This window comes from Pseudomonas citronellolis, assembly GCF_029335315.1.
Lineage (GTDB): Bacteria > Pseudomonadota > Gammaproteobacteria > Pseudomonadales > Pseudomonadaceae > Pseudomonas > Pseudomonas citronellolis_A.
On sequence record NZ_JARJLT010000069.1, the window covers coordinates 1 to 41,909 of the forward strand.

Here is a 41,909-nt window from a genome sequence, read left to right on the forward strand (position 1 = left end):
ATGTGCTGGTAGGGAGTGCGGCCGGCACGCTGGATAATCCAGCCGGCGACCAGGGGGAGTGCCAGCAGCTTGGCCAGCAGGTTCCAGATGATCTGCTTCATTCGTCGTCACCCTCGCTGCTGCCCGCCTGGATGGTGACCTTCAGCGGGAACTGCTCGAACCAGGACTGCGCCAGAGCCAGGCCGATGCGGAACCCCTTGAGCTTGTCGCCGGTAAGCACAATCGGATCGTCTTCGCCGAGTCGAATCTCGGTGTCAGACGTCGTGGACAGAACCTTCTCGATGTTTCCCATCTTCCGCTGGTGCCATCCGACCAGCAGTTCGGCAACGCGCTTCAGCTCGGTGTTCGAGAAGAAATCCTCGAGCATCTCGCGGAGCTCGTCCTTGGCGTCCTGGGCGCTCTCCATCGCCCCGCCATCGCCGTCGAATGGGCCGCCGACCACCGACCAGGCGCTGGCGAAGACCTGGGCTTGTTGCATGATGGAGTCGATGGAGATGGTGTTTTCTTCGGGCATGACTTGTCCTCGACGCCTGCTGGCGCGGAAAAGGATGTGGTTGTGTCGCGCCCTGAGGGCGCTACTGCGGAGGCGGAGGTAGCCGGCAGTGCCAGCTCTGCGAATAGGAGGTGTCGCCGTGGAACTCGAATCCGGTGATCACCAGCGCATTCGTTCCCATGCCGTGGATCTGGATGTCGTACAGCTTCGGCAGGGCCTGGTCAGAAGGTCCGAGCTTGAGCGTTTCGGCGATAAGCGATGTTCTGCCGAGCGGCGTGTGGTGGTCGTAGCGTATCTGCACGTCACCACGGAAGGGCTTGGCGGAGTCGAACAGCCGGCGCGGGATCGGCTTGCCGTTGCGGCGCATCAGGCGAATATCGAAGAACATGGCTAATACTGTATAAATAAACAGTATTCTGCCGCTGCTTCTCGATGGCCGTCGAGTGCATCCCGTCAGGCCGTCGCCTCCATGTACGCCGCTACGAACTGCGTCGCCGCTTCAGCATTGATGGCGTTTCCGTAGGCGCGCAGGCGTCCCACTCGGGAGGAAGCCCCATCAGCCAGCGGGAATGTTCCGGGCTCAACTGGCCTCCACTTTTCGTCTCGGCAGCTGAGCCAGTCCGCATCTCGCCAGAAGCCGTTAACCGGGCCGCGCCCGAGGTGAGGCAGCTCACTGCTGCGAGATCCGGCCCATGGCTGCGCATTGCCTCCCTGATTCCGCCCTCCGTGCTGCGCACCCCCTTGTCCGCCAGTGATGCCGTGGGTGTTGGCCATCCCGTCAGGACTGCGGCGTGATTCAGGGTGATGTTCGACGTGGTGAAGTCCTGGGCGGGGTGGCGAATCGAGTCGCTCGCCGTCGGAGTTGGCCACGCTGCCAGCCAGGCAACCCGCCCCAGCAGGCCGTTGGCTTCGACGTTGCAATGGATTGACCCCCCATCCCGCCAATCCCGGGCTGTGGGCGTTGGCCACGAGCCACAAGCGTTGGCGGATATGCGGAGCACCGAAGCCCGCAGAGCACAAATCGAAAGCCCCGAAGGCGTAGCCCTCCGCTTCCAGGTCAGCCTGTACAAGGTCGAGCCACGCGAGTCCGCCGCCATCCGCAACCTGTTCTCCAAGGATTTCGCCAGGGCGGCGCTCTCGGATGAGGTGGTGCCAGGCCGGCCAAAGGTGCCGCTCGTCAGCAAATTCAAGTCTTTTGCCTGTCTTGCTGAAAGGTTGGCAAGGACAGGAACCCGTCCAAACAGGTCGGTCATCTGGCCAGCCTGCTCGGCGAAGGGCGAGAGACCAGACGCCGATGCCGGCGAAGAAGTGGCACTGGGTGTAAGGGCGGAGGTCATCGGGGTGCACGTCCTCTATGGATCGTTCGTCGACGTCGCCTGGCGCGATGTGGCCGGCGGCAATCAGGTTGCGGAGCCACTGCGCCGCGTAGGCGTCATGCTCGTTGTAGTAGGCCGCCATGGTCACGCCGCACTGCGGTTCGGATGGGCGCCATAGGGCTGCCAACCGATCTTCGGCGCCTTGGTCTTCTTGTCGATCAGGGGGTACCCTTTCTCGTCGGTGAGCGTGACGCGCGCTTTGATGTGCATATCGCGGCACTTCAGGGTGCGCCTGGCCAGGGCGATGAAGTCGTCGGCGTAGCTGGGAGCGTCGAACAAGACGCTGAGCTGCTTGGTCTTGGTGCCTGCCATGATCTCGTCGGCGCGCTTCTCGACGGCGGCCTGCCACTCGGTCGGGGTCAGGATGACGGGGCGCTGGTCGCCGCGGTCGTCCTTCATCATCCGCACGGTCTTGGTCGTCTTCTTCGCCTCGGCCATGGCGACATCGCGGGTCATCCCGAATACGGCGAAGGTGCTCATATCCGATCCTCCAGGTGCTTCGCCCACGAACTGATGGCAGTCCGCAGCTCGTCGGTCATGTCGTGCTCGCCGAGGAGCGTGCGCAGCTTTTTCAGGTCCATCTTCACGTAGCGCCTGAGGGCGCGGCGTTCGTCTTGCGAGCCTTCCAGCTCGGACTCCGCCTGGCGGAGCTGGCTTTCCAAGTCCTCCAGCTCGGCTTCGTGATCGGTCTCGCCGGCGGCGATGCGTCGGGCAAGCTCTACGGCGGCTTCCGGACACACGCCGGCGTAGCCTTCCAGCTCCTGGTCGGAGCAGGCTTGAACGGGGAGGGTCATGGTCTTCTCCGGTGGAGTAACCCGGCCCCGTTTACGGCGGCGCCGGGTATCTAGTTGGCTATCGAGGTAGGCAAGGGGCTTTCAGTCCGCCGATTTCTACCTGGCGGATGCGTTGCCGCAGCCAGTCATGGTTCACGCCCAGGCCGCTCGCGATGTGCTGCCAGGTGCAGCCGGAGGCGCGGAGCTCGTAGGCGAGGGCAAGCTCGGCGTTGCCGAGTCGCCCGTAGGGTGTGGTGCTCATTGCTCGCCCCGGTCGAGGGCGGCGGCTTCGCGGCGACCCTCTTCGTGAAGTCTCCGCGCCACGTTTTCGTTAACCGCTATTTCGTGGCGTGGGATGGCCAGGCACGGTGCCGATCCTTGTGGGCCAAGCGCATGGGCGTTGAGGATCAGCAGTTGCACCGCCTCGGCGGTCTCCTCGACGCCATGCCAGCGCATGAGCTCATCCAGCTTGGCGCGAACCCCGGGCCGAAGCCGGTGCCGCAGCTCCTCCTCGCCGAGCCGCTTGCGCTTCTCGGCTGCTGCCGCGTCGCGCTCTGCTTGGGTCTTGGCCATCAGCCTTCCGCCCCCATGTCATCGCGCTTGCGGATGGTGAGCACCTCGGCGCGGTCGAGAGCCTGCTGGTGGCCGCGCCGGAAGCCGGCGACCAGGCCGGTGGCGGTGTCGATGATGTGGAAGAAGCCCTTGCCGGCGGGCTTCACCTGGTAGGCCGGCAGTTGCACGGCGATGGTGCGGCGCTCGGCGAAGGCCTGGCGGGCGGCGGCGGACTGGGTCAGCAGCTTGGCCAGGTTCGGGCGGATGTTCAGCTGTTGCATGGCGATCACCTCGTCTGGTGGTGGCTTCCTTTCGGCAGCACTCGGTCGCGCGGCTGTGCGCCGGTGGGCGCCGCGGGGAGTGCTCTCGGAAAGAAACTGGGGGAGGGGAAAGGCCCGTCCGACGGGGCCTTTCCGTATCTCACAAACGCCGCCGTATGTGAGCGTTTCGGCGCGCCCGGCTTGTTGCCGAACTGCCTGGGCTGAAGGTCTACATGGCTGCCACTCCTCCTGCTGGGTTACTGGTAGGTCTTGGTCAGCGAGCCGCTGACCGACTTGCCTCGGCCCAAGATCACCTTCGCCAGCGCGGCGCGATCCTGGTGTGAATGGCTGGCCTGGCGCAGCAGGCCGAAGTAGCTGTTGGCGACAGTCCGAAGCTCCTCCGACGGCGCGGCGGCTACTCGCCTAAGCGCCTCCTTCGCGGTCCGCTTCCTGGTAGTTCGCCGCCAGGGTTTGATGACGTGTCCGACGAAGTCGATGCCGCGATCAACCGGCTGCAGGATGGTCTTCGTTGGGTTGAGGCGTGCGCCCAGGCTGGGCAGGAAGGCCTCTATCGCGCTGCGCCACTCGTTGAGCTGCTGCGGCGACTCGTGCAGCAGCAGGAAGTCATCGACGTAGCGGATGTAGTGCCGCGCGCGCAACTGGTGCTTCGCGAACTGGTCCAGCGCGTCGAGGTAGATGTTGGCGAAGAACTGGCTGCTCAGATTGCCGATCGGCAGCCCCAGATGCGCAGGTTGTGCGGTCAGGCGCTTGTGCTGCGGCACCCGATTGAACAGATGCCGAGGGCTGCGCACCTCGTAGTCGGTGCGCGGGTCGTGCCAGAGCACCTGCACCGCCAAGCGCCGCCACCAGGTGCCATCGATCAGGCGCACCAACTGGTTGCTGAGCACGCGCTTGTCGATCGTGACGAAGAAGTTGGCCAGGTCCATCTTCAGATAGTGGGCCGGCCGGCTCCAGTTCTGCGTCACGCTCCTGACCTTGCTTTCGAGCCGCTCGGCGGCGTACAGGGTGCCGCGGCCTGGGATGCATGCACAGCTGTCGGCGATGAACTTCGCCTCGATGCTGGCGCCTACGCGGTTGTAGAGGAGATGATGCACGACGCGATCTCGAAACGTCGCAGCCCATACCTCTCGATGCTTCGGCCGGGTGACGACAAAGCAGATGGAGCGGCCTGGCTGGTAGGTGCCGGCCAGCAACTCGTCGTGCAGGTCCAGCAGATTTTCCTCTAGGTTCAGCTCGAAGCGACGCGCGCTGTTGGTGTTGCGCTTGTGGCGCCGACAGTCGAAATAGGCCTGGGCCAGGTCCTCGAAGGTGAAAGGGGCAACCGTCAAATCTGCGGACGGGGCGGACGAGACGCTCGTTGTTCTTGTCGTTGTTGTTCTGCCAGCCATCCTCGAAGTCCATGTTGTAGGCGTTGTTGGCGGAGCGCTGCGACCTATCGTGCTATCCACGTCGCCTCGCCGATTGCTCGACGGGGAAACTGCGCCAGGCCTCGCCGGTAGCCGGTGGTTCCTGTGGGTGCGCATGGCGGTGCCCAGCCGGGCAGCGGCACGACCAGATTTGGCGCGCAGGCAGGAGGGCCTTAACCCTCAAGCAACGGGCGCGGTTGCGGTGGCTTTCTTCCAGGCATTGGCCTGGCGGCCGATGGAAGCGGTCAGCTTCATGGCCTTGGCTTGCTGCGGGATGCTGATGAATCGCTCGTTCACCATCGCGCGCAGCAGCTGGTTGATCATCCAGATGCTTTCGAGGAGGTCATCCAGGTGCTGGCGCTTGTTCCGGGACATGTTCGCCCGACCAATCAGCACCAGGACCTGCAGGCTCTCGTCGCGGAGCTTCCCGCCGATGAGCTGCTTCATGTCCCGCGGGATGTGCCGCACCATGGCAAGGACCACGCCGAGGAGTTCCTCGGCACTGCGGTGGATTTCGAGCTCAGTGTGCAGCGCCATCCTGGCTACCTCGAAAAGCGAGGGCGCTGTCGCGCCCATGAATGAAGGATTGAAGGACTAGATGTATTTTCTGCGGACGGGGCGGACGAGACGCTCGTAGTCCTTGCCGTGGTAGTGCTGCCAGCCATCCTCGAAGTCCATGTAGTAGGCGCCGTAGGCGGAGCGCTGCGTGCTCGACCAGTGGTAGCCCTTGCTAAAGAGCTCGGGAGCGATCGCCTCGGCGATCTGGTTCTCGCGGCGCGCCCCCAGGTAGAAGTCGTTGTGGCCGTCTGCGGTGTACTCCGAGGCCCACTTCGCCGCCGGGTGCTCCTCGCTGTCGGCCAGCAGAGCCCGGGTGTTTGCCAGGCCGTCGCTGGCGCTGTCGGCCCCTTCGGTCTCGTGGCCGTGCCCGCCATAGGCTGCGCAAACCTCAGCGGCCGGGCCGCCGGCGACGATCAGGTAGTAGTCCCGGCCGCCATTCTCTCCGCGCATCAGGCCGAGGTTATGGCCGCCCTCGCCGGGCCAGTATTTGCCGAGCGGCGGAGCGCTACTGGCCGGCTCGAAGGCGCTGAGCAGGGCGCCATGAATGGGTTCGGCCTGAATGTCCGGGCCGAAGAAGTTGATGGTCAGGTTGTCCAGGCGCCGGATATTCAGCGCGGGCAGTTGCTTCGCTTGCATGGGAGGTCCTCAACGGAATGGGGCGCAGGCGGCCGGCGCTTACCCGGCGAGCTTCTGGTCTGACCGCGGTGGGCGCGGCCCCGCGAATCGCCTGCTGGCGAAAGGATTGAAGGAGCGAATCAGTGGAGGATGAGCACGCTTCGGAAGGGGCGGACGAGACGCTCGTTGCCCTTGCCGTCGTAGTTCTGCCAGCCATCCTCGAAGGCCATGCTGTAGGCGAGGTTGGCGGAGCGCTGCGCACTCAGCCAATAGAAGCGATCCTCTCGCAGGTCGGTTATCAGGCCGGCGTGCTTGGCCGCCATCAGCAGTTGGCCCTCCAGAGGCGCAGCGATGTGCGCGCCCAGCTCCAGAACCGTCTTGGCGAGCTCGCTGCCGGCCTCAGCCATGGCGCGAGTGTTGGCCTCGCCATCGACGTAGTGCGCGAGCACGTCCTGGCCGTATTCGCCCCAGGCGCCCTCGCGCTCGAATTCGGGGCCGAGAAGGACAAGGGCGCGCTCCTGGTTGTTCAGCCAGTAGCGCTCGATGAAGGTTCCGCCGGCCAGGGGCTGGCCGCGCTCGGGCAGTTCTGCTGCGGAAATGCTGGTGATGATCTCGGTCATGGTGCTGTCCTTGTGCTCGACTGGGCGTAAAAAGGCCCAGCCGGAGCTGGGCAATACCAAGGGGGTGTTGATGCTCGTCGCATCCCGCTGCCGCCTCGGTGAAGCGGCAGAAGTGATTTTCAGCGAGTGAATTCCCGGCCAGCATCGGTCAGGGTCCAGAGCTCCTTACGCAGCCCTGGGAGTCCGCTGGGATGCTCGACCCAGTTCAGGACGACGAGACCGCGGCGCTTGAGCGCATTCATCGTTGCGTTGGTGCAGGAGCCGCAGTAGGTGTCAGGGTTCTTCGCCAGGCGATTAAGTTCGCGCGTCTGGCTGTAGGTCAGCTGCTCTCGTTTCGTCATGGCGTTGCCCTCAATGGCATTGCTGTCATCCCAAAGCGCCCTCTGGTGAAGGCGCTTCAGTGATGCATTGGCGCCGCGCGCACCTGCTGGGCTCTAGCGCGGCTGCATGCTCAACGATGTACGTATGGCCCGCCGCCGATGCGTGCAGCTCAGGCCTTCAGGTCAGTTGGCTTGGGGCTTCCCTGGTCATGGCGCCGTGCGCGTCGTTCTCGTTTCGCCATGGTCATCGGGCCTTTACAACTCGCCGCGTGCAGCCCCGGTGCCCAGTTGGTGTCGGGCACACGGCGAGAGGTCCAGCGCGCCTTCAGCCGAGGCTTGGCGCGCTAATTCGTCCAGGCCACTACTGGCGGCTCTGGTCCTTGCATCTGCATCCCGGGTCATTCACACGGTTCGGCTTTCGCCTCGCCCCACTGCTGCCCCTCACTGGCTTGGGTGGGTGCGCCGGTCGCCGGAAGCGGCAGGTGCTGTATTCGTCATTGGTTGCGTTGTTAAAGAGCGTTCGGCTCGGTGGCCTGGCGCCGCGGTGTTCCGCTGCGTTGGATGTAACATTATCTGCGGTAATAAACATAATCAAGACCTGCGGTAATAAAAAATCCGAGACAGAAAAAAGCCCGCACTCGGCGGGCTTGTCCTGGATGGGGGTTACCGGGTCTGGGATTTACGCTTTCGCACTGTCGACCACCAGAACACCCAGCCAATGATGCTGATCTCGCTGGCCTGGATGGTTTCCGCGTCGTACTCCTCGTCGCCGTACTCGTCGCGGTTGAAGCTGCGTAGGCGGATGCCGCCGCCGGGCAGGCGGTAGAGGAACTTCACCCGCAGCATGCCCTCGTGCTCCAGGGCGTAGATCTCGCCATCAATGATGTAGGTGGTGGCGGTGTCGATTCCGATAGTGGCTCCATCCAATATCAAAGGCTCCATGCTATTTCCTTTGATCTGTGCGCATACGGCTGCGGATGGGTCTACGCCGGACGCCCGGAGGGTGGCATAGGAAAAGCGCAGCTTGCGGCCCGCGACCTCGCGCACAGCGGTACGGCCGGCGCCCGCTGCAAGCTCAACCTCCTTATAGAGCGGCAGTTCCACCTCGTCATTGTCCAGTGGGGTTTCGTCATCCCAGGGTGATAAATCGCCGACAAAGACGGCCTCCGCCCCGGGCGAATTACGCGCACCGGGCTCCATGAACGACCCGGCCAAGGCGCTTTCAGCCATGCCCTCGATTTCAGCCGCCAGACGCTCGCTGAAAGCAGCCACCGGAACCTGCAGATACCTGGCGAACACCGCAGCCGCCTCCACGTTCAGGGCGTTCTTCCCCGTCAAGTAGTGGTTCGCCGCGCTTTGCGTCTTGGCGCCAAGACCTTCGATCGCTATCTGCTCCTGAGTAATCCCCAGGTCTTTTTTCTTGGCCTTGTAAATGGCGTTCAAAGCATCGCATTCGCGCTGCTCCTCTGCCGTCAATTTGCGTTTTTTGGTGGGCTTTTCCATGGGGCGAGCTTATTACCTACGGTAATCACCGTCTAAGACCGCAGGTCTTGCTTAAAACAAGACCGCAAGTAATACTCTGAGCAATAGTCGGCTTGGAGTGAGCGATGAAGCGCATCCCAATAAAGGATTTTGTGGCTCAGAAGGGCCAAACAGAAGCGGCCGCCTCTCTGGGGGTAACTCAGGGGGCTATCAGCAAGGCGCTACGCGTCGGCCGCGACATCTACGTCACCGAGTGTGACGACGGAACATTCAGCGCGGAGGAGCTTCGCCCGTTTCCGGCTCCCGCCAAGACGCGCGCAGCATAGGAGTAGAGAGCATGGTTGCTAGTCACCCGAATCATCCCTGTCCACCTCAGCCCATTCGGGCGCGAGCATTCAGTCTTGCCGATAGTGATCGGCGTATAGCGGCAGTTGAGGAAGTGCTCCGCGCTGTGCGCGGCGGAGTGGAGCTTTCCGCGAAAGCCCTCGACATCGTAGAGGCTGTCCATGGCTCGAGCCTCATTGATCCGCCAGCTTCCGCCCACAGGCTCGTGGTTGCTCTCCACTGGTGCATAGCAACTCTCAACGGGGAGACGGAAGTGCCGCCCCCCGCCGATTTCTGCAGCAGCTCCTACAGCGCTTCCAGCGTAGCGGCGTCGTAAAGGAGAGGCCCGTGCTGATCTCGCGCAGTGTCGTTCAGGAATACGCCCTTGATGAGCCCTCGATCCCGAAGAGATCGGATAGCTAGCAGGTTGGCATCCGGATTTCCCTTTAGGGATGAAGCATTTCGCTTCGGCTGCTCTTTGATTTGCGCGAGTACGGAGCTCAGCAGCTCCTCCGTGATTTCGATCTTCATCGGAACCTCCTGGTTCACTGGGTTGGGTCAGAGCTTCCCAGCCTACCAGTGAGGTTCCGACCTTAACAAACAGCTGGCGCATGGGCGATTCCCTCCGCCGGCCCCAACAAGAGGCCTCATTCGATGGGGCCAGAGTAGGACCAGGAGCGCAACGTGAACACGTCCAATCACCGACACGAAATGACTCGCGACCAGGTTCTGGTGGCCTATGCCGCCGACCAGATCGCTCGCACCAGCCTCAGCCAGGATGACTTCGCCCAGGCGCTGAACCGTGCGCTGTTCCAGAAGTGCCCGCGAAAGGCCGCGGTGGAGAGGGTGCCCGACTTCGAGTCGGACGAGCTGAAGAGCGATGGCGGCGAGTACCTGAAGGCCGCTGGGCGCTGGCTGAAGCGCGTACAGCGCCTGCTCGGCGGTGAGCAGGAGTTGCCGGCCTGGATGGAAGAGGCCTGGGTGGCGGCGCTGGAGCCGGAATGGCGGGAGCGCTGCATCAACGAGCTCGCCGACCGCTACGGGCTGATCGGGGCTCGTTCTGCTGGGGTGGTGGGTTGCCCGGTTAGCGCCTTCGGCCAGTTGGTCGCCGGCATCGGCGAGGCGGTGGAGCGCTGCAGCGTGGTGCTGGCTGACGGGAAGATCGACGAGAACGACCTGCCGGACCTTCCTGCCGCGATTGACCGGCTGCTGCTGGTGGAGTCGAAGAGCTTCGAGATGCGCCGGCGCATGGAGAACGAACTAGCGATCCACGTAGGCGGCTCGCCGCTGGCTCTGGTGCGCTGAAAAAAACAAACCCCGGCTGAGTGTGGGGACACGGCGCCGGGGTTCAGATCAACGGGAGTCAGTATGCATATCCAGAACGAAGCAAGCAATCGCGCGCCACGTTTTCCAGTATCGCAAAACGTGGCGCGGACAATGTCGTCCCGCGAGATCGCCGAGCTGGTCGAGTCGCGGCACGACAACGTGAAACGCACCATCGAGCGCCTGAGCGAGAAGGGCGTCATCAGGTTTACTCCGTCGGAGGAAACCTCCCATGACGGCGCCGGCGCGCGCCCTGTCGAGGTGTACCTGGTCAACAAGCGCGACAGCTTCATCGTCGTCGCCCAGCTGTGCCCGGAGTTCACTGCGCGCCTGGTTGACCGCTGGCAGGAGCTCGAGGCTCGGCAGGCGATGACACCGTCGCTCCCCAACTTCGCGAGCCCGGCAGATGCGGCCCGGGCCTGGGCCGAGCAGTTCGAGCAGCGCCAGGCGGCGGAGCAGGCTCTGCTGATCGCTGCGCCGAAGGTGGACTTCGTCGACCGCTACGTCGACACCCAGGGCTCCATGGGCTTCCGCCAGGTGGCGAAGCTGCTGAACGCCAACGAGCACCAGCTGCGCGAGATGCTGATCAAGCGGAAGGTGATGTACTACCTGAACGGCACTCTCACCGCGCACAGCAACCACATCGCCGCCGGCAGGTTCGAGACCCGGACGGGCACCAGCGAGCGCAACAGCCACGCCTACACGCAAGCGCGCTTCACCACGAAGGGCGTGCAGTGGGTGGCAGGCCTGTGGGCTGAGCACAAGATGGAGGCCGGCGAGTGAGTGTCCAAACCATGACCTGGGCGCTCGAGCAGCGCTTCGTTACCGATTCCACCGCACGCCACGTCCTGCTGTGCCTGGCCAACTACGCCGACAAGCACGGTCGGGGCGCCTTCCCTTCGGTTGCCAGCCTGGCGGATGACACCGGCCTGTCCGAGCGCACCGTGCAGACCAAGCTCCGCCTTCTGGAAGAACTTGGCGTGATTGTCGAGGGCAACCGGGCGATTGCCGCGGCGTACATCACCCGTCGCGACCGCGTTCCGACCTGCTACGACATCGTCATGGAACGGGGTGAATCTCATGCACCCCGTCCGATCGAGCGGGGTGAACCTGCTGCACCCCGTGAAAACTCCACGGGGTGCAGCTCGCAGCAGAACGGGGTGCAACTGACGACCGAACGGGGTGCAGGAGCTGCACCCAATCCGTCATTGAACCATCAGGGAACCGAAGAGCAGCAGCAACACGCGGGCGGTTCGATCGATGATCGTCAGCGGTTCGCCATGACCGAGGACTGGCAGCCGGACCCTGATGACCTGGCTGCGCAGACTCGCTTGATGGGCATCCCGGTGTCGGCGATCACGCTGGCCGTCGTGAACAAGTTCAAGGCCCACTGGCTGGCCCTGCCGGATGCCGTATTCACCCAGGCCAAGTGGGCGAACGAGCTGGCGAAGTGGATCAAGCGGGAGCGCGTCGAGGGTACGGCGGGCGAGGCCGATGGCGGCGCCTGGGGCGCGAACGGTGTGCGCGTATGAGCCAGGCCAAGCGCGCTGACCTGATCGCAGCGAACCTCCGCGCTGTCCCGGAACCGGCTCATGCCGCCCCGAACGTGGTTCCCGTCGACGACTTCGCCCGCCAGGTGATGGATGACCTGTTCGACCGCATCCGCGGCATCTGCTCCGGCTGGCGCTCTGCCTGGGCCACGCCTGGCGTGATGGGCAAGGCCAAGGAGGAATGGCTGGCTGAGTTTGCCCGTGCCGGCGTGAACAGCCAGGAGCTGGTCGACAACGGCGTGCGCGCGCTGCGCCAGAGCAAGCGCGAGTTCGTGCCGGCGCCGGCGGTGTTCGTGGACTGGTGCTTCAGCGCCGATCAGCTGGGCCTGCCGAGCCTGGAGGAGGCCTACCGCGAAGCCCTGGCCAAGACGCACCCGGCTGCCGCCGCGACCGCCACCTGGAGCCACGCCGCGGTGTACCACGCCGCCGCCCGCGCCGGCTTCAGCAACCTGCAGCAGCTCAGTCGCGACGACGGCATGAAGCTGCTGGAGAGCAAGTACTCCCAGATCCGCCGCGAGATCGCGAAGGGCAACAGCCTGCCGCCGGTTCCCGTGGCGGCCCTCCCGCAACCGGCGAAGGCGGCCGATCCTGCCCTTGGCAACAAAGCCCTGCAGGCCATCCGAGCTCGCCTGAAAGGAGCCCGCAATGTCTGACCTGAACCCGCTGAAGTGGCGCGCCAAGCGCAACCGTGACGGCCAGCAGATCCCGAACTGCTGGATCACCGATAGCGGCTACACCGTCGCCGAGTGCCGGCTGCCGGAGAGGCGCCTCACCGTCACCCGCCCCGGCGATGCCGCGCCGTCCTTCTACGTTGGCACCCGCGAGGAGGTGGTGGCGATCATCCAGGCCGACATGGCGGCAAGCGGGGTGCCCGCATGACCCCAGCCAAGCACGTCTCTCTCATGCACGGTCAGACCGGTATCGCCAAGAAGGTGTACGAGTGCGTGCCGATCACTGAGGGATGGAGTTCGTTTCAGGTGATGGCAGCCATGCGCAATCTCACTGGCAGCACCCCGGACCCCCGGATTGTGTCGGGCTGCCTCACCTCGCTGGCCGACGCAGGCCTGATCAAGAAGACCGGCCGCGATACCTACCAGCGCCTCCCGGTCGAGCAGAAGCAGAAAACCCAGGAGAAGCTGATGGCCGCGCCCGCGAAGAAGACCGAGCAGCATGTGGAAACCAAGGCGGGCGCCACTCCGCTGGAAATGCTGGGCGAGCTGGCCTCCGAGATAGTCGGCATGGCAGATCACCTGAAGCGTCTGGCTGCTCGCGTCGAGGACGCTGCTCTGGCGGTTGAGCAGCAGCGCGAGGCCACTGCGAAGTCGATGGAGGGCTATCGCCAGCTCAAGGCGCTGCTCAAGAGCCTGCAGGGGGATGCGGAGTGATGAAGGGGCGCAACGTCACCGCCGAGCAGAAGCGCTGGCACGACCTGCTCGTCAGCGTGGTGGGCTGCATCGCCTGCCGCGTCGATCATGGCGAGCTGAACGACTTCTGCAGCATCCACCACGTCGACGGTCGCACCAAGCAGCACGCGCACTGGTACGTGCTGCCGCTGTGCGCGGGGCATCATCAGTACGGCACCGGCCCGGAGAGCTTCCCGGGCGTGGCCGTGCACCCGTACAAGGCGCAGTTCGAGGCGCGCTACGGGCGCCAGGCTGATCTTGTCGGCACCTGCGCGCGGCTGGTCGCCGAGGCCGGCCACGACATTCCCGCCGGCTTCCTGGCCTGGCTCGATGGCGACGAGGTGATGGCATGAAGTCGCCCCGTCCTGTCGCGCGTACCCCGCGCCCCTTGCGCCGGCCGAAGATCGACTGGGAGGGCCGGGAGCAGGCCGTCCTGTTCTCCATCCTCTCCCTGAAGCACCCAGAGGCTGCCCGCCTGGCATTCCACGTTCCCAACGGCGGCCACCGGCACATCAAGGTCGCCGCGGAGATGAAGCGCCAGGGCGTGAAGGCCGGCGTCAGCGACATCGTGCTGCCCATGGCTCGCGGCGGCTGGTTCGGGCTGTACATCGAGTTCAAGGCCGCGCCGCCGAACGACGCCCGGGTTTCGCCCGAGCAGAGTGCGTTCCTGTTGCGCGTCGAGCAACAGGGGTACTACGCCACGGTGTGCCGCGGCGTCGACGACGCGCTGCGCGTGATCGATGACTACCTGGCGCAGCCCAGGACGGAGGTGGTTCGGTGATCGATATCTGGGAAGACGTCTGCCGGATCGTTGGTGAGTCGTGGTCGGTTACTCCGGCGCAGCGGCAGGAGGCGCTCCAGTGCTGCGCCGGCCTTGGCGTGCCAGGCATCACGGTAATCGGCGCCCTGTGGCGCCGCGCCGACGAGGTGCTGGCTGCTGCGCCTGCCGCCGAGATCGAGCGCCGGGTGCATGAGCTGAACGAGCAGGCCCGCCTCGGCGGCCAGCGCGAGCGCATCGCCCTGGGCTACAGCGAAGGCCGGCGGTTGGGTAATCGCTTCCTCGGGCCGCGCAAGGTGGCACGCACCAGAAGGGCGCTCGCCGACCGCATCCGCCGCGAGATCGACGCGCTCAGGAATGAAGAGCGGCGCCTGGAGGCAGAGCTGAAGAGGAGGGCGCATGCGGAAGCACGGGCCTGATCTGTTGAAGGATGTGCCGGCTATTCAGCGCTGCCGGCAGTGTCGTGGGAAGGGCTTCACCAAGGGCGTGTTCTTCGAGCTCGACTGCGCCGGCTGCGATGGCACGGGCTGGGTAGCTCTGGACGGCCAGCCAGTGGGCGATGCCGTCAAGCTGATCCGAGCGCTGGGGCGTCGCCTGGATAAGGTCGAGCAGCAGGCGGTGGATCGCGCGAAGGCATCCACATGGGATGCGCAGGACAACAACCGCCGCGGGGCCGGCGGATCGCACTGGACGGGGGATTGAGGCGTGAAGATCAAAGCGACCGAGTTTCTGATGGAGCAATACGGACTCTGGGTGTGGCGAGATAACGGTGTGCCGCGCTGTGCGTCGCCCTTGCTGGCGATCATGCTGCGCAACCCTGCGAACGAAAAACGGTTCAAGGCGCCGGCGCTGCTGATCAGCGATGACAGGGCCTTGCAGGTCGACACGTTCCTGGCGCACCTGGTGAAGGATGACCCGGAGGCCGTGGAGAGCATGACCTACTACTTCGTCCACGGCCTGACGTACCGGGAGGTCGGCGACCGAATGGGGCGTAGCTACGCGGACGCTCGAATGCTCGTCCGCGCCGGGCTGTCGGCTATTACCGCGTGCTTTCTGATGCACGAACGGCTCGCCGCCTGAATGAATATCCAGTCTGTATGCATTGACAGTGATAATCGCAGGACGTAGAGTTTCCGGCAGATTGCGGTTTTGCCGCTTCGGCGAACCTTCGCAACACATCAAGCCCGACCTCTGAGTCGGGCTTTTTGTTGCTCGCGATTTCATGGTGCGCGCTCCCGCGCCTTGCCCGATCACGCTCGGGCCTTTCTATTCATGCCCCGCAGAGGGGATATCGAGATGATGAAGATGTCCGACAAACCCGAGCTCCTTGCAATTGCGCTCGCGTGGTTGAGCCAGCACGCACCCGTGCTGTACGCAGGCGGACTGTCCTTCCTGGTAGCGGTGACCCGAGTCATCTACGGCGGTGGTACTCGGCGTCAGGCGCTGCTCGAGGCGACGCTGTGCACGCTGATCACCCTGGGCCTGATCCCGGTCCTGGAGTGGCTCGGCCTGCCGCAGAACATGGCCACCGCCGCCGGCGTGTTCACCGGCTTCCTCGGCGTGAAGAAGATCGCCGAACTGGCTGATCGCGTTGCCGACTGGAAGCTTCCGCGCGCCGGTGGGCAGTGATCGTCGTTGGCGCTGACGGGCTGCAAGCTCAGCTCGATGCGCTTGCCGACCTTGAGCAGAACCTGATCCCCTATGCCGTATCGACCGCGCTGACAAAGACTGCCCAGGGCCTGGTCGGTCGGCTGCAGGATGAGATGCGCGTGGTGTTTGACAAGCCGACGCCCTACACCATGAGCGCACTGCGGATGTTCCCGGCGACCAAGGATCGCTTGAGCGCACGAGTTTGGTTCAGGGAGGGCGCTGACAAGGCCATGCCTGCGTCTATCTGGCTGGCCCCCGAGGTCTATGGTGGCGGGCGTCGGCACAAGCCGCTCGAGCTTCAGCTGCGCGAGCGGAACATCCTGCCCTATGGGATGTACGTCGTACCCGGTGAGGGTGCCGAGTTGGATGCCTACGGCAACATCAAACGGGGCCAACTGATCAAGGCCATAAGTGGCGTGAAGGGCTTTACCCAGAAGGGCTATGACGCCAACGCCACGGACAGCATGCGCAGCCTGAAGAAGGCCAACGCCAAGAGCTACTTCGTCATGAAGCGTGGGGGGCGAGCCATCGGCATAGCCCAGCGCACGGGGTGGGGCAAGGGCAACAGGGCCTCTATCAAGATGGTCCTGGCCTTCGTGGCTAAGCCCAAGTACAGCGAGCGGCTGAGCTTCTTCCAGATCGCCGAGCAGTACACGCGCGAGCACTTGCCTACTGAGTTCGACAGGGCTCTGGCCACGGTGCGCCAGCGGTTCGCAGCTCGATCGCAGCGGCGCTGAAACAACGGCCGCAGCTACGTGCCGCCGCCCACCCCCTCTCTGGGTCCTCCCGGGGTAGGGGTGGGTAGAGGGTAATTCGAGCCCCGCGCGCCAACTATGTATGACCGAATTTCGGAGGTTGGTTGTTGTTTAGTCATGAGCAAAAACGAAACAACCAAGCAGCGCGGATGGTTGAACAAATCCGAGATGGCCGCGAGCCTCGGGATTTCTCCGCAAGCCTTTGACAAATGGGGCGTTCAGCCAATCGAGCGGATAGGTCGAGAGGCCTTCTACACGGTGTCGGATGTGGTCGAAAACCGCATCCAGCACGCCGCTCGGAAACAACAACCTGAGGGGGAGCTACCGGAAGGTCTCGATCCCTACGTAGAGGCAAAACTGCTACAGGCAAAGCTGGAGTTGACCTTGGAGCAGGCATACGCCCAGAAGCTGAAAAACCAGGTACAGGACAAGCTCCTCGTCCCTGTCCCCTTTGCCACCTTCGCGCTGGCCAAGATCGCCGCCAAGATAGGCTCGAAGCTGGAGACAGTCGGGAAGACTGTGAGCCAGCGCCACCCAGAGATGGACCCCTTAATCCTGGAAGCCTTCGAGCGGGAGATCGCCCTGGCGCGAAACCTCTCGGCCGACTTCGGCGACGACCTTCCGGGATATCTCGATGAGTACCTTGCAACCCTGGATGAATGACCTGCGCAATGCGGTCAAGCTGGGCTTGCAGGCCATGTTCAAAGAACTGCCGATGACGGCGGTTCAATGGGCCGACGAGCACTTCTACATGTCGGCCGAGTCCTCGTACAACGAGGGCGAATGGAAGACAGCCCCCTTCCAGGTCGCGATCCTGAACGCGATGGGCAACGACCTCATCAAGGTGGTCAATTTCGTCAAGTCGGCGCGGATCGGTTACACCAAGCTGCTGATGGCCAACATCGGCTACAAGATCCAGCACAAGCGCCGCAACATCATGATGTGGAGCCCGACGGACCCGGATGCCGAGTCCATCAGCAAGAAGCACGTGATGGGGATGGTGCGCGACGTAGAGGTCATGCTGGAGCTCGCGCCCTGGTACGGCAAGAAGCACAGCGACAACACCCTGGACAACAAGGTGTTCTCGAACCGCCGAAACCTCTGGATTCTCGGCGGCAAGGCCGCCAGGAACTACCGCGAGAAGTCGCCCGACGAGGTGATCTACGACGAGCTGTCGAAGTTCGACGCCGACGTCGAGGGCGAGGGCTCGCCGACATTCCTCGGCGACAAGCGCCTGGATGGCGCGATCTACCCGAAGTCCATTCGTGGCTCGACGCCCAAGACCGCCGGCAGCTGCCAGATCACCAAGGCGGCCGAGGAGTCGCCCCATCGGCTGCACTTCCACGTCGCCTGTCCGCACTGCCATCAAGAGCAGTCCCTGAAGTGGGGCGGCAAGGATTGCGCATTCGGCCTGAAGTGGCGGAAGAACGCGCTGGGCGAGGCGGAGGAGGCTTGGTACTCCTGCGAGCACTGCAACGCCTGCTTTATCCATCGCGACATGGTGGCGGCTCAGGAGCATGGTCGCTGGATCTGCTTGGAGACCGGCATCTGGACGCGCGACAGCATGGACTGGTTTGGCCCGGACAACGAGCCGATCCGCACGCCGCGCTCGGTCAGCTTCTACTGCTGGGCCATCTACAGCACCTGGAAAGACTGGGTATCGCTGGCTGATGAGTGGCTCAAGGTCAAGGGCGACCGCGAAAAGCTGATCGCCTTCATCAACACCACGCGCGGCGAGGTGTGGGAGGAGGACCAGGGCGAGCGCGTGGAGTGGCAGGCGCTCTATGCCCGCCGCGAGAACTACCCGAAGGTGCCGCCGCAGGCGCTGGTTCTGATGGGCGGCATCGACACCCAGGACGACCGCTACGAGGGCCGCGTCTGGGCCTTCGGCCTGGGCGAGGAAGCCTGGCTGGTGCATCGCTTCGTGCTCTACGGCGATCCCGGCAGCGAGGAGCTGCGGCGCAAGGTCGGGCTGGAGATTCACCGGCAGTTCACCCGCGCCGACGGCGTACCGATGGGCGTCATGCGCTGGTGCTGGGACGCCGGCGGCCACTATGCCGACGAGGTGGAGGCCGAGAGCGCCAAGCATGGCGTGCACTGGGTGATCCCGACCTTCGGGGCCAGCACCTACGGCAAGCCCATCGCCAACTTCCCGAAGCGCCGCAAGCGCAAGGTCTACAAGACCGAACTTGGCACCGACAACGCGAAGGAGCTGATCTACAGCCGCCTGCGCATCGACGTGCCGATCCCGTGGCAGCCGACGCCTGGCTGTGTGCACTTCCCGATCGACAGCGACATCTGCGACGAGGACGAGCTGAAGCAGATCACCGCCGAGAAGAAGAAGCCGGTGATGGCGAAGGGCGTCCGCGTCCTGCGCTGGGACTCCGGTGGGCGCCGAAACGAGGCTCTGGACTGCTTCGTGTACGCCCTTGCCGCGCTGCGCATCAGCCAGCAGCGCTTCGGCCTCGACCTCGACCAGCTGGAGCGCGTGCGCGTTGAGCCCGTGCCGGAGCCGGTCGCCCAGCAGCAACCCTCGAACGATAACCACGCCAGCACCTCAGGGGGCTGGCTCAACACTGGAAGCGGACCATGGCTCTGACAGCGCAGCAGATGCTCGACAAGTACCTGGAGGCCGAGGCCGCGGTGCTGGAAGGGCGGACGGTGATCTTCAACGGACGCACCCACACGATGGAGGACATCGAGAAGATCCGCGCCGGCCGCCGGGAATGGGAGCGCCGTGCAGCGGCAGAACAGGACCGCGCCGCCGGCCGCCGCTCCGGCCCGGCCCTGGCGGAGTTCAGCTGATGAATCTGATCGATCGACTGCTGAAACCCTGGGCCCCCGGCCTGGTGGCTCGGCGCCTGGCAGCCCGCGAGGCGATCCTGGCCTACGAGGCTGCGAGGCCTGGGCGCACCCACAAGGCCAAGCGGCAACCGCTGGGCGCCGACACCTCGCTGCAGAAGTCTGCGGTCTCCATGCGGGAGCAGTGCCGGAAGCTGGACGAAGACCACGACCTGGTCACCGGCCTGCTCGACCGCCTCGAGGAGAGAGTGGTGGGCGGCAGTGGCATCGGCGTGGAGCCGCTGCCGCTGCGCCTGGATGGCTCGGTGCACGCCGAGTTGGCCATGGAGATCCGCAGCGCCTGGGCCGAGTGGTCGCTGTCGCCGGAGACCTCCGGCGAACTGACGCGGCCCCAGGTGGAACGCCTGATGTGCCGCACCTGGCTGCGCGATGGCGAGGGCCTGGCGCAGAAGCTGATGGGCCGGGTTCCGAACTACACGTTCGCCACCTCGGTGCCCTTCGCCCTGGAGCTGCTGGAGCCAGACTACCTGCCCTTCACCTACAACGACCTGTCGAAGGGCATTGTCCAGGGCATCGAGCGCGACACCTGGCGCCGGAAGCGGGCCTATCACCTGCTGAAGGATCACCCCGGCAACCTGCAGACGCTGGGCGGCAGCCTGGCGGTGAAGCGCGTCGAGGCGGAACGGATCATCCACATCGCCTACCGCAAGCGGATCGGCCAGAACCGCGGCGTGCCGATGTTGCACGCGGTGCTGATCCGCCTTGCCGACCTGAAGGACTACGAGGAGAGCGAGCGGGTGGCGGCGCGCATCAGCGCAGCCCTGGCGATGTACATCAAGAAGGGCAGCCCCGATATCTACGCGCTGGAGCCCGGCAAGGACCGGAAGAACCGAACGATCCCCATCGCCCCCGGCATGGTCTTCGACGACCTGGAGCCCGGCGAAGACGTCGGGATGATCGAAAGCAACCGGCCGAACCCCTTCCTGGAGGGCTTCCGCAACGGCCAGCTGCGGATGATCGGCGCCGGCACTCGCAGCACCTACTCCTCGGTGGCCAGGGCCTACGACGGCACCTACTCGGCGCAGCGCCAGGAGCTGGTCGAGGGTTGGTTGGGCTACGACCTGCTGCAGCACGAGTTCATCGACTACTGGTGCCGGCCGGTCTATCGGGCCTGGCTGCAGATGTACCTGTTGGCTCGGAAGGAGCGCCTGCCCGCCGACGTTGATCCCCGCACCCTCTACGCGGCGGTCTATCAGGGCCCGGTCATGCCGTGGATCGATCCGATGAAGGAGGCCAACGCCTGGGAGCTGCTGGTCAAGGCCGGATTCGCCGACGAGGCGGAAGTGGCCCGCGCCCGCGGTCGAGATCCGCGCGAGCTGAAGAAGTCGCGCGAGGCGGAGATCAAGGCGAACCGGGCCGCCGGCCTGGTCTTCAGTTCGGACGCCTACCACCAACTGGTCAAGTCCGGGATGGACCCGGTGGAGGCGGTGCAGAAGGTGTACCTGGGCGTCGGGACGATGCTCACCGCCGACGAGGCTCGCGAGCTCGTCAACAAATACGGCGCCGGCCTACCCGTGCCTGGGCCGGACTTCCCCAACGAGAGCAACAACGGAGGCGCCGATGGGCAGCCATCAAACCCTGATCCATAAAAGCCTGATGTTGCCGATGGCGATGGCGGCGGCGCTGACCGAGGCCAGCGCCCCGCATGAGTCCTGGTACAGCATCAAGGCCGCCGGCCGCGGCGTCGCCGAAGTGCTGCTGTACGACGAGATCGGCGCCTGGGGCATCACCGCGCAGCAGTTCGCCCGAGACCTCAAGGCCATGGGCGATCTGGCCAAGATCAACCTGCACATCCATTCCCCGGGCGGCGACGTCTTCGAGGGGACGGCGATCTACAACCTGCTGCGCAACCACCCGGCCAGCGTCGACGTGTACATCGACGGCCTGGCGGCCTCGATGGCCTCGGTAATCGCCATGGCCGGCGACACCATCTACATGCCCGAGAACGCCATGATGATGGTGCACAAGCCCTGGGGCATCCAGGGCGGCGATGCGGACGACATGCGCCGCTACGCCGAACTGCTCGACAAGGTCGAGGACACCCTGGTCATGGCCTACGCCAACAAGACCGGGAAGTCCCCCGACGACATCAAGGCGCTCCTCAAGGAGGAGACCTGGATGAATGGCCGAGAGGCCGTCGCTGCCGGCTTCGCCGACCAGCTCACCGAGCCGCTGCAGGCGGCCGCTCACCTTTCCTCCAAACGCATGCAGGAGTTTGCCCACATGCCCGAAGCTCTGAAAACTCTGCTGGCCCCGCGCGCCTCTGGTGCCGCGACTGCCGCCGCCGCACCGGCTGTGGCGGCCGTCCAGGCTGATCCCGTTGTCGCGGCGGCCACCTCCCCTACTGCGACTGAAATTCGTGCCCAGGTCCTGGCTGAGGAAGCCGGCCGCCGTACCGCGATCACCTCGGCCTTCGGCGGTTTCGCCGCCGGCCATGCCGAGCTGCTCGCCACCTGCCTGGGCGACATGAACGTTACCGTCGACCAGGCCCGCGAGAAGCTGCTGGCCGCCATCGGCGCTGGCACCAAGCCGACCAATGCCCAGGGCGCAGGAGCCCACATCCATGCCGGCAACGGCAACCTGGTGGGCGACTCGGTGCGTGCGAGCGTGCTGGCCCGCATCGGCCGCGGCGAGCGCCAGGCCGACAACGCCTACAACGGCATGACGCTCCGCGAGCTGGCCCGCGCCTCGCTGGTCGATCGCGGGATCGGTGTGGCCTCGCTCAACGCGCCGCAGATGGTCGGCCTGGCCTTCACCCACAGCTCCAGCGACTTCGGCCTGATCCTCCTGGACGTCGCCAACAAGTCGGTGCTGGCGGGCTGGGAAGAGGCTGAAGAGACCTTCCCGCTGTGGACCAAGCCCGGCATCCTCACCGACTTCAAGCCGGCGCGCCGTGTCGGCCTGGGCGAGTTCTCCTCGCTGCGCCAGGTGCGCGAGGGCGCCGAGTACAAGTACGTCACCCTCGGCGAGCGCGGCGAGCAGATCATCCTGGCCACCTACGGCGAGCTGTTCAGCATCACCCGGCAGGCGATCATCAACGACGACCTGCAGATGCTCTCGGACATTCCGTTCAAGCTGGGCCAGGCGGCCAAGGCCACCATCGGCGACCTGGTCTACGCGGTGCTGACCGGTAACCCGGCGATGAGCGACGGCAAGGCCCTGTTCCACGCCGACCACAGCAACCTGCTCACCGGCGCGACCTCGGCGATGTCCATCGACAGCCTGAGCAAGGCCAAGACCCAGATGGCCACCCAGAAAGCCCAGGTTGAGAAGGGCAAGGGCCGCACCCTCAACATCCGCCCTGCCTTCGTGCTGACTCCGGTGGCGCTGGAGGACAAGGCCAACCAGATCATCAACTCCGAGTCCGTGCCGGGCGCCGACGTCAATAGCGGCATCGTCAACCCGATCCGCGGCTTCGCGCAGGTGATCGGTGAGCCGCGCCTGGACGATGCCTCGGCGACCGCCTGGTACATGGCCGCCAAGAAGGGTTCCGACACCATCGAGGTGGCCTACCTGGACGGCGTCGATACCCCGTACCTGGAGCAGCAGGAAGGCTTCACCGTCGACGGCGTGGCCAGCAAGGTGCGCATCGACGCCGGTGTGGCGCCGCTGGACTTCCGCGGCCTGCAGAAAGCCAACGGCGCCGCCTAACCCGCAGCACCTCCCCAAGCCCCGCACCTGCGGGGCTTTTTCATTTCAGCCATCTGGAGAACCAATATGGCCAAGAACTATGTCGAGGACGGCGACGTCCTGACCCTCATCGCCCCGGCGGGCGGCGTTCAGTCCGGCGTTCCGGCGGTGATCGGCGACCTGGTGGTGATGCCACTGGTGGATGCCGCTGTGGGCGAGCCGTTCGCCGGCAAGCCTGGCGGCGTCTGGAGCCTGCCGGCTGCTGCCGGCCTGGCCCTGGGCGCGAAGTGCAGCGTCCTCGATGGCGGTCTGGTGGCCGCCGCCACCGATGACTCGGTGCCGTTCGGCTACATCACCGAGCCCACTGCGTCCGGCTACGCCTCGGCGCTGCTGGTTCAGCAATGAGTGCTGCCCCGTTCGCTTCGGCGATCGGGCGCCTTCACCGGGTAGCCCATCGTCGTCTCGCCGACTCGATGGGCGACTTCCACCCGCAGTCCGGAGTGCCAGTTGAGGGACTCAAGCTGCAGGTTGACCGCAACCTGGCATACGAAGGCGCCGATGGCCGAATCATCAGCGGGCAGGTTGGAATCACCTGGCTTGCGGAGGATCTGGCCACAGCCGAGCGCGGCGATGTCTTCGTTATTGGTTGCGAGCGGCTTCTGGTGGAAAGCCTCCTCGCCGACGACGGCCATGCCATCACTGCAGCGACAACCAAACTATGAGCCCGAACCTCCTCACTGAGGGTCGCAAGGCCCTGATTCGGCAGCTGGGCAAGATCGCTCCGTCTGCCGGCTACCGCACGGACGCCGGAACCCGGGTGCTGTCTGGCTGGTTCAACGACCTGATCAGGCCGGAGACCAAGGGTTTTCCGCTGATTGTCGTGCAGAAGAACCGCGACTTGGAGCCGAAGCCTGGCCCTGGAGCCATGGTCGTTCACCCAGGCTTCCACGTGATCGGCGCCGTCGACGTTGGCTTCGACAGCTACGAGGACGCGCTGGAGGATCTGCAGGAGGACCTGCTGCGCTGCTTGATGCCTGAGCTGAACCAGTTGCCGGCCTGGCTGCCGCGTGGTGTCACCGCAGCCACATACGGCGCAGCCCAGTGCTTCCCGCCGGGCGAGGGGATGCGCTGCGCCACCGTGGTCATCCCCATCTACCTGAAAACCGTCATCCAGAAGGGCTAGACGCCCGCCAGCGGCCTGCGCGGCCGGAGGAACCCCCCATGCAAGAGAAAGAGACGTTCATCATCGGCGGCTGGCTGAAGGCTCGCCTGGCTGGCTCCAGCGCCCCCTTCTTGAAGGTCGGACTGGTCTCCACCATCCAGCAGACCATCGAGACCAACGACATCACCCTGAACGACACCACTACCCCTCAGGGTGGCGAGTACGACGCGGTGGCGCGCATCACCGGCATGAGCCTGTCGATCAACTTCCGCGAGCTCTACACCTGGGTGCTGGCCGCCCTGGTTTGGGGTGAGTCCAGCAGCGCGCCGTCGGACTCCATCGTAGATGAGGCTGTCACGGCTGTTCCCGGTGGCACCGTGCCGCTGGCCCAGATGCCGCTGGAGATCACCGAGGTAACCAACGACGCGGGCACCACCACCTACGAGGAGGGCACCGACTACCAGATGACCGGCTCCGGCATTGAGTTCCTGGAAGGCGGCGCCATCAGCGCGAGCACCCCGGTCAAGGTGACCTACGAGAGCGCCGCGGTGGACGTGATCGAGGCCCTGACCAACAGCGGCAAGGTGTTCGAGTTCCTCTTCGAGGGCGAGAACGCCGCCGGCACCCAGAAGCGCATCGAGTGCCGCTACTGGCGCGCCCGCCTGAACCCTGCGAACCAGCAGGACTGGATCAACACCGACGACTTCCTGCAGTCGCAGGCGACCGCCAAGGTGCTGATGGACCCGACCAAGGTCGGCGCCGGCAAGTCGAAGTACTGCCGCATCAAGAAGGAGAAGGCTGCCGCGTGACGGCCTGGCGGCTACCGTGCGTAGCCGCCATCCACCCGCCAGACGCAGCCGTCGACGATGTAGATGTAGGAAGTCGAGCTCGCCCAGCGATACACGAGCTGTTCAGGCCTCCCGCCATTGATCGCGGTTGGTGCCCCCCATGCAGAGATTGCAGCGTCGCGCGGCATGCCCGGCTGAACTGTGTTCGAGACCACCAGGGTGCGAAGGGAGGTGCTGCTGTAGCTGCGGCAGTACTGGACGCCTGTTGGTGCTGACATGGCCGAGGAGGCCCGCAGTTGCTTGGCGCGCTTTTCCTGCTCGGCAATCTGCTTCTTCGACGCCAGCGGGTCGGTGATGTTCTGCGGCGTGACCTCGATCTTCTGCTCTGCCGACTCCATCGCTCCAGCGCAGGGCCGGTCGGAGTACGAGAGCTTTCCGTTCGCGCCGGGGCATCGGTAGATATCGGCGAAGGCCAGGCACGGCAGGAGCAGCAGTAGGGCGGAAAGCTGTCGCATGGAGATTCCCTTCTTCGTTGCACATGATTGGCGCGATACGTCCCGGGCTTCGCGTCGAAGAGCCCGAATAACCTTTACCCGTTCCGCTTCGGCGGCGATCCGTGCTTGGAGGAAACATGTCCGAAGTAGCTGGGCGAAAGCTAATCAAAGTCGGCGATCTGGATGTCGTCGTCAAGGAATTAACGGTTGCCGAGGTGCGGCAACTGCTCGACCAGGAATCCTCTGGCGATATCCCTGACGTAATTGGGGATTCGCTTTTCCCTGATCTGCGACTGGCCGACATTCCCCTCTTGACCAACCTGACCAGCAATCAGCTTGAGAGCTTGTTGCCCAGCCAGGTGCAGGCGGTCATTGAGGCCTGCAGAGGGGTGAACCGCCATTTTTTCGAAATGACGGCGCGGCTCAGCAAAGTGCTGGCGAGGCCTTGATAAGTCTCGACGACACCATCTGTGCGCTAGTGCGCCTTGGGCACGCCAGCGTGCTCTCTTACCCGTGGCGCCTGTTTCTGCGCGCCCTGAAGGGTTGATCCCATGACCGATATTGAAGTTCGCCTTGGTGCCGATGTTGATGGTGCTACCCGAAATGTCGGGTCGTTCCGGAGCGAGTGGCAGAAGCTCGTCAAGGAGGTCGAAAAGCCGCTGCGTCAGGTCAACTCCTTCCGAACCCTGGAAGATGAGTTGGACAAGGGACAGCGCGCTGCGGAGCGGGCCAGGGATCGCGTGCGTGAACTCGGCGATGAGTTGGCGCGGACTGCATCCCCCAGCAAGGACCTTCAGACCAGCTATCGGGCTGCCACTGCTGAACTCCAGAAAATGGAGCGGGCGGAGGTTCAGCAGCGTGTGAGGCTGGCGTCGATGCGGGCCGAGCTCCAAGGGGCGGGGATTGACACTCGTAACCTGGCTGCAGAGCAGCAGCGCCTTCGCGGCGAGCTGAACCAGCGAGTCGCCTCCGGCGCGGCTGATGCCGCGCTTAACCAGGCGCGCGGCGCCCTGGGGGTTGGGAACATCCAGTCGGCCCAGCAGTCGCTGGTACAGCTTCGCCAGCAGTATCAGCTGCTGAGCAAGGATGGAAACCTGTCCAGCAAGGAGCTGGCTGAGGCGCAGGCAACCTATCGCAGGAGCGTTGATGTCACCCTTGGCAAGCTCCGCCAACTACGCGCAGCGCTTTCTGTTGAAAAGGCTGGTGCCGGAGACCAGGACGCTGCAGCGCTGCGAACCTCGCAGGTTTCTGGCGCGCGGTCGGCGCTGGGCGTTGGCCAGATTGAAGCAACGCAAAGATCGCTAGTTGCCCTTCGGCAGCAGTATCAATTGCTATCCCAGTCTGGCGACCTCTCGGCCAAGGAGTTATCCGAGGCGCAGGCCACGTACAGGAAGAGCGTCGATGCGACGCTGGCCAAGCTGCGGCAGTTGCGTACCGCAACCGCGGCACCTCAGAGCAAAACAGCTACCAGCATTCAGGACGACCTGGCGGCAAGCTTCGCCAAGATTTCCAATGCTCGTGACGCCTTTGGCATCACCGCCATCAAGGAGCAACAGCGAGAGCTGATCAACCTGCGGGGCCAGTACGGCCTGCTCAGGGATTCCGGGGTTCTATCGTCCCGTGATCTAGCGATCGCGCAGGCAAACTACCGAGATAGCGTCAGCGCGTCGCTGGCGAAATTGCGTGATCTGCGCGCCGTGGCAGCTGCTCCGGTTGCAGCACCGGCCGCCGACCCCTCTCTTGGCCTCAATCAGGCCATGGGTAATCTCGGTATTGATCGGCTTCGCCAGCTTCAGGCGCAGCTGAAGAGCCTTCCAGAGGACTACGACCGTCTAGCCAAGGCTGGCTTCCGCTCCGCGCAGGAGCAGGTAGCGGCGCAAGCGCAGCTGCAGCGTCAACTTGGTGAAACGCGCGCGGCGATCAAGGACCTGTCCGTTGCTGAGCAGGGAGGTGGCTCGATTGGGTTCCTGGGGAAGCTGGGTACCGCAGCGGTGGTCGGCTACTCGGTGACCGAGCTGGTTGGGGCCTACGTGCGCTCCGCCGACGGCCTGCGCAAGATGAACGGGCAGCTTCGCCTGGCGACCGAAGGGCAGGAGGAGTTCAACGCTGCGCAGCGGGCGCTGAGCCAGCAAGCTGACGACTATCAGGCGCCCTTGAATGGCCTGTACACGCTCTATTCTCGCCTGTCTCCCGCGATGCGGGATGCGAACAAGAGCCAGGCTGAGCTGCTCGGCGTTTCTGAGGCGGTTACTGCCTCGATGAAAATTAGTGGGGCGACGGCCGAAGAGAGCGAAAATTCGATCATCCAGTTCGCTCAGGCGCTGGGCGCCGGCGCGCTGCGGGGGGACGAGTTCAACTCGGTCGCCGAGCAGTCGCCGCGCCTCATGCGTGCCCTCGCGGATGGCTTGGGCGTGTCTCGCAGCGCGCTGAAGGGGATGGCGGATGCGGGGCAGCTCACCACAACAGTGGTCGTCAACGGCTTGCTGAAGGCGCTGCCACAGCTTCGCGAGGAGGCCGCCCGACTGCCCAAGACGGTGGATGGTAGCCTGACGGGCCTGAAGAACCAAGCCACCGAAACTGTCGGTGCGATTGACCAGATCACCCACTTCACGGCTCGCCTCTCTGACCAACTCACTGGGCTGGCTTCGCCGCTGAAGAAGGTCTCCGACTATCTGAAGGCGTTCGACAGTAAGGGGTTCAAGGGCATCGGCGAGGTGTTTGACACCAACGCGCTGGCCGACCAAGCGAAGTTCGCGCAGGACCGGATCGCCGCGGTTCAGGCTGCGCTGGAGGAAATCCGGCAGCAGGGCAGCGTGAGCATCGGCAGTCGCCTGTCGCTGGGTACGGGGGATCGAGCGCAGTTGGAAGCCCAGCTGAAGGTCTACCAAACGCAGCTGGCCAGGGTACAAGAAGCGCAGGCTGCCCAGGTTCAAAGCCAGGAGGAGTCTAGCAAGGCGCTGGAACGGACCTACGACGAACGGACGCTGGCGATGGCCGACAGCTTCGGGGAGCAGGCCAAGGCCGCCCAGTCGGCCGCATCGTCAACCAAGGCGGCGAGCGACAAAGCGATCGCGGATCGCAAGACCTACAACCTCCAGATGGATGTCCTGGACAGGGCGCAGAGCGATGCGTCGGCGCGGCGCCTTGCTCGCGAGGAAGCAGCGGCACAGGAAGCCGCCGGCGTGCAGGTCGACGAGCTGGCGCTGCTGAAGAAGTACGTTGCAGAGACCGGCAGCACGTGGGATGACTACCTCAAGCGGCAGCAGGAGCGTCAGCGGCTAGAACTTGCCGGCGAGAAGTCGCGCCAGGACAAGCTGAAGGCTGCTAGAGCTCAAGCGACGGCCGACTTGAAAGCGCAGCTGGCGCAGCAAACTCAGGCGCTGAAGGATGCACAGCAGGTTGCTGAACAGGTCAACTCGCGTACCACCGACGTGCTGCAGCCGTTCAAGGACGCTGTCAAACAGCCGGGCGTGGTGGGCGCCGGCGCCGACTATGGAACGGCCAACGCCTACAAGGTGAATGCCCGGCAGGCGCTGAACAGTGGGAACACGGTCGACGCAGTCAAGCAAGCGCAGAAGGCGCTCGACGTCATCCAGCAGATTGAGCAGGCCGGCGGCAACGACTACGGCTTGCGCGGCTTCAAACAGGAGTTGCTGGATATCGCGACGGGGGCCCAGGAGCTGGACAAGGTCCGCGCCGCGGATGCGGTGAATCAAATTCAGCAAAGCATCCAGAGCCTGCAGGAGCAGTTGGAGGCGGTGAAGGTCGTTTCGATCGATTTCCAGATCGGCGACGACACCGTCGCGGCGGTCACAGCACGAGTCAAGGCGCTTGCTGCAGAGCTTGCGAAAGTGATGGTAATCCCGACCACGATCGTAGGACCAAGCGGCACGCCTGTTCAGGCTCCCACTGATGGCGCGCCAGGAACTATCTCGACCGATACCGCTGTGCCGGTCTCCGGCTTTGCGGAAGGCGGCTGGACTGGGCCGGGGGGGAAGTACCAGCCGGCCGGCGTGGTCCATGCCGACGAGCACGTGCAGCCCCAGGAGGTGGTCCGCGAGCCCGGGGCGCTGGGGTTCCTGGAGCGCATTCGGATGTACGGCTTCCAGAACACCATGCGCGCGCTGCGCGGCCAGATGGCCGGCGGCTGGCGCGGGTACGCCACCGGCGGGCTGGTCTCGCCGCGCATGGTGCCGAGCATCCCGCAGCTGTCGCCGGCGCTGGCCGGCGGCGGGGGCTCGGAGAGCATGGGAACCGTGGTGCTGCAGTTGGACGGCCGGTCCTACAGCATGCAGGCCCAGGCCGACCAGTTCACCGCCTTGCACCGGGAGTCCTTGAAGAAGGGCCACCGCCGAAGCGGGTCCAAAAACTAAACCAGGCCCCGCTCAGCGGGGCCTTCTCTTTTCTGGAGCAGCTGAATGTCTCTACCCATGGTCATGCTGGGCGGGGTGCCTATCGTGCCGCACGCCGGCACGGTGTCGCAGTCGATCACCCCTCTGGGCGGCCCGGAGATCATCCGGCTGAGCGGTGGCGTCGGCGTGCCCATGACTCACTGGCAGCGTGCGGCGATCGCCCTGAGCGGAAGCGGCTACATGCCGCCGGGCCTGGACGGCCTCGATTACACCCAGCCGCTGGAGCTGCGCTGCACCAAGCATCTGTCCATCGTCAGCACTGGCACCAGCTTCGTGCTGGCCGGCGCGCCGCGTCCCGACTTCGCGCCCTGGGCGTTCGCGCTGGTCGGCGGGCAATGGGTTGAAGCCGACCTGGCGCTGGCGGGCGTGAATGCGGAGGTTGCGCCGGTCTCCGGCGCCACGGCGTACCAGGTCTGCTGGATGCCGGTCTTCATGGTCTCGGCCAAGCGGCCACAGGGCGACATGGACCCGTCGAATAACGCCACCCCCCATGGATGGCAGATCGCCTGCGAGGAGCTGTAGATGCTGAACGGCCTGCCACTCAACGGCGCCGCACTGAACGCGCTGTGGCGGTCCGGCTCGACGCCGGTTCCGGTTGTGCCGCCGGTCAGCCTGGCGTGGGCCTGCCGCGTCCGGCTCGGTGTAGACAATGTGACCGCCCAGCTCACTGGCTCGGTTCGCATCGAGCGCGAGGAGGGCGCGGCAGCCATCGCAGAGTTCTCTCTGTTCCTGCCCGCCGCCGGCGTGGACGTGATCAGCTGGACCGGCCGAGCCGTGGAAATCTACTTCCAGCACCTGGTGGGCGGCGCTTGGGTTGAGGAGCTGCGCTTCTCCGGTTGGCTGGAGCAGCCGACCTACGACCCGCGCAATCGCATCGTGGCCTGCGAGGCCACCGACCGCCTTCAGGACCTGATTGAGGGCATGGATGTCGCCGATATCGACCAGCTTGCGGGCGGGCTCTGGACGGAAGACGTGTTCGAGCCGGTCGACGGGCGCAGCCGCTGGGACTACGCCCAAGAGCGCATGGGTACGGTGCCAGGCAGCCTCGATCGCGCGGTTGATGGAACCCTGCGGGTCACCGGCTGGGCTGCCCAGACGCCGATCAAGGTGTTCGGAGCCGGCTCCACCGTTGATCAGTCGCTGTCCGTGGAGATGGCCAAGCTGAGCGAGCGGGTCAACCGCGTTGAGCTGTCGATCAGCTACCGCTTCAGCCGCCTGCGCGAGCGGCACCAGGCGTTCAACTGGGAGCACCCGGAAATCCAGGGCTGGTCCACTGACAACAGCTTCTGCCTGTGGCGCCATGAGTCCAGCGAGGTGCCGACTACCGACATGGTCGAGGAAGCGCTGAACAGCGCCGGCTACAAGCTACTAGCCGGGGCCGAGATGCTCCTGCTGCCGCCCACCGGCGTGTACTGCACACCGCCGCAGGCCTGGATCAACAACTACGACAACCTGTTGCTGGCGGCCAACGTGGTCGGCGGGATGCGCTGGGTGCAGCCGGTCACCGAGACCTACACCCTTACGGTCGAGGCGCCGGAGAGCGTCGCCGCCGCCGGCGAGGTTCTGCGGCGTGACGGCGCATCGCTGGAGAGCGACCTGGATCGCGCAGATGACTGGGAGTCGGCCGAGTTCACTGCACCCGACGCCGATGCGGCGCAGGACGCCCTCGAGGACTGGGTGGTTGATCTGCGCGAGGCCGAGCGCCTGGCCGCCAGCGTGCGGTGCCAACTGGCCACCGCCGCCACCAGCATCCTGTCGGCGCACAGGGCGAACCGGGTTTCCTGGCAGGTGCCGACTTCCATGGCCCTCGGCATCGACCTGGTGCATAGCCTGCGCCTGGAGGACCGCTGCCGGGCCCAGGGGAAGGTGTTCTCGATCATCGACGAGTTCAGCATCGACCAGCAGACCGCGCTCAGCACGTTGACCCTGGCCATCAGCCGCGGTGGTGGAGCGGTGAGCGACCCGTTCGAGTTGCCCGCGCCGCCGAACACCCAGCCGACCGGCGACGTGCCGCAGCTAGTCCAGCTCCCCAACCAGATCAGGGGGCGGGGCCTGATGACCTACGACGAAACCATCGACGGATTCTCGGGCAACTACGACAACCCTGACCCGGGATCGCCGCCGGACGCATTCCCTCGGCGCTACCAGGTCACGGCGCCCGAGGTTCCGGCCGAGCACCGCGACGAGTTCACCGGAGAGCGTGAGACCACCTACCGCGTGGCCGTGCCTGACGACATGCTGGAGCTGTAACGATGGCCAACACCTCGCAGTTGAAATCCGACCTCAACCGCCTGACTGATGCCGAGCGGAAGGCCCGGTCGCTGGCGGCCCTGGAAGAGAGGGGGAGCCGGCCTGCAACGACCGGCACCGGCTCCTTCACGGCTCCGGCGGCAACCGGCACCGGTGGCGGAATCGCCAGCCCGCTGACCGAGGCGAGCTACCTCGAGCGGACTTACTGGCCAGACAAGGTCATCACCAGCACCGACGGCCTGTTCAGCTTCAAGATCAAGCCGATTCGGGCCATCCGCCAACTCGACGCGAACAACGCCGAGGTGATCCAGCAGTTCGCCGAACCCGTGAGCAGCCCATGATCGAGAGCAACTTCACCATCGGCGACGAGATCGATCGCTTCGGCATCACGGCCCACGGCCTGGCGCTCAATCCGTTCTACGGAGAGAACAAGCTGCGCGTCGGCTCGCTGGATTTCCCGATGCCCTACGTTTGGAGCTGGAGCACTGGAGAGAGTGGGCGGGAGCCCTTCGACGTCCACCTGCTGCGCGTGCCTGGCGTGCCGGCAGTCGACATCACGCCTGAGGATGCGGCGGCAGAGGCGCTGCATGGGAGAACCTGGCAGAACTACGCCTTGCTGTCTGAGAGCGTGCTGACCCTGGTCGGAAAGCCGTTGCGTGGGTGGGTGTGCATCGACGAGCTTGGCGCTCGCTGGCTGGTCCGCGCCGACCCTGGCCCGTTCGGCAGCACCGTCGACGTCGGCGCGCCGCTGGCGATGGATGTGTCTGTGCGCCCCTTCGGCTATCTCGACCAGTCGCCCGTAACCCCGTTCACCAAGTCGGTGACGCTTGCCGACATTGGCCAGTCCAGCGGAGCGGCGCCGCCGGGAACCCGCGACGGGGTCCTGGAGTTGTGGGTGTGCAGCGTCAGCTCTGACGGTCGCCGGATGATCATGGAGCTGCGCGGCGTTCAGTCGCCCGCGGTCCCTGCGACGCTGCGCATCAACACCGCGCCGGCCGGTTTCCTGCTGCTCGAACTGTCGGGCTCCGGCCCGGATTTCGAGCTTTCGCTTACAGTGCTGAAGACCCGTCTGGAGTGCCTCGGGACGATGGAGGTGCAACGCTCTTCGCCCAAAGGGTTTCAGCAATCGATCGCATTCGAGACGACGAGCACGCCGCGAACAATCAATGGCGTGGCGGGCAAGGACTACATCTGCAATGCGGTCGATGTGATCGGAACCGAGTTGCCCTCCAGACTTCCCTATGCCGGAACCGGCTGGATTGGCGAGAAGCTGAAGAACCGGATCATGGCGCTCGTGTTCGATGAGACCGACACCCTTGTGGAACTGGCATACGAGGCTAACTGGCGCGTCGATTACAACTACCCGGCCTTCACTGGCGCAATCAGTGGCGCAATCAGTGGCTGGATGGCTGACAGCGTCGACTTCGTGCAAGCAAACGTGACAAACACGATTGTCGGCGAGTACAGCCGCGCATCAAGCGAAGTTCTGTATGGCGAGGTTGCGCTGCTGCGGGATGGCGTGGAAGTCGTGCGCGACGGATTCAGGATGACCCGCGCGCTTCACGAGACCTTCCGTTACAACCCAAGCTACACGCAGACGCCGAGCGTTGAGCGGCTCCCGTCGGGTGACGTCGTGGGCGGCGGCTATGTCCAGGACTGGCAGTACGACTTTACCGACACCCAGCAGTCTGCAGGGGCGACCTGGCCTATTCGAACGTTCTCCAACGGCCCGAACTGGTCCATCCCCTACAACGGGCCTGTGGTCTGGTCTGGTATGACAGGGTCGCCAACGCCCGTTCTCAGCGGCTACGGCGTGAGCCTCTCCTACGGGAACACGAGCACGAACGACTACTCCGGCGCCGAGATGGCCCTGCAGCGGTACAGCCACAGCCTGTTCGGTGTGCGGGAGCGGGCGACGGCCGGGACGCTTCCGCAGCGCTGGCGAGTCGGTCACCTGATTGGCCCCCGGGGGCTCTGGGCGAATCCTGATAGTCAGGACGCCACAGGGGCGCGCCGCGCCACGTACCACCCTGTTACGCACGAAATCTACACGACAGCCAGCGACAGCGATTCCGCTGCGTTCTGCTGGATATAGGAGCGCTCAATGCAGCGATTCATCAACAACTTCTCGACGGAGCTGGGGGCGCCCTTGGCCGCGGGCGGTGGCGTCCTGCAGGTCGACGCCTCGCAGGCGGCCAGGCTCATCGGCCTGGGCGGCGGCGACTTCTATCAGCTGACGCTTTCCAGGATGGACAGCAATGGCGTGGAGGTGGCCTGGGAGATCGTCAGGGCCACGGACGTCAGTGGCGGGAGCGTCACGGTGCAGCGTGAGCAGGAGGGCACCGAGGCGCTGAGTTGGCCGGCCGGTTCAACGGTGAGCGCGAGGCTCACGGCTGGCAGCATGGCGGCGATCCTCCAGGGCTACGCCAGTCTTCAGGAGCAGATGCAGGAACTGTCGGACCGCGTCAGCCAACTGGAAGGTGGCGGCGTGCCGGACAACGCATTGACCAACCACGCGGGCGAGGTTCTGGCGAACCAGGCTGGCGAAATACTGACCATGGGAGCAACGGCATGACTGTTGAGCACGTAACTGGGGGATCGGGCGCCCCGACGGAGGCGCCGCCCAGCATCGGGGCGCACTACACCAACACGGCGAACGGCGATCAGTACCTGGCATCCGGAACTGCTTCCGCCGAAGACTGGAAGCTGCTCGCCAGGGCGGCCCAGCTGCCGGCGGCAGCCCAACTGATTCCGGCTGGCGGCACCCCGGGGCAGATGCTTACGCCGGCGTCCGGTGGGGCGCGCGTCTGGGCGGACCCACCGTCGGGTGGGGGCGGCGCATTCCTGACGCCGAACAACTTCGTCGCTCGCATCCAGAGTGGCGCCCTCGGCATCTGGAATCAGCCCTTCCTGTTCTATGCCGATGACATCGGCGGCCTCGTCCAGGTGAATGATTCTGACATTCTGCGGCCCGCCCCGTGGCTCGATGACACCGTCATCTCCTGGGCCTCCTTTGGCTGCCTTCAGGTCTCCGCCTCGAGCGGTGCCGGGTGCGTGGCAGACGGCAACGCAGACTCCCGAGAGTTCTGGCTGACCACTGGGTCGGCCGCCGACGGGCAGGCACAGGCGCGCACGGCTTTGCCTTCCGGAAGCCTGCGAGCTGACTCTGGGCAGCTCAGCGTCCAGCTGTGGCTTCCTGCCGCGAGCAACGGCACTGACTCCTACAACATGGAGGTGTACCTCAACCTGCCGCCGTACTCGGCCGGCTTCGTCTATGGCGCCGACTACGGTTCCAACTGGTCGGTTTCCTACGACGACAACAACGGCGACGAGCAGTTGGTGGATACCGGCGCCGCAGCGACCGGATCGGCGAAGGAACTGTCGATGGTGATTGATGGGGCCAACATGGTCTTCAGCGTCGCCGGCAGTACCGTGCTGACGGTGCCCCTGGCCGAGATGGATGACGGCGCAACGGAGTTCGGGGCTGACCTGTCTCTGACCAAGACGGATGGCTCGACGCCCGCGCGGGTGCGGCTGTATTCCATCCTCGGCCAGGCCGTGCCGGCGCCAGAGTAAATGACCTCGACAGACCTGAAGCCCGCCTCGAGCGGGCTTCCTATTTCTGGAGCACACAATGCAGCCGGCCTGTATCCCCATGCGCCTCGTCCGGGGTGCCACCTACCGCGACACGCGGCGATTCATGCAGCCGCGGCGGGAGTATCGCGACATCAGCGCCGTGGAGCCGACGGCGCCGCTCAGGCTGTCGGTGCCGGGTCATGGCCTGGAGGGTGATTGGTTGGCCTGGGCCGCGGGCGTCACTGGGTTCTCGGATCTCAACCGCGCCCCTGGCCGACAGAGCCCGCACCGTATCGAAGTCATCGACGACGACACCCTGGAGATCAATGCGCTCAGCGGCGTGGGCCAGAAGCCGGCTGGCGGACAGCTGATCTACCAGCCAGCGGTCGACCTGACCGGCGCCACGGCGCGCCTGGTGGTGCGCGAGAGCGAGGAGGGCGGTGCCGAACTGCTGGTCCTGGCCTCTGGGTCCGGCATCACCGCCGGCGCGCCCGGGACGCTGGTCGTTGAAATGCCGGCCGTCGACACTGCTGCAATCACCTGGTCGGCCGGCTGGTATCACTTGGACGTCACTTTCCCGGACGGCACCGTCTCGCGCTTCTTCCGCGGCGCGGTCGCCGTCGAGCAGTAGCGAGGGCGGCATGAGCGACGCAGAGCAGATCGAGCCCTGGGCTGTCGCGGTTGATGCCGACGGCGCGCCTGTGGTGCTCGAGCACATCAATGAATACGCGGTCACCGTTGACCCTGGGCCAGAGCTGCTGGTGGTCACGGTTGGCGAGCAGGGGCCGCCAGGCGCGCCAGGCTCAGGCCTCAGCGAATGGCAAATCAACGAATGGTGATGAGGAGGCCCTATGGCCCAGGTTCAGTTCTACAAGGTCAGCACGCTCCCGGGATCGCTGCAGGCCAACGCCTTCTACTACGTTGAGAACGGCGATTACGCCGAGAGCTACGTGACCAACCAGGCCGGTGTCGCCAAGGCGCTCGGCAATACTGCGATGATCAACGCGCTGATCGCCGCCGCCCTGGCCAGCTTGCCCAGCAGTGGCGCGCCGGTGCTGTTCGTTGCGGACATCGCCGCGCGTGACGCGCTGGAGCCGGAAGAGGCCGTCTTCGTGCTGGTGCAGGACGCAACCGACGACCCGTCTGTCTCGTCCGGAGCGGCCCTGTACGCCTGGAACCCGGCGACCAGCACCTGGCTCAAGGTCGCCGAGTATGAATCGATGGACGTCCAACTGACCTGGTCGGCGATCGATGGCCGACCGACCAGCACCCCGAGCCAGATCGACAACGCCGTCAGCCTGGCGCATACGCACACGAACAAAGCGACGCTGGACCTTCTCGGCACCGGCGCGGATGGGCTGACCTACAACGGCCAGCCGGTGAGCAGCAGCTGGGCAACGCTGAACTGGTGACTCCATGGCGAAGGTCCTGCACCACAAGGTCGTCGCCACCCTGCCGTCCACGCTGGAGGCCAACAGCATCTACCTGGTGCGCGTCGGCACTGGCTTCGACCAGTACGTGACCAACTCGACCGGCCAGATCGTGGCCTACCCGATGAACCACCCGGCATCGCTGCCGGTGCTGCTCAACGGTGGCGCGCTGGTCGCGCTCGCCCTGGCGGGCGGCTCGTCGCTTCCCCTGCTGTTGTCCGACGGCTCGTCGGCCCTGCTCCCGGTGACTTTGAATGGCTAACACCAACATCCCGCTTCGCATGCAGTACACCGGATCGGCTGTCACCGCCGTGGCCGAATACCAGGCTGACGAAACCATGGCCTTGCCTGGCAGCTTGCAGCTGACCGGTGCTGGTCGGCGCTTCTACGCTGACTTCAGCAACGCCACGCTGGCCAGTCGGATGATGTTCCAGACCACGGCATCGAACAGCAGTACGACGGTAGGCGCGGTGCCGAGCGGCAGCGGGATTTCGTCAGCGTTCACTGCTTTTTCCTCTGCTGACCCGACAAATGCCGTCGGACTAACCATCGCTGGAATTTCGACCGAGTGCAGAGTGGCATCCTCGGTATTCGGGTCTGCCAGTTACGTGCCCCTGACGTTCTATAACGGCGGTGCCGAGCGTATGCGTATTGGCAGCGATGGCTACGTCTACCTTGGTGCGACAGTTGCCGATGTTATTTCCGCCGCCGCGAACGGCATTACATACAACCCAACGATCGGCCTGAGGAACCATTTCAACAGCTCGAACCCGAGCTGGTATCTGAGCAAGAGCGCGGCCGGCACGATCATGCAGTTCTACTACACCCCGTCGGCCGGCAGCGTGAATGGGGTGGGCAGCATTTCGATGACCACCACTACCACGGCCTACAACACGTCCTCCGACTACCGGCTCAAGCACAGCGTCACCGATCTCGACGAAGACGAGGCCGAGGCGCGGATCATGGCGTTTCGCCCTGTGTGGTGGCTGTGGAATTTTGATGACTCCTACGGCAAGGGGTTCATCGCGCACGAGAACCAGGCTGTCGACCCGAGTACGGCGAGCGGAAAGAAGGACGAGACGCGCCGAATCGGCAACGTTCGGCTGCCGGACTACTCGCTTGTCGCCGAGGGCGTCGACGAGCCGGCTGACATGTCGACCTATCCCGAGGGCGCCGAGTGGGTCTTCACCGAAGAGGTCCCCGTCTACCAGGGGCGTGACGACTCGAAGATGATCCCCGATATCGTCGCAATGCTGCACAAAATGCGCCGCGAGTTGGACGATGCTCGCGCTGAGATCGAGGCGTTGAAAGCCGCTTCCTGACCCGCAATACCCACGCCAATAGCCCGCCCTGAGCGGGTTTTTTGTTTCTGGAGACCACATGGAACTGATCGATATCCGGCGCTCGGCCATTGAGCCGGCGCTGGCGATGATGCCTGCCCGACTGAATAGCCCCCAAGCTATCGCCATGATGCTGGCCATCGGGCTGCAGGAGTCCGGCTTCCAGCACCGCCGGCAGCTCGGCAACGGGCCGGCGAGGAGCTTCTGGCAGATGGAGCGCGGCGGCGGCGTGCATGGCGTGCTGACGCACCGGGCGTCGAAGAGCCTCGCCGCCGTCATCTGCGCAGACCACGGCGTCGAGCCGACGGAGCAGGCCGTGTGGGAGGCGATCGAGCACGATGACGTGCTGGCGGCTGCCATGGCCCGCCTGCTGCTGTGGACCGATCCGCAGCCGCTCCCCGCGCTGGGCGACACCGCCGGCGCCTGGGCGCTCTACGCGCGCGTCTGGCGGCCCGGCAAGCCTCGCCCGGCTGAGTGGCCGGCGAACTACCTGCGCGCCGTGGGGGCTGCAGCATGAGTGAGCTACTGGCGAAACCGCTGGCCCTGGTGCTGGCTGCGCTGCTGCTGGTGGCCACCGGCGCCGGGATGGGTGCGTGGCTCACGGCTGGGCACTACCGGCCACAGCTCGACCAGGCCACCGAAGGCCTGACCTCCTGCCGCGACGCCCAGGGCAACCTGGAGGCGCTGGTGGGCCAGCAGAACGCGGCCATCGCCGGCCTTGCCGATCAGGCGGAGCAGCGCCAGGCGAAGGCCGCCCAAGCTGTGATCGACGCCCAGCAGCAGGCCGGCGAGCACTTCGCCGCCGCCCAGCGGTTGCAGCAGGAGCACGCCGACGGTGACCAGTGCGCAGCGGCAGAGGCTGTGATCGACAAGGAGTTGGGGCTATGAAGCTGTGGCGAGAAGCTGCAGGTGCAGCGATTTTCGGCAGGTGCAGCCGAAAAGCGCAGGTGGTGCAGGTGGTGCAGGTGGTAGGGATGCTGGTCGCGCTGGCGGGGTGCGCGGGCCAGGCCGAGCCTGAGCCGCGCACTGTGCGCGTAGAGGTGCCAGTGGCGGTGCCGTGTCGGGCCCCGGCGGTTGCCGAGCCTTCGTGGGCCACTGCGATGCTGAAGAAGGGAGACAGCTTGCAGATGAAGGTTCGGGCGCTGCTGGCCGAGCGGCAACAGCACCTCGGCTACGAGGTGCAACTACGCGCCGCGGTGCAGGCCTGTCAGTAGGCTGTAGGCCGCCCAGAAATGGGTGGGGCGGTGTCTAAAACTCGACCATCAGTCCTTGATTTATCTGGACTTCCGACAAGCTATCTCGCGATTTTGTTTTGGACAGGGCCTGACTATTAGTCAGGCCCTGTGCGGCCTGGAGCTTGCTTCTTCCGCTACTGCTGCATCATCGGGGTGTGGGCGGAGAGGTCGCTCTGGCTCATGACTTTGGGCGGTCCGTCTTCTATATGCAAAAGCGCCTAGTGTACGGTATCCGGCCTCAGGGCTTCAGCATCGGAGTAGAGCATGCACATCGACGACGAGGGGATCACCGAGCTGGCCGCGCGCCTGGGGCGGGCGCTGTCGGGCCTGGCGGCGCGGGTCAGCACCGCCGAGTCCTGCACCGGCGGCGGCATCGCCGAGGCGATCACCCGGATTCCCGGCAGCTCGGCGTGGTTCGACGCCGGCTACGTCACCTATTCGAATGCGCAGAAGAGTGCCCAGCTCGGCGTTTCTGACGAACTTTTCCCTCGCGTTGGCGCGGTCAGCCGCGAGGTGGTCGAGGCCATGGCTTCTGGCGCCCAGGCGCGCAGCGGCGCACGCTTCGCCGTGGCGGTCAGCGGCGTGGCGGGGCCGGATGGTGGGACGCCGGAGAAACCGGTAGGAACCGTCTGGTTGTGCTGGGCCGACGGCGACAAACGCTTCCCGGTGCGCTTCCAGTTCCCCGGCGACCGCCTCGCGGTGCGCCGCCAGGCGGTGGCGACCGCTCTGGACGGGGTGTTGCGACTGGCCGTCGGGGAAAATCCACCACAGGGGTAGGCGAGCGGCCTTGCCCTGTGGAATAATACTGGCTACTTATACAGTTGTTCGTGGCCCATCCCGGCCGCCTGACTTCGCGAGGACTTCAATGGACGACAACAAGAAGCGCGCCCTGGCCGCGGCCCTGGGACAGATCGAACGCCAATTCGGCAAAGGCGCGGTCATGCGCATGGGCGACCACGAGCGCCAGGCCATTCCGGCCATCTCCACCGGCTCCCTGGGCCTGGACATCGCCCTGGGCATCGGCGGCCTGCCGAAAGGCCGGATCGTCGAGATCTACGGCCCGGAATCCTCGGGCAAGACCACCCTGACCTTGTCGGTCATCGCCGAAGCCCAGCGCCAGGGCGCCACCTGCGCCTTCGTCGACGCCGAGCACGCGCTGGACCCGGACTACGCCGGCAAGCTGGGCGTCAACGTCGACGACCTGCTGGTCTCGCAGCCGGACACCGGTGAACAGGCCCTGGAAATCACCGACATGCTGGTGCGCTCCAACGCGGTCGACGTGATCATCGTCGACTCCGTGGCGGCCCTGGTGCCCAAGGCCGAGATCGAAGGCGAGATGGGCGATGCCCACGTCGGCCTGCAGGCCCGCCTGATGTCCCAGGCGCTGCGCAAGATCACCGGCAACATCAAGAACGCCAACTGCCTGGTCATCTTCATCAACCAGATCCGCATGAAGATCGGCGTGATGTTCGGCAACCCGGAAACCACCACCGGCGGTAACGCCCTGAAGTTCTACGCTTCGGTGCGCCTGGACATCCGCCGTACCGGCGCGGTGAAGGAAGGCGACGAGGTGGTCGGTAGCGAAACCCGCGTCAAGGTCGTGAAGAACAAAGTCGCGCCGCCGTTCCGTCAGGCCGAGTTCCAGATCCTCTACGGCAAGGGCATCTACCGTACCGGCGAGATCATCGACCTGGGCGTGCAGCTGGGCCTGGTTGAGAAGTCCGGTGCCTGGTACAGCTACCAGGGCAGCAAGATCGGCCAGGGCAAGGCCAACGCCGCCAAGTACCTGGAAGAGAACGCGGAAGTCTGCGCGGTACTGGACAAGGCCATCCGCGAGCAGTTGCTGAAGAACCAGCCGGCGCCGACCAAGGCCGAACTGGCCGCCGCCGAGGCTGCCGAAGCCGCTGAAGCAGCCGACCTCGACTACTGATCCCGCCGATGCCGACCGTGCTCGATACACCCGTCGCGGTAAGACGGGCCGCCATGGACCTCCTGGCGCGACGCGAGCACGGCCGCGCTGAACTCGTCCGCAAGCTGCGCCAGCGCGGCGCGCCTGTGGAGCTGATCGACCCCGCCCTCGACCGCCTGGCCGAGGAGGGGTTGCTCAACGAGTCCCGTTACCTGGAAGCCTACATCGCCAGCAAGGCACGTAGCGGTTACGGCCCTCTGCGAATCCGCGAGGAGCTGAGCCAGCGCGGCCTGCCGCGCGGCGAGATCGAGAAGGCCCTGGGTGAAGCCGACGTCGACTGGCGTGCGCAACTGCACGACGTGTGGCGCCGCAAGTTCCCCCGCCTACCCCAGGATGCCCGCGAGCGCGCCCAGCAAGGGCGATTTCTCGCCTACCGCGGTTACTCCATGGACGCCATCAATCGCCTGTTCAGCGGGCGCGGCGACGACTGAGCCCGTCGGATGAGCTTCGCAGGCTCAACCCATCCGACGAAAAGCCATTCCATCCCGTAGGGCGCATAACG

General features: G+C 65.2%; 59 protein-coding genes. 42 read left to right on the forward strand and 17 right to left on the reverse strand.

The features are described from left to right. Positions 1 to 97: 97 nt before the first annotated feature. From P3W75_RS05710 to P3W75_RS05765, 12 genes are all read right to left on the reverse strand, one after another. Entirely contained in the window at positions 98 to 514 is a 417-nt protein-coding gene (locus P3W75_RS05710; RefSeq protein ID WP_276226392.1) for a host nuclease inhibitor protein, read from the reverse strand. Positions 515 to 575: 61 nt separating this feature from the next. Then, positions 576 to 881: a hypothetical protein gene (locus P3W75_RS05715; RefSeq protein WP_276226393.1), complete on the reverse strand. Its 306-nt coding sequence runs from the start codon at positions 879 to 881 to the stop codon at positions 576 to 578. A 65-nt stretch (positions 882 to 946) separates the two neighbouring features. Beyond that, the gene (locus tag P3W75_RS05720; protein ID WP_276226394.1) at positions 947 to 1,951 is read right to left on the reverse strand and encodes a DNA cytosine methyltransferase; all 1,005 of its coding nucleotides are present in this window, start codon (positions 1,949 to 1,951) and stop codon (positions 947 to 949) included. Positions 1,952 to 1,953: 2 nt separating this feature from the next. After that, the gene (locus tag P3W75_RS05725; RefSeq protein ID WP_276226395.1) at positions 1,954 to 2,349 is read right to left on the reverse strand and encodes a hypothetical protein; all 396 of its coding nucleotides are present in this window, start codon (positions 2,347 to 2,349) and stop codon (positions 1,954 to 1,956) included. After that, a complete protein-coding gene (locus P3W75_RS05730) occupies positions 2,346 to 2,663 on the reverse strand; it encodes a hypothetical protein (RefSeq protein WP_276226396.1) in 318 nt (105 codons plus the stop codon). Before P3W75_RS05730 ends, P3W75_RS05725 begins: the two co-directional genes overlap by 4 nt. 58 nt (positions 2,664 to 2,721) lie before the next feature. Then, complete coding sequence (locus P3W75_RS05735; protein WP_276226397.1) at positions 2,722 to 2,904, reverse strand: hypothetical protein; 183 nt, start codon at positions 2,902 to 2,904, stop codon at positions 2,722 to 2,724. Next, on the reverse strand, positions 2,901 to 3,215 hold the full coding sequence (locus P3W75_RS05740; RefSeq protein ID WP_276226398.1) for a hypothetical protein: 315 nt from the start codon (positions 3,213 to 3,215) through the stop codon (positions 2,901 to 2,903). The genes P3W75_RS05735 and P3W75_RS05740 overlap by 4 nt, the downstream gene beginning before the upstream one ends. Beyond that, positions 3,215 to 3,475 (reverse strand): hypothetical protein, encoded by a 261-nt coding sequence (locus tag P3W75_RS05745; protein WP_276226399.1) that lies wholly within the window; start codon positions 3,473 to 3,475, stop codon positions 3,215 to 3,217. The genes P3W75_RS05740 and P3W75_RS05745 overlap by 1 nt, the downstream gene beginning before the upstream one ends. A 236-nt stretch (positions 3,476 to 3,711) precedes the next feature. Further along, a complete protein-coding gene (locus P3W75_RS05750; protein ID WP_276226400.1) occupies positions 3,712 to 4,863 on the reverse strand; it encodes an RNA-directed DNA polymerase in 1,152 nt (383 codons plus the stop codon). A gap of 198 nt (positions 4,864 to 5,061) precedes the next feature. After that, on the reverse strand, positions 5,062 to 5,418 hold the full coding sequence (locus P3W75_RS05755) for a four helix bundle protein (RefSeq protein WP_276226401.1): 357 nt from the start codon (positions 5,416 to 5,418) through the stop codon (positions 5,062 to 5,064). Positions 5,419 to 5,475: 57 nt separating this feature from the next. Continuing rightward, positions 5,476 to 6,075: a DUF1566 domain-containing protein gene (locus P3W75_RS05760; protein WP_276226402.1), complete on the reverse strand. Its 600-nt coding sequence runs from the start codon at positions 6,073 to 6,075 to the stop codon at positions 5,476 to 5,478. Positions 6,076 to 6,194: 119 nt separating this feature from the next. Continuing rightward, positions 6,195 to 6,674, reverse strand: coding sequence for a hypothetical protein (locus P3W75_RS05765; protein ID WP_276226403.1), 480 nt, complete (start codon positions 6,672 to 6,674; stop codon positions 6,195 to 6,197). On the opposite strand from P3W75_RS05765, the gene P3W75_RS05770 reads away from it, so the two are divergent. Then, on the forward strand, positions 6,658 to 6,804 hold the full coding sequence (locus tag P3W75_RS05770) for a hypothetical protein (RefSeq protein ID WP_276226404.1): 147 nt from the start codon (positions 6,658 to 6,660) through the stop codon (positions 6,802 to 6,804). The genes P3W75_RS05765 and P3W75_RS05770 overlap by 17 nt on opposite strands. Here P3W75_RS05770 and P3W75_RS05775 read toward each other — a convergent pair. Both P3W75_RS05775 and P3W75_RS05780 read right to left on the reverse strand, forming a co-directional pair. Then, positions 6,794 to 7,015, reverse strand: a complete 222-nt coding sequence (locus P3W75_RS05775; RefSeq protein ID WP_276226405.1) for a hypothetical protein — start codon at positions 7,013 to 7,015, stop codon at positions 6,794 to 6,796. The two genes, P3W75_RS05770 and P3W75_RS05775, sit on opposite strands and share 11 nt — an antisense overlap. A gap of 642 nt (positions 7,016 to 7,657) precedes the next feature. Further along, positions 7,658 to 8,497, reverse strand: a complete 840-nt coding sequence (locus tag P3W75_RS05780; RefSeq protein WP_276226406.1) for a LexA family transcriptional regulator — start codon at positions 8,495 to 8,497, stop codon at positions 7,658 to 7,660. Positions 8,498 to 8,601: 104 nt separating this feature from the next. Between P3W75_RS05780 and P3W75_RS05785 the strand changes: the two genes are divergently transcribed. Next, positions 8,602 to 8,802, forward strand: a complete 201-nt coding sequence (locus P3W75_RS05785) for a Cro/CI family transcriptional regulator (protein WP_276226407.1) — start codon at positions 8,602 to 8,604, stop codon at positions 8,800 to 8,802. A 304-nt stretch (positions 8,803 to 9,106) separates the two neighbouring features. On the opposite strand, the gene P3W75_RS05790 is transcribed toward P3W75_RS05785, so the two are convergent. Then, a complete protein-coding gene (locus P3W75_RS05790) occupies positions 9,107 to 9,331 on the reverse strand; it encodes a hypothetical protein (protein ID WP_276226408.1) in 225 nt (74 codons plus the stop codon). A 153-nt stretch (positions 9,332 to 9,484) separates the two neighbouring features. Here P3W75_RS05790 and P3W75_RS05795 point away from each other — a divergent pair, with 153 nt between their 5' ends. From P3W75_RS05795 to P3W75_RS05885, 19 genes are all read left to right on the forward strand, one after another. Further along, positions 9,485 to 10,105, forward strand: a complete 621-nt coding sequence (locus P3W75_RS05795; RefSeq protein WP_276226409.1) for a hypothetical protein — start codon at positions 9,485 to 9,487, stop codon at positions 10,103 to 10,105. Positions 10,106 to 10,237: 132 nt separating this feature from the next. Then, positions 10,238 to 10,906 carry a phage antirepressor KilAC domain-containing protein gene (locus tag P3W75_RS05800; protein ID WP_276226410.1) on the forward strand — a complete coding sequence of 223 codons (669 nt, stop codon included), beginning with the start codon at positions 10,238 to 10,240 and terminating at the stop codon, positions 10,904 to 10,906. Continuing rightward, positions 10,903 to 11,655 carry a helix-turn-helix domain-containing protein gene (locus P3W75_RS05805; RefSeq protein WP_276226411.1) on the forward strand — a complete coding sequence of 251 codons (753 nt, stop codon included), beginning with the start codon at positions 10,903 to 10,905 and terminating at the stop codon, positions 11,653 to 11,655. The genes P3W75_RS05800 and P3W75_RS05805 overlap by 4 nt, the downstream gene beginning before the upstream one ends. Then, positions 11,652 to 12,326, forward strand: coding sequence for a replication protein P (locus P3W75_RS05810; protein WP_276226412.1), 675 nt, complete (start codon positions 11,652 to 11,654; stop codon positions 12,324 to 12,326). Before P3W75_RS05805 ends, P3W75_RS05810 begins: the two co-directional genes overlap by 4 nt. Next, complete coding sequence (locus P3W75_RS05815; protein ID WP_276226413.1) at positions 12,319 to 12,552, forward strand: hypothetical protein; 234 nt, start codon at positions 12,319 to 12,321, stop codon at positions 12,550 to 12,552. Before P3W75_RS05810 ends, P3W75_RS05815 begins: the two co-directional genes overlap by 8 nt. Beyond that, positions 12,549 to 13,058 (forward strand): hypothetical protein, encoded by a 510-nt coding sequence (locus P3W75_RS05820; RefSeq protein ID WP_276226414.1) that lies wholly within the window; start codon positions 12,549 to 12,551, stop codon positions 13,056 to 13,058. The genes P3W75_RS05815 and P3W75_RS05820 overlap by 4 nt, the downstream gene beginning before the upstream one ends. Next, on the forward strand, positions 13,058 to 13,429 hold the full coding sequence (locus P3W75_RS05825; RefSeq protein WP_276226415.1) for a Ref family recombination enhancement nuclease: 372 nt from the start codon (positions 13,058 to 13,060) through the stop codon (positions 13,427 to 13,429). The genes P3W75_RS05820 and P3W75_RS05825 overlap by 1 nt, the downstream gene beginning before the upstream one ends. Further along, on the forward strand, positions 13,426 to 13,857 hold the full coding sequence (locus P3W75_RS05830; RefSeq protein WP_276226416.1) for a VRR-NUC domain-containing protein: 432 nt from the start codon (positions 13,426 to 13,428) through the stop codon (positions 13,855 to 13,857). Before P3W75_RS05825 ends, P3W75_RS05830 begins: the two co-directional genes overlap by 4 nt. After that, a complete protein-coding gene (locus tag P3W75_RS05835) occupies positions 13,854 to 14,273 on the forward strand; it encodes a hypothetical protein (protein ID WP_276226417.1) in 420 nt (139 codons plus the stop codon). Before P3W75_RS05830 ends, P3W75_RS05835 begins: the two co-directional genes overlap by 4 nt. After that, positions 14,254 to 14,556, forward strand: a complete 303-nt coding sequence (locus P3W75_RS05840; RefSeq protein WP_276226418.1) for a hypothetical protein — start codon at positions 14,254 to 14,256, stop codon at positions 14,554 to 14,556. Before P3W75_RS05835 ends, P3W75_RS05840 begins: the two co-directional genes overlap by 20 nt. Before the next feature lie 3 nt (positions 14,557 to 14,559). Next, positions 14,560 to 14,934: an antiterminator Q family protein gene (locus P3W75_RS05845; RefSeq protein ID WP_276226419.1), complete on the forward strand. Its 375-nt coding sequence runs from the start codon at positions 14,560 to 14,562 to the stop codon at positions 14,932 to 14,934. Positions 14,935 to 15,153: 219 nt separating this feature from the next. Further along, the gene (locus P3W75_RS05850) at positions 15,154 to 15,483 is read left to right on the forward strand and encodes a phage holin, lambda family (RefSeq protein ID WP_276226448.1); all 330 of its coding nucleotides are present in this window, start codon (positions 15,154 to 15,156) and stop codon (positions 15,481 to 15,483) included. Then, positions 15,480 to 16,241 carry a hypothetical protein gene (locus P3W75_RS05855; protein ID WP_276226420.1) on the forward strand — a complete coding sequence of 254 codons (762 nt, stop codon included), beginning with the start codon at positions 15,480 to 15,482 and terminating at the stop codon, positions 16,239 to 16,241. Before P3W75_RS05850 ends, P3W75_RS05855 begins: the two co-directional genes overlap by 4 nt. 135 nt (positions 16,242 to 16,376) lie before the next feature. Beyond that, a complete protein-coding gene (locus P3W75_RS05860; RefSeq protein WP_058135959.1) occupies positions 16,377 to 16,922 on the forward strand; it encodes a terminase small subunit in 546 nt (181 codons plus the stop codon). Then, positions 16,894 to 18,858: a phage terminase large subunit family protein gene (locus P3W75_RS05865; protein ID WP_276226421.1), complete on the forward strand. Its 1,965-nt coding sequence runs from the start codon at positions 16,894 to 16,896 to the stop codon at positions 18,856 to 18,858. Before P3W75_RS05860 ends, P3W75_RS05865 begins: the two co-directional genes overlap by 29 nt. Next, entirely contained in the window at positions 18,849 to 19,064 is a 216-nt protein-coding gene (locus P3W75_RS05870) for a primosomal replication protein PriB/PriC domain protein (RefSeq protein WP_276226422.1), read from the forward strand. Before P3W75_RS05865 ends, P3W75_RS05870 begins: the two co-directional genes overlap by 10 nt. After that, positions 19,064 to 20,710, forward strand: coding sequence for a phage portal protein (locus P3W75_RS05875; protein ID WP_276226423.1), 1,647 nt, complete (start codon positions 19,064 to 19,066; stop codon positions 20,708 to 20,710). Before P3W75_RS05870 ends, P3W75_RS05875 begins: the two co-directional genes overlap by 1 nt. Further along, positions 20,682 to 22,772 (forward strand): ClpP-like prohead protease/major capsid protein fusion protein, encoded by a 2,091-nt coding sequence (locus P3W75_RS05880; protein WP_276226424.1) that lies wholly within the window; start codon positions 20,682 to 20,684, stop codon positions 22,770 to 22,772. The genes P3W75_RS05875 and P3W75_RS05880 overlap by 29 nt, the downstream gene beginning before the upstream one ends. Positions 22,773 to 22,838: 66 nt before the next feature. Continuing rightward, positions 22,839 to 23,156, forward strand: a complete 318-nt coding sequence (locus P3W75_RS05885) for a DUF2190 family protein (protein ID WP_276226425.1) — start codon at positions 22,839 to 22,841, stop codon at positions 23,154 to 23,156. Here P3W75_RS05885 and P3W75_RS05890 read toward each other — a convergent pair. Continuing rightward, positions 23,147 to 23,443: a hypothetical protein gene (locus tag P3W75_RS05890; RefSeq protein ID WP_276226426.1), complete on the reverse strand. Its 297-nt coding sequence runs from the start codon at positions 23,441 to 23,443 to the stop codon at positions 23,147 to 23,149. The genes P3W75_RS05885 and P3W75_RS05890 overlap by 10 nt on opposite strands. 26 nt (positions 23,444 to 23,469) lie before the next feature. Between P3W75_RS05890 and P3W75_RS05895 the strand changes: the two genes are divergently transcribed. After that, positions 23,470 to 23,934, forward strand: a complete 465-nt coding sequence (locus P3W75_RS05895; protein ID WP_276226427.1) for a hypothetical protein — start codon at positions 23,470 to 23,472, stop codon at positions 23,932 to 23,934. 38 nt (positions 23,935 to 23,972) lie between these two features. Then, a complete protein-coding gene (locus P3W75_RS05900) occupies positions 23,973 to 24,722 on the forward strand; it encodes a hypothetical protein (protein ID WP_276226428.1) in 750 nt (249 codons plus the stop codon). Positions 24,723 to 24,733: 11 nt separating this feature from the next. On the opposite strand, the gene P3W75_RS05905 is transcribed toward P3W75_RS05900, so the two are convergent. After that, positions 24,734 to 25,216 (reverse strand): DUF4124 domain-containing protein, encoded by a 483-nt coding sequence (locus P3W75_RS05905; protein WP_276226429.1) that lies wholly within the window; start codon positions 25,214 to 25,216, stop codon positions 24,734 to 24,736. Between the two features lie 116 nt (positions 25,217 to 25,332). On the opposite strand from P3W75_RS05905, the gene P3W75_RS05910 reads away from it, so the two are divergent. The 19 genes from P3W75_RS05910 to recX all read left to right on the forward strand — a co-directional run bounded on the left by P3W75_RS05910 (position 25,333) and on the right by recX (position 41,838). Continuing rightward, positions 25,333 to 25,644 (forward strand): hypothetical protein, encoded by a 312-nt coding sequence (locus P3W75_RS05910; protein WP_276226430.1) that lies wholly within the window; start codon positions 25,333 to 25,335, stop codon positions 25,642 to 25,644. Between the two features lie 102 nt (positions 25,645 to 25,746). Then, a complete protein-coding gene (locus P3W75_RS05915) occupies positions 25,747 to 29,568 on the forward strand; it encodes a tape measure protein (RefSeq protein WP_276226431.1) in 3,822 nt (1,273 codons plus the stop codon). Positions 29,569 to 29,613: 45 nt separating this feature from the next. Then, positions 29,614 to 30,129, forward strand: a complete 516-nt coding sequence (locus P3W75_RS05920) for a hypothetical protein (RefSeq protein ID WP_276226432.1) — start codon at positions 29,614 to 29,616, stop codon at positions 30,127 to 30,129. Continuing rightward, positions 30,130 to 31,857 carry a hypothetical protein gene (locus P3W75_RS05925; RefSeq protein ID WP_276226433.1) on the forward strand — a complete coding sequence of 576 codons (1,728 nt, stop codon included), beginning with the start codon at positions 30,130 to 30,132 and terminating at the stop codon, positions 31,855 to 31,857. 2 nt (positions 31,858 to 31,859) lie between these two features. Then, complete coding sequence (locus tag P3W75_RS05930; RefSeq protein ID WP_276226434.1) at positions 31,860 to 32,198, forward strand: hypothetical protein; 339 nt, start codon at positions 31,860 to 31,862, stop codon at positions 32,196 to 32,198. Next, a complete protein-coding gene (locus tag P3W75_RS05935; protein ID WP_276226435.1) occupies positions 32,195 to 33,952 on the forward strand; it encodes a hypothetical protein in 1,758 nt (585 codons plus the stop codon). Before P3W75_RS05930 ends, P3W75_RS05935 begins: the two co-directional genes overlap by 4 nt. A 9-nt stretch (positions 33,953 to 33,961) precedes the next feature. Beyond that, positions 33,962 to 34,432 (forward strand): hypothetical protein, encoded by a 471-nt coding sequence (locus tag P3W75_RS05940; RefSeq protein WP_276226436.1) that lies wholly within the window; start codon positions 33,962 to 33,964, stop codon positions 34,430 to 34,432. Then, complete coding sequence (locus P3W75_RS05945) at positions 34,429 to 35,433, forward strand: hypothetical protein (RefSeq protein WP_276226437.1); 1,005 nt, start codon at positions 34,429 to 34,431, stop codon at positions 35,431 to 35,433. The genes P3W75_RS05940 and P3W75_RS05945 overlap by 4 nt, the downstream gene beginning before the upstream one ends. Before the next feature lie 58 nt (positions 35,434 to 35,491). Further along, complete coding sequence (locus P3W75_RS05950; RefSeq protein ID WP_276226438.1) at positions 35,492 to 36,064, forward strand: hypothetical protein; 573 nt, start codon at positions 35,492 to 35,494, stop codon at positions 36,062 to 36,064. A 10-nt stretch (positions 36,065 to 36,074) separates the two neighbouring features. Continuing rightward, entirely contained in the window at positions 36,075 to 36,272 is a 198-nt protein-coding gene (locus P3W75_RS05955; RefSeq protein ID WP_276226439.1) for a hypothetical protein, read from the forward strand. 12 nt (positions 36,273 to 36,284) lie between these two features. Continuing rightward, positions 36,285 to 36,845 (forward strand): hypothetical protein, encoded by a 561-nt coding sequence (locus P3W75_RS05960; protein WP_276226440.1) that lies wholly within the window; start codon positions 36,285 to 36,287, stop codon positions 36,843 to 36,845. 4 nt (positions 36,846 to 36,849) lie between these two features. Further along, on the forward strand, positions 36,850 to 37,125 hold the full coding sequence (locus tag P3W75_RS05965) for a hypothetical protein (protein WP_276226441.1): 276 nt from the start codon (positions 36,850 to 36,852) through the stop codon (positions 37,123 to 37,125). Next, entirely contained in the window at positions 37,118 to 38,185 is a 1,068-nt protein-coding gene (locus P3W75_RS05970; protein ID WP_276226442.1) for a tail fiber domain-containing protein, read from the forward strand. Before P3W75_RS05965 ends, P3W75_RS05970 begins: the two co-directional genes overlap by 8 nt. Positions 38,186 to 38,243: 58 nt before the next feature. Then, on the forward strand, positions 38,244 to 38,720 hold the full coding sequence (locus tag P3W75_RS05975) for a hypothetical protein (RefSeq protein WP_276226443.1): 477 nt from the start codon (positions 38,244 to 38,246) through the stop codon (positions 38,718 to 38,720). Then, a complete protein-coding gene (locus P3W75_RS05980; protein ID WP_276226444.1) occupies positions 38,717 to 39,091 on the forward strand; it encodes a hypothetical protein in 375 nt (124 codons plus the stop codon). The genes P3W75_RS05975 and P3W75_RS05980 overlap by 4 nt, the downstream gene beginning before the upstream one ends. Before the next feature lie 71 nt (positions 39,092 to 39,162). Beyond that, positions 39,163 to 39,417 (forward strand): hypothetical protein, encoded by a 255-nt coding sequence (locus P3W75_RS05985; protein WP_276226449.1) that lies wholly within the window; start codon positions 39,163 to 39,165, stop codon positions 39,415 to 39,417. Positions 39,418 to 39,702: 285 nt separating this feature from the next. Next, on the forward strand, positions 39,703 to 40,215 hold the full coding sequence (locus tag P3W75_RS05990; RefSeq protein WP_276226445.1) for a CinA family protein: 513 nt from the start codon (positions 39,703 to 39,705) through the stop codon (positions 40,213 to 40,215). Positions 40,216 to 40,303: 88 nt separating this feature from the next. Further along, complete coding sequence (gene recA / locus P3W75_RS05995; RefSeq protein WP_276226446.1) at positions 40,304 to 41,368, forward strand: recombinase RecA; 1,065 nt, start codon at positions 40,304 to 40,306, stop codon at positions 41,366 to 41,368. 8 nt (positions 41,369 to 41,376) lie between these two features. Next, complete coding sequence (gene recX / locus P3W75_RS06000) at positions 41,377 to 41,838, forward strand: recombination regulator RecX (protein WP_276226447.1); 462 nt, start codon at positions 41,377 to 41,379, stop codon at positions 41,836 to 41,838. Positions 41,839 to 41,909: the final 71 nt, after the last annotated feature.

What these genes read in the sequence shown, in the direction of transcription:
- P3W75_RS05710 (WP_276226392.1), bottom strand. Translation starts at nt 514, where the DNA reads ATGCCCGAAGAAAACACCATCTCCATCGACTCCATCATGCAACAAGCC.
- P3W75_RS05715 (WP_276226393.1), bottom strand. Translation starts at nt 881, where the DNA reads ATGTTCTTCGATATTCGCCTGATGCGCCGCAACGGCAAGCCGATCCCG.
- P3W75_RS05720 (WP_276226394.1), bottom strand. Translation starts at nt 1,951, where the DNA reads ATGGCGGCCTACTACAACGAGCATGACGCCTACGCGGCGCAGTGGCTC.
- P3W75_RS05725 (WP_276226395.1), bottom strand. Translation starts at nt 2,349, where the DNA reads ATGAGCACCTTCGCCGTATTCGGGATGACCCGCGATGTCGCCATGGCC.
- P3W75_RS05730 (WP_276226396.1), bottom strand. Translation starts at nt 2,663, where the DNA reads ATGACCCTCCCCGTTCAAGCCTGCTCCGACCAGGAGCTGGAAGGCTAC.
- P3W75_RS05735 (WP_276226397.1), bottom strand. Translation starts at nt 2,904, where the DNA reads ATGAGCACCACACCCTACGGGCGACTCGGCAACGCCGAGCTTGCCCTC.
- P3W75_RS05740 (WP_276226398.1), bottom strand. Translation starts at nt 3,215, where the DNA reads ATGGCCAAGACCCAAGCAGAGCGCGACGCGGCAGCAGCCGAGAAGCGC.
- P3W75_RS05745 (WP_276226399.1), bottom strand. Translation starts at nt 3,475, where the DNA reads ATGCAACAGCTGAACATCCGCCCGAACCTGGCCAAGCTGCTGACCCAG.
- P3W75_RS05750 (WP_276226400.1), bottom strand. Translation starts at nt 4,863, where the DNA reads ATGGCTGGCAGAACAACAACGACAAGAACAACGAGCGTCTCGTCCGCC.
- P3W75_RS05755 (WP_276226401.1), bottom strand. Translation starts at nt 5,418, where the DNA reads ATGGCGCTGCACACTGAGCTCGAAATCCACCGCAGTGCCGAGGAACTC.
- P3W75_RS05760 (WP_276226402.1), bottom strand. Translation starts at nt 6,075, where the DNA reads ATGCAAGCGAAGCAACTGCCCGCGCTGAATATCCGGCGCCTGGACAAC.
- P3W75_RS05765 (WP_276226403.1), bottom strand. Translation starts at nt 6,674, where the DNA reads ATGACCGAGATCATCACCAGCATTTCCGCAGCAGAACTGCCCGAGCGC.
- P3W75_RS05775 (WP_276226405.1), bottom strand. Translation starts at nt 7,015, where the DNA reads ATGACGAAACGAGAGCAGCTGACCTACAGCCAGACGCGCGAACTTAAT.
- P3W75_RS05780 (WP_276226406.1), bottom strand. Translation starts at nt 8,497, where the DNA reads ATGGAAAAGCCCACCAAAAAACGCAAATTGACGGCAGAGGAGCAGCGC.
- P3W75_RS05785 (WP_276226407.1), top strand. Translation starts at nt 8,602, where the DNA reads ATGAAGCGCATCCCAATAAAGGATTTTGTGGCTCAGAAGGGCCAAACA.
- P3W75_RS05790 (WP_276226408.1), bottom strand. Translation starts at nt 9,331, where the DNA reads ATGAAGATCGAAATCACGGAGGAGCTGCTGAGCTCCGTACTCGCGCAA.
- P3W75_RS05800 (WP_276226410.1), top strand. Translation starts at nt 10,238, where the DNA reads ATGTCGTCCCGCGAGATCGCCGAGCTGGTCGAGTCGCGGCACGACAAC.
- P3W75_RS05810 (WP_276226412.1), top strand. Translation starts at nt 11,652, where the DNA reads ATGAGCCAGGCCAAGCGCGCTGACCTGATCGCAGCGAACCTCCGCGCT.
- P3W75_RS05815 (WP_276226413.1), top strand. Translation starts at nt 12,319, where the DNA reads ATGTCTGACCTGAACCCGCTGAAGTGGCGCGCCAAGCGCAACCGTGAC.
- P3W75_RS05820 (WP_276226414.1), top strand. Translation starts at nt 12,549, where the DNA reads ATGACCCCAGCCAAGCACGTCTCTCTCATGCACGGTCAGACCGGTATC.
- P3W75_RS05825 (WP_276226415.1), top strand. Translation starts at nt 13,058, where the DNA reads ATGAAGGGGCGCAACGTCACCGCCGAGCAGAAGCGCTGGCACGACCTG.
- P3W75_RS05830 (WP_276226416.1), top strand. Translation starts at nt 13,426, where the DNA reads ATGAAGTCGCCCCGTCCTGTCGCGCGTACCCCGCGCCCCTTGCGCCGG.
- P3W75_RS05840 (WP_276226418.1), top strand. Translation starts at nt 14,254, where the DNA reads ATGCGGAAGCACGGGCCTGATCTGTTGAAGGATGTGCCGGCTATTCAG.
- P3W75_RS05850 (WP_276226448.1), top strand. Translation starts at nt 15,154, where the DNA reads ATGAAGATGTCCGACAAACCCGAGCTCCTTGCAATTGCGCTCGCGTGG.
- P3W75_RS05860 (WP_058135959.1), top strand. Translation starts at nt 16,377, where the DNA reads ATGAGCAAAAACGAAACAACCAAGCAGCGCGGATGGTTGAACAAATCC.
- P3W75_RS05865 (WP_276226421.1), top strand. Translation starts at nt 16,894, where the DNA reads ATGAGTACCTTGCAACCCTGGATGAATGACCTGCGCAATGCGGTCAAG.
- P3W75_RS05870 (WP_276226422.1), top strand. Translation starts at nt 18,849, where the DNA reads ATGGCTCTGACAGCGCAGCAGATGCTCGACAAGTACCTGGAGGCCGAG.
- P3W75_RS05875 (WP_276226423.1), top strand. Translation starts at nt 19,064, where the DNA reads ATGAATCTGATCGATCGACTGCTGAAACCCTGGGCCCCCGGCCTGGTG.
- P3W75_RS05880 (WP_276226424.1), top strand. Translation starts at nt 20,682, where the DNA reads ATGGGCAGCCATCAAACCCTGATCCATAAAAGCCTGATGTTGCCGATG.
- P3W75_RS05885 (WP_276226425.1), top strand. Translation starts at nt 22,839, where the DNA reads ATGGCCAAGAACTATGTCGAGGACGGCGACGTCCTGACCCTCATCGCC.
- P3W75_RS05890 (WP_276226426.1), bottom strand. Translation starts at nt 23,443, where the DNA reads ATGGCCGTCGTCGGCGAGGAGGCTTTCCACCAGAAGCCGCTCGCAACC.
- P3W75_RS05895 (WP_276226427.1), top strand. Translation starts at nt 23,470, where the DNA reads ATGAGCCCGAACCTCCTCACTGAGGGTCGCAAGGCCCTGATTCGGCAG.
- P3W75_RS05900 (WP_276226428.1), top strand. Translation starts at nt 23,973, where the DNA reads ATGCAAGAGAAAGAGACGTTCATCATCGGCGGCTGGCTGAAGGCTCGC.
- P3W75_RS05905 (WP_276226429.1), bottom strand. Translation starts at nt 25,216, where the DNA reads ATGCGACAGCTTTCCGCCCTACTGCTGCTCCTGCCGTGCCTGGCCTTC.
- P3W75_RS05910 (WP_276226430.1), top strand. Translation starts at nt 25,333, where the DNA reads ATGTCCGAAGTAGCTGGGCGAAAGCTAATCAAAGTCGGCGATCTGGAT.
- P3W75_RS05915 (WP_276226431.1), top strand. Translation starts at nt 25,747, where the DNA reads ATGACCGATATTGAAGTTCGCCTTGGTGCCGATGTTGATGGTGCTACC.
- P3W75_RS05920 (WP_276226432.1), top strand. Translation starts at nt 29,614, where the DNA reads ATGTCTCTACCCATGGTCATGCTGGGCGGGGTGCCTATCGTGCCGCAC.
- P3W75_RS05925 (WP_276226433.1), top strand. Translation starts at nt 30,130, where the DNA reads ATGCTGAACGGCCTGCCACTCAACGGCGCCGCACTGAACGCGCTGTGG.
- P3W75_RS05930 (WP_276226434.1), top strand. Translation starts at nt 31,860, where the DNA reads ATGGCCAACACCTCGCAGTTGAAATCCGACCTCAACCGCCTGACTGAT.
- P3W75_RS05935 (WP_276226435.1), top strand. Translation starts at nt 32,195, where the DNA reads ATGATCGAGAGCAACTTCACCATCGGCGACGAGATCGATCGCTTCGGC.
- P3W75_RS05940 (WP_276226436.1), top strand. Translation starts at nt 33,962, where the DNA reads ATGCAGCGATTCATCAACAACTTCTCGACGGAGCTGGGGGCGCCCTTG.
- P3W75_RS05945 (WP_276226437.1), top strand. Translation starts at nt 34,429, where the DNA reads ATGACTGTTGAGCACGTAACTGGGGGATCGGGCGCCCCGACGGAGGCG.
- P3W75_RS05950 (WP_276226438.1), top strand. Translation starts at nt 35,492, where the DNA reads ATGCAGCCGGCCTGTATCCCCATGCGCCTCGTCCGGGGTGCCACCTAC.
- P3W75_RS05955 (WP_276226439.1), top strand. Translation starts at nt 36,075, where the DNA reads ATGAGCGACGCAGAGCAGATCGAGCCCTGGGCTGTCGCGGTTGATGCC.
- P3W75_RS05960 (WP_276226440.1), top strand. Translation starts at nt 36,285, where the DNA reads ATGGCCCAGGTTCAGTTCTACAAGGTCAGCACGCTCCCGGGATCGCTG.
- P3W75_RS05965 (WP_276226441.1), top strand. Translation starts at nt 36,850, where the DNA reads ATGGCGAAGGTCCTGCACCACAAGGTCGTCGCCACCCTGCCGTCCACG.
- P3W75_RS05970 (WP_276226442.1), top strand. Translation starts at nt 37,118, where the DNA reads ATGGCTAACACCAACATCCCGCTTCGCATGCAGTACACCGGATCGGCT.
- P3W75_RS05975 (WP_276226443.1), top strand. Translation starts at nt 38,244, where the DNA reads ATGGAACTGATCGATATCCGGCGCTCGGCCATTGAGCCGGCGCTGGCG.
- P3W75_RS05980 (WP_276226444.1), top strand. Translation starts at nt 38,717, where the DNA reads ATGAGTGAGCTACTGGCGAAACCGCTGGCCCTGGTGCTGGCTGCGCTG.
- P3W75_RS05990 (WP_276226445.1), top strand. Translation starts at nt 39,703, where the DNA reads ATGCACATCGACGACGAGGGGATCACCGAGCTGGCCGCGCGCCTGGGG.
- recA (WP_276226446.1), top strand. Translation starts at nt 40,304, where the DNA reads ATGGACGACAACAAGAAGCGCGCCCTGGCCGCGGCCCTGGGACAGATC.
- recX (WP_276226447.1), top strand. Translation starts at nt 41,377, where the DNA reads ATGCCGACCGTGCTCGATACACCCGTCGCGGTAAGACGGGCCGCCATG.